The organism is Pseudoalteromonas sp. SR44-8, assembly GCF_014163635.1.
In the GTDB taxonomy this organism is placed as follows: domain Bacteria; phylum Pseudomonadota; class Gammaproteobacteria; order Enterobacterales; family Alteromonadaceae; genus Pseudoalteromonas; species Pseudoalteromonas rhizosphaerae.
The window spans coordinates 1-44,168 of the sequence record NZ_JACJDS010000042.1; the positions used below are offsets into that span (position 1 = coordinate 1).

At 41.3% G+C, this 44,168-nt stretch carries 39 protein-coding genes and 1 riboswitch; of the genes, 19 read left to right on the top strand and 20 right to left on the bottom strand.

Annotation, left to right across the window (positions count from 1 at the left end; all coding sequences use genetic code 11):
* Positions 1–32 precede the first annotated feature (32 nt).
* Positions 33–1,664, bottom strand: a complete 1,632-nt coding sequence (locus tag H5183_RS17840; protein WP_182732334.1) for an endonuclease — start codon at positions 1,662–1,664, stop codon at positions 33–35.
* Positions 1,665–2,072: 408 nt separating this feature from the next.
* Between H5183_RS17840 and H5183_RS17845 the strand changes: the two genes are divergently transcribed.
* The 5 genes from H5183_RS17845 (at position 2,073) to H5183_RS17865 (ending at position 7,868) form a co-directional block, all read left to right on the top strand.
* On the top strand, positions 2,073–3,881 hold the full coding sequence (locus tag H5183_RS17845; RefSeq protein ID WP_182732335.1) for an assimilatory sulfite reductase (NADPH) flavoprotein subunit: 1,809 nt from the start codon (positions 2,073–2,075) through the stop codon (positions 3,879–3,881).
* Positions 3,882–3,949: 68 nt separating this feature from the next.
* Positions 3,950–5,647, top strand: a complete 1,698-nt coding sequence (cysI, locus tag H5183_RS17850) for an assimilatory sulfite reductase (NADPH) hemoprotein subunit (protein ID WP_182732336.1) — start codon at positions 3,950–3,952, stop codon at positions 5,645–5,647.
* Positions 5,648–5,690: 43 nt separating this feature from the next.
* The gene (locus H5183_RS17855; protein WP_182732337.1) at positions 5,691–6,431 is read left to right on the top strand and encodes a phosphoadenylyl-sulfate reductase; all 741 of its coding nucleotides are present in this window, start codon (positions 5,691–5,693) and stop codon (positions 6,429–6,431) included.
* Positions 6,432–6,568: 137 nt separating this feature from the next.
* Positions 6,569–7,303 (top strand): ABC transporter substrate-binding protein, encoded by a 735-nt coding sequence (locus tag H5183_RS17860; protein ID WP_182732338.1) that lies wholly within the window; start codon positions 6,569–6,571, stop codon positions 7,301–7,303.
* 34 nt (positions 7,304–7,337) lie between these two features.
* On the top strand, positions 7,338–7,868 hold the full coding sequence (locus H5183_RS17865) for a DUF4124 domain-containing protein (RefSeq protein WP_182732339.1): 531 nt from the start codon (positions 7,338–7,340) through the stop codon (positions 7,866–7,868).
* Here the strand turns inward: H5183_RS17865 and H5183_RS17870 are convergent.
* From H5183_RS17870 to H5183_RS17890, 5 genes are all read right to left on the bottom strand, one after another.
* Complete coding sequence (locus H5183_RS17870; protein WP_182732340.1) at positions 7,865–8,710, bottom strand: ABC transporter substrate-binding protein; 846 nt, start codon at positions 8,708–8,710, stop codon at positions 7,865–7,867. The genes H5183_RS17865 and H5183_RS17870 overlap by 4 nt on opposite strands.
* A gap of 10 nt (positions 8,711–8,720) precedes the next feature.
* Complete coding sequence (locus H5183_RS17875; protein WP_145237921.1) at positions 8,721–8,957, bottom strand: hypothetical protein; 237 nt, start codon at positions 8,955–8,957, stop codon at positions 8,721–8,723.
* A 125-nt stretch (positions 8,958–9,082) separates the two neighbouring features.
* Positions 9,083–11,830: an aconitate hydratase AcnA gene (gene acnA, locus H5183_RS17880; protein ID WP_182732341.1), complete on the bottom strand. Its 2,748-nt coding sequence runs from the start codon at positions 11,828–11,830 to the stop codon at positions 9,083–9,085.
* 197 nt (positions 11,831–12,027) lie between these two features.
* Positions 12,028–12,447 (bottom strand): hypothetical protein, encoded by a 420-nt coding sequence (locus H5183_RS17885; protein ID WP_182732342.1) that lies wholly within the window; start codon positions 12,445–12,447, stop codon positions 12,028–12,030.
* An 83-nt stretch (positions 12,448–12,530) separates the two neighbouring features.
* Positions 12,531–12,914 (bottom strand): RNA-binding S4 domain-containing protein, encoded by a 384-nt coding sequence (locus tag H5183_RS17890; protein WP_149980457.1) that lies wholly within the window; start codon positions 12,912–12,914, stop codon positions 12,531–12,533.
* Positions 12,915–13,171: 257 nt separating this feature from the next.
* Here H5183_RS17890 and H5183_RS17895 point away from each other — a divergent pair, with 257 nt between their 5' ends.
* Both H5183_RS17895 and H5183_RS17900 read left to right on the top strand, forming a co-directional pair.
* Positions 13,172–13,459 carry a hypothetical protein gene (locus H5183_RS17895; RefSeq protein ID WP_182732343.1) on the top strand — a complete coding sequence of 96 codons (288 nt, stop codon included), beginning with the start codon at positions 13,172–13,174 and terminating at the stop codon, positions 13,457–13,459.
* A gap of 56 nt (positions 13,460–13,515) precedes the next feature.
* Positions 13,516–14,178: a hypothetical protein gene (locus H5183_RS17900; protein WP_182732344.1), complete on the top strand. Its 663-nt coding sequence runs from the start codon at positions 13,516–13,518 to the stop codon at positions 14,176–14,178.
* Here the strand turns inward: H5183_RS17900 and H5183_RS17905 are convergent.
* The 5 genes from H5183_RS17905 to glnA form a co-directional block, all read right to left on the bottom strand.
* A complete protein-coding gene (locus tag H5183_RS17905; protein ID WP_182732345.1) occupies positions 14,175–14,633 on the bottom strand; it encodes a cyclic nucleotide-binding domain-containing protein in 459 nt (152 codons plus the stop codon). The genes H5183_RS17900 and H5183_RS17905 overlap by 4 nt on opposite strands.
* A gap of 28 nt (positions 14,634–14,661) precedes the next feature.
* Positions 14,662–16,047 (bottom strand): nitrogen regulation protein NR(I), encoded by a 1,386-nt coding sequence (ntrC, locus tag H5183_RS17910; protein ID WP_145237940.1) that lies wholly within the window; start codon positions 16,045–16,047, stop codon positions 14,662–14,664.
* Between the two features lie 18 nt (positions 16,048–16,065).
* Entirely contained in the window at positions 16,066–17,136 is a 1,071-nt protein-coding gene (gene glnL / locus H5183_RS17915; protein ID WP_145237942.1) for a nitrogen regulation protein NR(II), read from the bottom strand.
* 90 nt (positions 17,137–17,226) lie between these two features.
* Positions 17,227–17,739: a DUF4124 domain-containing protein gene (locus H5183_RS17920; protein ID WP_246175485.1), complete on the bottom strand. Its 513-nt coding sequence runs from the start codon at positions 17,737–17,739 to the stop codon at positions 17,227–17,229.
* Positions 17,740–17,871: 132 nt separating this feature from the next.
* On the bottom strand, positions 17,872–19,278 hold the full coding sequence (glnA, locus tag H5183_RS17925; protein WP_145237945.1) for a glutamate--ammonia ligase: 1,407 nt from the start codon (positions 19,276–19,278) through the stop codon (positions 17,872–17,874).
* A 520-nt stretch (positions 19,279–19,798) separates the two neighbouring features.
* On the opposite strand from glnA, the gene typA reads away from it, so the two are divergent.
* Positions 19,799–21,622 (top strand): translational GTPase TypA, encoded by a 1,824-nt coding sequence (typA, locus tag H5183_RS17930; RefSeq protein ID WP_145237948.1) that lies wholly within the window; start codon positions 19,799–19,801, stop codon positions 21,620–21,622.
* Between the two features lie 454 nt (positions 21,623–22,076).
* Here typA and H5183_RS17935 read toward each other — a convergent pair whose 3' ends face one another.
* Positions 22,077–22,805, bottom strand: coding sequence for a CBM9 family sugar-binding protein (locus H5183_RS17935; protein WP_182732346.1), 729 nt, complete (start codon positions 22,803–22,805; stop codon positions 22,077–22,079).
* A gap of 194 nt (positions 22,806–22,999) precedes the next feature.
* On the opposite strand from H5183_RS17935, the gene H5183_RS17940 reads away from it, so the two are divergent.
* Positions 23,000–23,275 carry a hypothetical protein gene (locus tag H5183_RS17940; protein WP_145237954.1) on the top strand — a complete coding sequence of 92 codons (276 nt, stop codon included), beginning with the start codon at positions 23,000–23,002 and terminating at the stop codon, positions 23,273–23,275.
* On the opposite strand, the gene H5183_RS17945 is transcribed toward H5183_RS17940, so the two are convergent.
* Together H5183_RS17945 and H5183_RS17950 are read right to left on the bottom strand one after the other, a co-directional pair.
* Positions 23,270–24,361, bottom strand: a complete 1,092-nt coding sequence (locus H5183_RS17945) for an MBL fold metallo-hydrolase (RefSeq protein WP_182732347.1) — start codon at positions 24,359–24,361, stop codon at positions 23,270–23,272. The genes H5183_RS17940 and H5183_RS17945 overlap by 6 nt on opposite strands.
* A 178-nt stretch (positions 24,362–24,539) precedes the next feature.
* Positions 24,540–25,196: a DUF2959 domain-containing protein gene (locus H5183_RS17950; RefSeq protein ID WP_145237960.1), complete on the bottom strand. Its 657-nt coding sequence runs from the start codon at positions 25,194–25,196 to the stop codon at positions 24,540–24,542.
* Positions 25,197–25,284: 88 nt separating this feature from the next.
* Here H5183_RS17950 and H5183_RS17955 point away from each other — a divergent pair, with 88 nt between their 5' ends.
* Genes H5183_RS17955 through dtd form a run of 3 tightly spaced genes read left to right on the top strand, consistent with a single transcriptional unit; the run spans position 25,285 to position 27,589 of the window.
* Entirely contained in the window at positions 25,285–26,178 is an 894-nt protein-coding gene (locus H5183_RS17955) for a virulence factor BrkB family protein (RefSeq protein ID WP_182732348.1), read from the top strand.
* 32 nt (positions 26,179–26,210) lie between these two features.
* Positions 26,211–27,164 carry an alpha/beta fold hydrolase gene (locus H5183_RS17960; RefSeq protein WP_182732349.1) on the top strand — a complete coding sequence of 318 codons (954 nt, stop codon included), beginning with the start codon at positions 26,211–26,213 and terminating at the stop codon, positions 27,162–27,164.
* Entirely contained in the window at positions 27,152–27,589 is a 438-nt protein-coding gene (gene dtd, locus H5183_RS17965; RefSeq protein ID WP_182732350.1) for a D-aminoacyl-tRNA deacylase, read from the top strand. The genes H5183_RS17960 and dtd overlap by 13 nt, the downstream gene beginning before the upstream one ends.
* 13 nt (positions 27,590–27,602) lie before the next feature.
* On the opposite strand, the gene H5183_RS17970 is transcribed toward dtd, so the two are convergent.
* On the bottom strand, positions 27,603–28,292 hold the full coding sequence (locus H5183_RS17970) for a spermidine synthase (RefSeq protein WP_182732351.1): 690 nt from the start codon (positions 28,290–28,292) through the stop codon (positions 27,603–27,605).
* Between the two features lie 217 nt (positions 28,293–28,509).
* On the opposite strand from H5183_RS17970, the gene H5183_RS17975 reads away from it, so the two are divergent.
* A complete protein-coding gene (locus H5183_RS17975; RefSeq protein WP_182732352.1) occupies positions 28,510–29,403 on the top strand; it encodes a bifunctional GNAT family N-acetyltransferase/hotdog fold thioesterase in 894 nt (297 codons plus the stop codon).
* A 54-nt stretch (positions 29,404–29,457) separates the two neighbouring features.
* Here the strand turns inward: H5183_RS17975 and H5183_RS17980 are convergent, their stop codons facing one another.
* The 5 genes from H5183_RS17980 to dapA form a co-directional block, all read right to left on the bottom strand.
* Positions 29,458–30,498, bottom strand: a complete 1,041-nt coding sequence (locus H5183_RS17980; protein WP_182732353.1) for a phospholipase A — start codon at positions 30,496–30,498, stop codon at positions 29,458–29,460.
* Between the two features lie 290 nt (positions 30,499–30,788).
* Entirely contained in the window at positions 30,789–31,910 is a 1,122-nt protein-coding gene (locus H5183_RS17985; RefSeq protein ID WP_182732354.1) for a succinylglutamate desuccinylase/aspartoacylase family protein, read from the bottom strand.
* A 5-nt stretch (positions 31,911–31,915) separates the two neighbouring features.
* A complete protein-coding gene (locus tag H5183_RS17990) occupies positions 31,916–33,121 on the bottom strand; it encodes a PLP-dependent decarboxylase (RefSeq protein ID WP_182732355.1) in 1,206 nt (401 codons plus the stop codon).
* Entirely contained in the window at positions 33,121–33,861 is a 741-nt protein-coding gene (locus tag H5183_RS17995; protein ID WP_182732356.1) for a 2,3,4,5-tetrahydropyridine-2,6-dicarboxylate N-succinyltransferase, read from the bottom strand. The genes H5183_RS17990 and H5183_RS17995 overlap by 1 nt, the downstream gene beginning before the upstream one ends.
* A gap of 15 nt (positions 33,862–33,876) precedes the next feature.
* Positions 33,877–34,761 carry a 4-hydroxy-tetrahydrodipicolinate synthase gene (gene dapA, locus H5183_RS18000; RefSeq protein WP_145237988.1) on the bottom strand — a complete coding sequence of 295 codons (885 nt, stop codon included), beginning with the start codon at positions 34,759–34,761 and terminating at the stop codon, positions 33,877–33,879.
* Between the two features lie 132 nt (positions 34,762–34,893).
* Positions 34,894–35,087: riboswitch (Lysine riboswitch) on the bottom strand.
* Positions 35,088–35,277: 190 nt separating this feature from the next.
* Here dapA and H5183_RS18005 point away from each other — a divergent pair.
* The 6 genes from H5183_RS18005 to H5183_RS18030 all read left to right on the top strand — a co-directional run bounded on the left by H5183_RS18005 (position 35,278) and on the right by H5183_RS18030 (position 44,074).
* Complete coding sequence (locus H5183_RS18005; RefSeq protein WP_182732357.1) at positions 35,278–35,979, top strand: DNA-3-methyladenine glycosylase I; 702 nt, start codon at positions 35,278–35,280, stop codon at positions 35,977–35,979.
* Positions 35,980–35,987: 8 nt separating this feature from the next.
* Entirely contained in the window at positions 35,988–37,403 is a 1,416-nt protein-coding gene (locus tag H5183_RS18010; protein WP_182732358.1) for a YdiU family protein, read from the top strand.
* Between the two features lie 467 nt (positions 37,404–37,870).
* Complete coding sequence (locus H5183_RS18015) at positions 37,871–38,935, top strand: OmpA family protein (RefSeq protein WP_145237997.1); 1,065 nt, start codon at positions 37,871–37,873, stop codon at positions 38,933–38,935.
* Positions 38,936–39,212: 277 nt separating this feature from the next.
* Positions 39,213–41,810: a bifunctional aconitate hydratase 2/2-methylisocitrate dehydratase gene (acnB, locus tag H5183_RS18020; protein ID WP_182732359.1), complete on the top strand. Its 2,598-nt coding sequence runs from the start codon at positions 39,213–39,215 to the stop codon at positions 41,808–41,810.
* Positions 41,811–42,199: 389 nt separating this feature from the next.
* Positions 42,200–42,832 (top strand): 2OG-Fe dioxygenase family protein, encoded by a 633-nt coding sequence (locus tag H5183_RS18025; RefSeq protein WP_182732360.1) that lies wholly within the window; start codon positions 42,200–42,202, stop codon positions 42,830–42,832.
* A 9-nt stretch (positions 42,833–42,841) separates the two neighbouring features.
* On the top strand, positions 42,842–44,074 hold the full coding sequence (locus H5183_RS18030; protein ID WP_182732361.1) for a cysteine desulfurase-like protein: 1,233 nt from the start codon (positions 42,842–42,844) through the stop codon (positions 44,072–44,074).
* Positions 44,075–44,168: the final 94 nt, after the last annotated feature.

A 44,168-nucleotide genomic window follows, 5' to 3' on the forward strand; every position in this document is an offset into this window, starting at 1 on the left:
ACCGCTGACCGCTGACCGCCGACCGCTGACCTTTACCAAATCATCTCAACAAATTCTGGATGATCGATATATGGATTGCGATTGCCTTGATGCTCATAAGCGGCTTGGTTTCTATCTAGTTCAAGTTGACTGACTGGATCGTCGTTATGCCAATTAACCAACATAGTCACTACCCAATTCTCAAACACTTGGTTACTAGAGCCGTTAAGCACGGCATTACTAGCCGTGGTGTTGTTTTGCCAAGTACCAATGACGTTTTCGTAGCGGGTTGCCATATAGAAGTAGGCGCGAGCAAAGTCACCTTTAAACTCATCGATTGGCTCAAATACCGTGCCAGAGTAATTAATCGAGCTGGCTGCGCTGCCAAGCTTACTGCCATTGCTTGAGGTGAAACTGGCGCTGCCTACTTCGCCAAATGGGTAATTGCTACGTTTTGAATTAACATAACCATCGGTTGCAAAAATATGATGTACGTCTGAGTTCATAGGCTCATTTGTGCCGCCAAACCAACTTTTCGGAAATGAATGTTCGCGGTTATAACAATCAGCTTCACTATTGTAAGTGCCGCATTGATCACTTACAGCGACATAGTTATAGCTGTCTTGACCGGTGGGATTTTCTGAATAGCGATCGAGTATTGAATTGTCATTTTCAAAGGACTTATCCCGTGAAGCAATATCGTAAAAACTCCAAATAGCTGAATAACCCTGTGAGTTGTGACCTTTAATAATGTTATAAAGCGCGGTTTTAAGTGCATAGCCAGTTAAACCTTGTGCTGTAACATAGTAGCCAGTTGGCTCGCTGGGCGGCGTTTCTGGGTTGGTATTATCACCAAGTATAAAGGGAGTTGCTTCACTGCTTTGAAAACTACTGCCGCTAGCCAATGTTGTTTGGGCGGATGTTAGCGCGTAGCTGCCATTACCAAATGAACAGCAAATACCGTCGCCGTAACTATCAAAAATACTAAACGTGTAATCGCCATCAACTAAGCAGGCTTGCTCTGTATAGCTGTTGTTGCCACTATAACTGCCACCTGACGCAACTGCTATGCCTTGGGCGTTAGTGATCTGCCAGCTAGTCTCTTCGCCATAGTTATCAGTTGTCAGTGCTAAGTTAACAGTGTTATCAGCACAACCGACTGGTGGCGGTGGGGTGGTATCACTAGAACCTGGTGTAAAACTATCCACATAAACAGTTTCACTGCCATCAAAGCCGCTGACATCGTAAAAACGCAGGCCCACGGTAATCGTAGCATTGTTGGTTGCTGTATATGTATAGCTTATTTGTTGCCACTGATTTAATAACGCTGGATCTGAATAGCCTTGATAGCCGTCGGCAATTAAGCGCGCTTTAATGCCGCCTTCGGTGTGATAAACCCAGCTTGAGAATAAGTAGCTTTTGCCGGCCTCAACAGTAACTTCTTGTAGTAAATCAGTATTGCTTTGACTAGCGGTATTAACCACTACTTTTGCAGCAAGAGATCCTGAATTCACTATGCTATTTGAAGCTGATAGTGTAATACCTGAGTCAATCGTGCTCCAGCCGTTTGGGCTATTACCTGACCAGTTTTCAAAGTCACCATTATTAATGCTGGCCATGCAGGGAAGTGCTGTAGCTAACATAGCACTGCTGAGTATGAGTTTTCTATATGCCCCGTGTGACATAGTGTTTCCTTATTATATTTATAGTAGGCGCACAGAATGTGGCCAAATCCACTATAGCCTACCCAAGATTTGTTGCAAAAAAGTTAATACCTGTTTTGAAAAGAATGAAGTGAATAAATTTTTGTATGATATTTCTGATCGGCTAAGTGTGATGCTGAAATCGTAAGCAGTTATTTGTTACCTTTTAATCTGTTTTTACTGGTTAATTTATAAATTAATAACTAAATGGAATAACAAAGCAGATTCTATTCTTTTTTTATTGGCGCGTACCCCGTTATTCTTCACACTCAGAGAAATCTTTAGGGCCTGAGTTATTTGCCTTAAAGTTGACACAAATTTTAGGCAAAGTGATTACTGCAATCAGTGAGCATTTTGCAGATAACTTTCAGGGTTACGGGGAATTAATTCATGTTGTTAAGTCAACTCAATGCGCTAGCAAGTCCGCTATCGCAAGAGCAAGTACAGAAGCTACAAGGTTTAGTGGCTGAGCTTAATCCAATCCAGCAAGCTTGGGTAAGTGGTTATCTTGCTGCGAATGCCAATACGGCGGCATTAGGTGGTGTTGTAGGTGCTGCGCCAAGTGTTGGGGATGCAGCGGCATTGACCATTTTATATGGCTCACAAACCGGTAATTCAAAAGGTGTAGCGACTAAGCTCAAAGAGCAAGCGGAGTCTCGTGGTTTAGCTGTTAAGCTGGTTAGCATGGCTGATTACAAACCAACGGCCCTGAAAAAAGAAAAATTTTTAACTGTCGTTGTTTCTACTTACGGTGAAGGTGAGCCGCCGGAAGATGCCGAAACATTACATGAGTTTTTAGCAACCAAAAAAGCGCCTAAGCTTGATGGCGTTAAAATTGCGGTTATAGGTTTAGGTGATTCAAGCTATGAGTTCTTCTGTCAAACAGCAAAAGACTTTGAACAGCGCTTAAATAAGCTCGGTGCAGAAACCATTTATCAGCGTGCTGATTTAGACGTTGATTACGATGATGAAGCCGCCAGCTGGATCAGCGGAGCACTTGATGCATTTGAACCTGATTTAAAAGCACAGCAAGGCGCAACAGGTGGGCAAGTGGTGTCATTTGGTGCACCAGCAACAGCTGCCAGCCAATATACTAAGCAAAACCCATTTCCAGCAGAACTTAGCCTAGTGCAAAAGATCACTGGTCGTGACTCTAGCAAAGATGTGCGCCATGTTGAGATTTCACTGGAAGGATCTGATATTACTTACACACCGGGCGATTCATTAGGCGTGTATTTTTTAAATGATGAGATTCTGGTTGATGAAGTACTGACACTGACGCAAATTGATGGTGCCAGCAAAGTTAAAATCGCTGATGAAGAGCTCAGTGTTCGTGATGCACTGATTGAAAAACTTGAATTGACTCAGTCATACCCTGGCTTTGTTGAAAAGTACGCGATAGCGACAGGTGCGCCTGAGCTATTAAAGCTGGTTGAAGATAAAGCGGCAATGCGTGAATATATTGAGCCTCGCCAAATCTTTGATGTGATCCGCCAAAATCCAGCTGCGCTTGAGGCACAAACGTTTGTTGATTGCCTACGTAAACTGCAAGCACGTTTATATTCAATTGCGTCAAGCCAAGCAGAAGTTGAAGATGAAGTGCACTTAACCATTGGTCTAGTTGAATTTGAAGCATTCGGTAGTGAGCATTTAGGTGGTTGTTCTGGTTATTTAGCACGTCGTGCTGAAGAAGGTTGTAAAGTAAAAGTATATAGCGAACATAACGATAACTTCCGTTTACCTGCTAACGACGAAACGCCAGTGATCATGGTCGGCCCTGGTACTGGTATTGCGCCGTTCCGTGCTTTCTTGCAAGAACGTGATGCCCACGAAGCATCCGGTAAAAACTGGTTATTCTTTGGTAACCCACACTTTACCCAAGATTTCTTATATCAAGTAGAAATTCAAGGTTACTTAAAATCAGGGCTACTAAGTAAAGTTGATGTGGCGTTTAGCCGTGACCAAGCAGAGAAGGTCTACGTGCAAGACAAGCTACGCCAAAACAGCAAAGACGTATTTGCATGGCTAGAAGCGGGCGCGCATTTTTATATTTGTGGTGACGCAAATCGCATGGCGAAAGATGTACACCAGGCATTGGTTGATATCATCAAAGAAAACAGCGGTAAGAACGATGAAGACGCTGAGCAGTATTTAAAAGATTTACGTAGCGCAAATCGCTATCAGAAAGACGTGTACTAAGCGTAGACGTTGCTTACTTTATAAAAGCAAAGCTAACAGCCGTCACTGTAACAAATTTAGGATCAAACATGAGCGAACAAGATAAAAACGTAAAGCTTTCTGATAACGAGCGTTTGAAAAGAGAAAGTAACTTTTTACGTGGCACCATAGAGCAAGATTTAAAAGATGAGATCACCGGTGGCTTCACTGCGGATAACTTTCAGTTAATTCGTTTCCACGGTATGTATCAACAAGATGACCGTGATATTCGAGGTGAGCGTGCTAAGCAAAAGCTAGAGCCATTACACAACGTAATGTTACGTGCTCGTATGCCTGGCGGTATTATCAAACCTGAACAATGGTTAGCAATTGATAAGTTTGCTGACGAAAAAACTAGCTACGGCAGTATTCGTTTAACAACCCGTCAAACGTTTCAATTTCATGGTGTGTTAAAACCAAATATAAAAGGCATGCACCAAATGCTTAATAGCGTGGGCATCGACTCTATTGCAACGGCAGGTGATGTTAACCGTAATGTACTTTGTACTACAAACCCTGTGGAATCTGAGTTGCATCAAGAAGCATACGAGTGGGCTGCAAAAATCTCAGAACATTTGTTACCAAAAACTAAAGCGTATGCAGAAATTTGGTTAAACGGTGAAAAGGCTGAGACTACAGAAGAGCCAATTTTAGGATCTAACTACTTACCGCGTAAGTTTAAAACCACAGTGACCATTCCACCGAACAACGAAGTGGATGTGCATGCGAATGACTTAAACTTTGTAGCTATTGCAGATAACGGCAAGCTAGTTGGTTTTAACGTATTAGTAGGCGGTGGCCTTGCCATGACCCACGGTGATACCGCAACCTATCCACGTAAAGCCGATGATTTTGGGTTTATCGCCTTAGCGGATACGCTAAAAATTGCTGAGCATGTGGTGTCTGTACAGCGCGACTGGGGTAATCGCTCAAACCGTAAAAACGCAAAAACTAAATACACCTTAGACCGTGTTGGTACTGATGTATTTAAAGCGGAAGTAGAGCAACGCGCAGGTGTTAAATTTGCGCCAAGCCGCCCTTATGAGTTTACTCATCGTGGCGATCGCATTGGTTGGGTTGAAGGTATTGATGGTAAGCATCACTTAACTTTATTTATCCAAAGTGGCCGTATTTTAGATTTACCGGGTAAACCACTGAAAACAGGTTGTCGTAAAATTGCTGAAATTCACCAAGGTGATTTTCGTATGACGGCAAATCAAAATTTGATCATCGCCGGTGTGCCTGCCGATCAAAAAACAGTGATTGAAGAAATAGCCCGTAATCACGGTTTGATTGACGACAAAGACTCTGAGCAACGTAAAAACTCGATGGCCTGTGTGGCATTACCAACTTGTCCACTCGCAATGGCGGAAGCTGAGCGTTACTTACCAAGCTTAATTGAAAAGACCGAGGCATTGCTTGCTAAGCACGGTATTCCTGATGACAGCATCATCATGCGTGTGGTTGGTTGTCCGAATGGCTGTGGCCGCGCAATGTTAGCGGAAGCTGGCCTAGTAGGAAAAGGCCCAGGTAAATATAACGTGTACTTAGGGGGTAACCTTGAGGGGACGCGTATTCCTAAATTGTATTTAGAGAATGTTGGTGAAGACGTGTATTTAGACGCCTTTGACAAATTAATTGGTCAATGGGCAAGTGAGCGTAATGACGGCGAATGCTTTGGTGACTTTGTGATCCGCAAAGGCATAGTTGCTGAAGTTAAAGTGTCAGTCACCGATTTTCACGCTTAATTTAAAAGCAAGCGGTGACGCTTGCTGAGGTTTGGAATTTACTATGAGTGAATTTAAAAACATATTACAGCTAGATAAAGAAAGCCAAGTAACACTGCTGGCTGATGCTAACGGCGTATTGAAAGATATGAGCGCTGAGCAGCGTGTCGCATGGGCACTGGAAAACTTGCCAGACACGCAGTTTTTATCATCGAGCTTTGGTATTCAAGCGGCTGTGATGTTGCATTTAGTTACAGTACAGCGCCCCGATATTCCTGTGGTATTAACAGATACTGGTTACTTATTTCCTGAAACTTATCAGTTCATTGAGCAAATGACCGAACGCTTATCGCTAAATTTAAAAGTGTATAAGTCGCAGTTAAGCCCAGCTTGGCAAGAAGCCAAGTTTGGTAAGTTATGGGAACTAGGTGAAGCAGGTATTAAACAATACAACCAGCTTAATAAAGTTGAACCAATGACTCGCGCATTAAAAGACATTAATGCAGGTACTTGGTTTAGTGGCTTGCGCCGTGACCAGTCATCAACACGTGCCGATAAGCAAATTATTGAAATTAGCCGTGGCACGGTAAAGGTTTACCCAATCATCGAATGGTCAAATCGCGATGTTTATCAGTACCTGACTAAACATGACTTACCATATCACCCATTATGGGAGCAAGGTTATGTGTCAATGGGCGATGTGCATACTACGCGTAAACTAGAGCCAGGTATGACCGAAGAAGAGACCCGTTTTTTTGGTCTAAACCGCGAATGTGGCCTACACATTGATGGTGATGGGATCTAATTCTGAACGTAAAAATATAAGTAAATCATTTAAGCTGAGATAGCTAACTATAGTGATTATTAAAGCGCAGCCTAGCTGCGTTTTAAATTTTTGACTATAATACAATCAGCCGTTATAAATTGATGTGCATGTATTTTATGAAACCATATTACGTAATTTTCTTTTTATTCTTTTCTACTAGTCTTTTTGCCGATAACCTTCGCATTGCCTTACCCGAGCAAGATTACCCTCCTTATCACTTTGTTTGTTCAAAAACAGGCATTTTAAATGATGTTATTACATCGTTTTCGATGGCAACGGGGATCCAAATAGACTATACCTTCGTCCCTGAAATGCGCTCTGCGAAAATGGTGAAACGAGGTGATGTTGATGCACGAATGGAATCAGAAGTTTGGCTTGTAGATAATGGACCCTATTATTGGAGCCAAGAGATAGTAGTAATTGAAGATGTGTTAGTAGTCGCTCGAGGAGCTGAACTAATTGACTTTAAGGAGCTAAGCAGTTTAAAGGGCGGTGTTTTACTCGGGCGATTTGGTTATGTGTATCCAAAATATGAGCTACCCGTAGTGAATAAGACTCTGCACCGTGAGAATTTTTATTCAGACTTAGAAATATTGCAAAGTTTGCACAAAGATACTGATACAAGTAAACGCTTTACTGTTATGTCACGCTCTGTCGTAAACTGGTACATACAAAAGTACCCTGAGCTTGCTGCTTTGACCATAAGTGATGAAAATGTCGCTGAGGCGCCGCTGCAGTTGCAGTTTTCTTATAATTCAAGGGGTAAAAAGTACGCGAAAGAATTTAATGATTTTTTACAAAGCTTGAAAGATAATGGCGGCCTAGCTAAAATCATAGCTCGCTATCAATGATAGCAATCGAGAATTTTAACTCAAAGGATTGAAGATGAAGTATTTTGCGTACCTCGCTATTATGGTATTGCTGATCAGTGTCGCGGCATTATTTTATTTGCAACGACCCGATGGTCAAACGTGGTTAACCAGTGATGGTATTAGTAGTAAATCAAATCAGCTAACAGAGCAAATGGTTGCGTTATCAAGTGACACCCTTGCCATGGCAGCCACATTGGTTAGTGAGACCAGTCAAAAAGTTGTAGAATCAATTACCAATGAAAGCTCAGTAGCAACGACAGTTATTTATAAATGGCAAGATCAGCAAGGTCAATGGCATTACTCAGATCAGCCTAATCCTGAGGGCACAAGTGAAAAAGTAATTCTAGATCCGCGCGATATTACAGTAGTTGCGGCCGAAGATACGTCCATTTTAAAAGGCACCTCAAAAACAACTAATATGTCTTTAATGCCAAACTCAGGCAGTGTTTATGATCCCGTGGTGATGAAAAAGCTGTTTGAAGATGCAGAGCAAGTGAAAGAACAGTTAGAGCAACGTACTAAATCGTTAGATGAGACGCATTAATTTGCTTTAATAGCGTTGTTTTGCTGTGTTTTTTCGGGCTGTGTTACAAAAAATTGTTGCTTAATAATTGGCAGGTTATAGGCTTTTAACCAACGATCAGTAGCTATCATTAGTTCTCCTGAAGCAACTAATCTTGTCAGGCCTTCATCAAAATTATCTCTGACAGACTTATCTTGAAAAACAATGTAAGAGCCTTGATAGTTTAAAATATCGCGATATATAAAACTTGTAGGGTCAAGTTGGGTGTTTGTTGATGTATGCCAGTAGAGCATTAAATAATCACCGATACGGGCATCGATCTTATTGGTAAGTAACTGTTTATTTAGGGCTTGTTGATTTCCTATTTCAGTATAATAGGTGAATACCTGTGTTGCCATGTTTTTATATTCTGGACCAAAGATATCGCTCGCCCCTATAAAACTACCTACTCTTAAATTCTTCAAATCGTTCAACGTAGCTACTTTTTCGGTCCATGCAGAAGGAAGCATGGTCACACGGTTCATAAATCGTACACGATAACGAGAAATAAAAGCATGTGCAGCTGGTTGTGCCGTATAGTTGATCGCTATATCAGCGACTTTATTGTTGAAGTAGCGTTGAATAGCATCATTATTTAACGGCACCAATTGCGGGTTTTGATAGCCTTGTATCAGTAACACTTGAACCACAAGCTGATCGAAGTAACCATTACCGGTTACGTTGTCCTGCATGAAATAAGGTGCAAAATTACCGGATGCAATAATCAATTTGTCATTTGCACGTAATTGAGTGGGTAAGCAAAGCACCAAAAATGCCGCTATTAATAAAGTTTTAGCGGTGTTAAATGGTTTGATTAATTGCATGAACTTGCTGCTATACATGTTTGTCACGTACAGCCTCTATGTTCATTAAAACAATAGTGAGGTAAATTTTTGTAGGCAGAGAAAATAGCACTCCAATAGCAATAAAAGCGGCGCTGATAATAATGCCATGTATACTATTTTGTTCACCAAACAGATCCGAGACTAATAAATAATGTCCAGTCGCAATAAGGCATATGCCAAGGACAATAAATACTTTTAGTACTGTGATGATCTTCTGCTCGGTCATAGTATGCAGGCATTAATGATAAGATGAATTAAGTGTAGTTAATAATGAGTAAGCTGACTTGTTTTACATCAAAAAATTAAGGGCTAAGCAAATTAATTTTGCAAAGCCCTAATATTATAGATTAATTAGCTAGTTAACATATTACGCAGTACATACTGTAAAATGCCGCCATGTTTGTAGTAATCCCACTCTTTGGGGGTATCAATACGGACATCGGCACTAAAGCTTAGTTTTTTGCCTTCGCTATTAGTGGCAACGACACTAACTTCCTTGGTTTTATCGTAGAGACCTTCGATATCGAACTGCTCTTGACCTGTTAACCCCAGTGATTCATGGCTCTCACCTGCTTTAAATTGCAGTGGTAGCACGCCCATACCAATTAGGTTCGAGCGATGAATACGCTCATAACTTTGCGCAATGACCGCTTTAATACCTAATAATAGCGAACCTTTCGCTGCCCAGTCTCGTGATGAACCCGTACCATACTCAGCACCGGCAAGCACAACGAGCGGTACGCCTTGCTGTTGATACGCCATTGCAGCATCGTAAATACTGGCAAGCTCATCATCAGGTTGAGTGCGCGTTACACCGCCTTCGGTGCCTGGTGCAAGCAAGTTTTTTAAGCGTATATTGGCAAATGTACCGCGCATCATTACTTCATGATTACCACGGCGAGAACCGTATGAGTTAAATTGCGATTTATCTACGCCATTTTCTTGTAAGTATTCGCCAGCAGGCGCGCTTGCTTTAATTGCACCAGCAGGGGAGATATGATCAGTAGTGACGGAATCGCCAAGTTTTGCTAAACAGCGAGCACCCGTAATAGTAGGGATGCCTGGTGGTTCTGTCGTCATGCCATCAAAAAACGGCGCTTTTTTAATATACGTTGAGGCATCATCCCAGTCATAAAGTTTACCATCAGGAATTTTGATTTGTTGCCAGCGATCATCACCCTTATAAACATTACCGTAACTGGTAGCGAACATTTCTTTAGTGACGGTTTTTTTCACCAGTTCATTCACTTCGCTGACACTAGGCCAAATATTTTTCAGGTAAATATCGTTACCATTAGCATCTTGCGCAAGTGGCTCGTTATAAACATCGATATCAGTACGACCTGCAATCGCATAGGCGACAACTAAAGGTGGTGAGGCTAAAAAGTTCATTTTCACATCTTGGTGAATACGTCCTTCAAAGTTACGGTTACCCGATAAAATAGAGCTTACTACTAATTTATGTTGTTGAATTGCCTCACTGATCTCATCGGCAAGCGGACCTGAGTTACCAATACAGGTAGTGCAGCCATAACCTACTAGGTTAAAGCCAAGTGCATCTAAATCATCCATCAGGCCTGCTTTTTTTAAGTAGTCAGTGACCACTTGTGAGCCAGGTGCCAGTGATGTTTTTACCCAAGGTTTTACGTTAATTCCTAACTGGCGAGCTTTTTGCGCGACTAAACCCGCGGCTAAAATCACACTTGGGTTAGAAGTGTTGGTACAGCTAGTAATGGCAGCAATTACACAAGCGCCATCTTTTAACTCAAATTCTTGCCCTTTAAAGTTAACCTTTGCTGCGCCCATAAATTGCGCTTCGTTGGTTGGCTCATCAGGATTAGTGACAGGGCCTTCACCTTCAATTCGTGATTGCTGTTCATCACTATCGTCGCGCTTAGCAAGACGTTCATCTTGAAAGGTTTTTAAATGATTGGCAATAACTTCGCCAGCTTGATCAAGGGCAATTCTGTCTTGTGGACGTTTCGGACCGGCAAGGCTTGGCACTACATCATTTAGGTTTAATTCGAGCTTGTCGGTGTAATTTGCTTCATCGCCATCGTTGCGCCATAAACCTTGATGTTTTGCGTAGTCTTCTATCAGTTTTAGCTGTGTTTCATCACGGTTGGTTAAACGAAGATAATTAATTGTTTCATCATCGATAGGGAAAATACCACAGGTAGCGCCGTATTCCGGTGCCATGTTGGCTATGGTTGCGCGGTCGGCCAGTGGTAAATCAGCAAGGCCATCGCCATAAAATTCTACAAATTTACCGACAACGCCATGCTTACGCAATATTTCAGTAACGGTCAGCACTAAATCGGTCGCTGTGGTGCCCTCCGGTAAACGGCCGTTGAGCTTCATACCCACCACTTGCGGGATCAGTAAGCTAATTGGCTGGCCTAGCATTGCAGCTTCTGCTTCGATGCCGCCTACACCCCAACCAAGTACGCCTAAGCCGTTGATCATAGTGGTATGTGAATCAGTACCGACTAAGGTGTCAGGGTAAGCAAATTTTTGCCCATTGCGCTCTTCATTAAAGACAACGCGAGCAAGGTATTCTAAATTCACTTGGTGAACAATACCCGTTGCTGGTGGCACAACTTTTAAGTTATCAAAGGCTGTTTGGCCCCAGCGTAAAAACTCATAACGTTCTTTATTGCGTTCGTACTCAAGCTTGGCATTTAAATCAAATGAGCCATCTTCACCATAACCGTCTACTTGTACTGAGTGGTCGATAACTAATTCCGCAGGGGATAATGGGTTTATTTTCGCAGGATCGCCGCCAAGTCTTTCCATAGCATCACGCATTGCGGCCAAATCGACGATTGCTGGCACGCCAGTAAAATCTTGCATCACCACGCGGGCCGGTGTAAATGCTACCTCAGCACTGGGCTTGGCTTGTGAATCCCAGTTTAGCAACGCTTCAATATCTTGTTTTTTGATATTTACGCCGTCTTCATTGCGCAGTAAGTTTTCGAGTAGGATCTTGAGCGAGAACGGCAGTCGCTTGGCTTTATCGCCTAAACCTTGCAGTGAATGGATATGAAACTGCTCACCGTTGATAGTGAGTTGTTTTTGGGTGTCAAAACTATTGTTCATTATGTGCCCCTAAGTTAGATGAATATCCTTAAATGGTACTTAAGTGGTAAATGTAACCTCTCTTTAAATAGTTAAAATGCAAAGTACATACCAGTGTGTTTTTGCGCGATTTTTATACAGGTAATAGAATATATATGATGCTGAAAATTTATATTTCAAGCGTCAGCAGTAAAACAATAGTAACTCAATAGCGTGTTTTACAGTAGCCAACCTTGCTGTTTGCCTTTGTGGCTTAGCAGTAGCAGGATAATTGCAATTACGACTACAAATATTGGCATAAACACCGCGCTGGCACCGAGTAATTCAATACTATTAATAACAATGAAATTATAAAATTGCTGGATAAAAATCCCAGCGAGTGAGAGCGCAAAAAGCACTCGAGCAATGGCTTTTTTAAGTAATAATAAAATACAGCCTAAGACTCCACCAAAAACCGCGGTAGCGAATGCAATAGTTGACCAAATTGGTGTATTTGAATATGCAGCTTGTTGTTCTATAGGGAGTTTACTTATCATGTCTGGAGTCATGAGCATTTGCATAATGAATGCAATTACCCCAAGAAAGTTCCAAATAAGGGCTGCCCAAGCGACAGATTTTAACCAGTGCGGAGGAGTCATACATTACCTTTTAAACTATTATTTAAAAAGTTATTAAAGGCGACTACGGCTACTTTTACAAGTTGCACGTAGTCTAAATTGGATTAGCCGAATGAAATAGGGCGACGGCCTGTTTTTTCATCCACTTTTGGTTTTTTGGTACGTTTACGCTTAGCTTTAGCAGGCGCGTTAGTAGCAGGCTCTGCACTTTGTTGTGGTTCAGGTTGCGTTGATGTAACAGGGCGCTCTGCTGGAATAGCACTTTCGCTTAATGTCAGTTGAAATTGCTCACCATCAAATTCAAGAATGTCGCCACTGTATAATTTTTTCCGCTTGATTGTACAAATTTCATGGTTAACGCCAACATAACCTTCAGTGATAAGGTTTTTGGCTTGGCCGCCACCTTCGACTAAATCAAGAACTTTTAAGAGTTTGCATAGCTCAATTGGCTCTTCTTCTAATTCAATTTCAATATATTCGTCGTTCATGTTTGATCTCATTAAGGTAGGGCACAGCCTGTAGTATAAAGGCTGTGCGCGACTTTTGCATCAAGCAGCCTAAAGTCTACAGGGCATTAAATAGAATTAACCTGAAACTATCTCGAATTTTATACCGTCTTTAAAAAAACGGTAGTAATTCAAGCGTAGTATCCGCGTGAAAAGCTGGCCTACAATTTGCTGTTCGAATCGAATTCGATATTTAGTTGGTCATTTTATTACAAATGCCGCAGTACTGGAGATTTAACATGGGCGTAAGACTAGCCATGAAAAAAGAGCTAATGGGTTTAGAGGGTTCTGACTTTATGACCGCAGATGATGTGCGTGCGCGGCTTAATCAGGTTGTAAAGAAAGCATCGCAACAACCAGAGCGAGGCTTTTCGCTTATTTCACGTTTTAACGACAATCACAGCCAATTAAGTTGTGGTGAAAATAGCAAAGAAAAACTACTTGAGTTTCAACGACACCGCTTGTTTAAGGATGTTTTATATACCCGTAAAAGCGTGGATGCTTGGCTCAATAGCCAAGTGAATTAACTTGCTATAAATAGTCACCTCGAATAGACTACAGTTGTAATCTATTCGAGGTGACTATGAAATATGGCATTTTAATTGGCATGTTGTTATTTCTAACAGCCTGTCAGCACCCTACAGTGTATGTCTATACGGAGGGTTTAACTGTTTTGCAAAAACAACAACTGACAGAGCAACTACAACAGCAGACCTTGCCTTTTCAATTTACTGAACTGCCAGTACCCAAAGAGTTTAGTGCTGCGACATTATTAACCTCAGAAGATAAAATACTGACTCCTGAAACAGAGCAACTTGCCAATATTATGCAAGCGATGGGTTATCAGCCGCAGCTTAATTATGTGTCGGTGGCTAATCATCATTATAGCGATGGCAATATTGGCTTTTACTTACGTGGTGAGCAAATAGAGCAAGGTTTTGACGTGCCGCAACAGCTGCGTACTACTGGTTGCGTTGAAGACCGCTACAATAACCTTAAAGTCAGATTTTTTGATAACTTGGTTGAGTTTACTTTACTAAATGGTGCCCGCGCTCAGTTAGTTTGGCAGCGTTATGAAAATTATTTAGTCATCAATTATAGAAATATTTCGCAGTCATACACGCATTCAACCCCTTTGGTTGCAACGCCTTTTGGTGAAAAACCCTCAGATACATTTCGTTATACTGCGCATGTTGAGAGTCCGCAATGGTTAAACTGTTCGCTACAGGTTGTGTATATGGATTAGCCGCGTGACTCGAGGTAATCGCTTAATTTAGTAATACGTCTACTCATCCCTTCGATAATGCGGTCTTTAATTTTTTCGCGGATCACATTTGGTAAACGTATTAGTGCTTCGCTGGTAATCGCCAGTACTATGGTATCGCTTTTAGCACGAGCACTGGTGCTGTGCTCGCGGTTATTTATAAACGCACCTTCACCAATAAATTCGCCGGGTTCAATGGTGCCTAAATCCATCAAATGACTATGTTTAAATACCACAATAGCGCCGCTGAGCACGATATACAGTTGTTTGTCGTTATCAAACTGCTTAAACACAAAGCGATCTTTATTGATCAAGTATAAGTGACTGAATGACTCCAGTAATACTTGGCGCTCATTGAGGCTGAACTCTCTAAAAAAACTCAGCCTATTAAGTATCTCCATCTGCTTTATTAATGGAATATGCTCGATTAACTTCAACTTATTTTCCTTCGTTTGAGCAGGGAAGTTAGTTGATATTGCGCTCTTTTAATTTACGGGTCAATGTATTGCGGCCCCAGCCTATTTTTACTGCGGCTTCTTGTTTATGTCCTGCACAGTTTGCCAATGCGGTTTTAATTAGGCGGGTTTCTAATTGCGCTTGTACATTAGGCCAGATGTTTTCTTTACCTTGCTTAAGCTCTAGATTAAGCCATTGTTGAAAGGCATCAAGCCAATCACCCTCTTGTTGAGTCTCGTCAATTGCTAAGATCTCTGGAGGTAAGTCTTGCTCACTCACAAGCTCGCCGGGAGCCATAACCGTAAGCCAGCGGCAGGTGTTCTCTAGTTGACGAACATTGCCAGGCCAGTTGAACAAGCGTAGTAAGTCGGTGGCTTTTGAGCTGAGAATTTTGCTTTCGACTTGTAAGTCTTTGGCGCTTTTATGTAAAAAATGCTGTGCTAAGCGTTCAATGTCTTCGGTACGTTCACGCAGTGCAGGTAGGCGCAGGCGCACAACATTTAAGCGATGAAATAAATCGTCTCTGAATTTGCCTTGTTTTACTAAGTCTTCAAGGTTTTGGTGAGTCGCGGCAATGATCCGGACATCAACTTTAATACTTTGATGGCCACCAACACGGTAAAACTCACCATCAGCTAAAACACGCAGCAAACGGGTTTGTACATCCAGCGGCATATCACCAATCTCATCTAAGAATAGCGTACCGCCATTGGCTTGCTCAAAGCGACCTTTACGTACGCTATCAGCACCAGTAAAAGCGCCTTTTTCATGGCCAAATAGCTCTGATTCAACCAACTCTTTTGGAATAGCTGCCATGTTTAAGGCAATAAACTGGTTTTCTTTGCGTGGGCTGTGGTTATGTAAAGCACTGGCTACCAATTCTTTACCGGTACCAGATTCACCATTGATAAGTACGCTCATACTTGATGCTGACAGCTTACCTATTGCCCGAAATACTTCCTGCATGGCTGGCGCTTCGCCAATGATATGGGCACTTTTAGGTGGTGCGGGTTTACGTTTTACTTTTTTAGTTGAGTTAGCGCGACACGCGCTTTCTACTAACGCAACTGCTTCATTTAAATCAAATGGTTTGGCTAGGTATTCAAAAGCACCTTTTTGAAACGCATTTACCGCTGAATCTAAATCTGAATGCGCAGTCATGATGATCACTGGCAAGCCTGGGTTTTGTTCAGCGATCAGTTCTAATAATGCCATACCATCCATACCAGGCATACGTACATCAGACACCAGTACCGTAGGTTGGCTAAACTTTAATGCTGACAGCACGTCTTGTGCATTAGAAAAACTTTCAGCATTAAATCCTGCGCGAGTTAGTGCTTTTTCAAGTACAAAGCGAATAGATGCATCATCATCAACCAGCCAAACTGTTTTCATGCAAACTCCAAAAACCGATTAATCCGCAAAAGGCAGATATATATTAAACTCTGTATGACCTGGCCAGCTATCGCATTCTATATAGCCGTTGTGTTGATCGATCAAGGTTTGTGCAATCGAGAGACCTAAGCCAGAACCACCTTCTTTGTTGGTGATCATCGGGTAAAATAATGTCTCTTTGATGCTGGAATCGATACCTGGTCCGTCATCTGAAATTTGGATCAGCAGTGCCTTTTTAGGGGCTTTTCCGGGGCGACGTTGCTGGTGATTAATACGTGTTTTAATTTTTATCACGCCACCACCGACTAACGCTTGTTGTGCATTTCGAACGATGTTAAGTACTACTTGCTGAATTTTACCTTGGTCAATATAGACATCAGGTATACTTGGGTCGTAATCTTTTTCCAAGCTAATATTGGCGCAATTATCTAATGTACTTAGTTTAATTACAGACTCTAAGGTTTGATGAATATTACCGTATGACTTTTGTGGTAATTGATTCGGGCCCAGTAGCCTGTCAACAAGCTCTCGTAAGCGATCGGCTTGTTCAATAATTAATTCTGCACATTCATCCCGTTCTTGCTGATCAACCTCATACTGCAATAATTGCGCCGCTCCGCGAATTCCGCCTAAAGGATTTTTGATTTCATGAGCAAGCCCTCTAATTAGGTTACGTGCTGCTTGATATTGATGCATTTGATTAGAAGCTTGATCGTGGCGAATTTCATCATCAGTTTGGCGACACTCGAATAAAATAAAATACTCATTTTGTAACTTCACGCGACGCGAACTAATTGCCAGTTTGGCATGACGAGAATCAACAAAAACCACGTCAGCTCTGTGCTGGTGGCAATCTACACCATCTACCAAAGAGTATTGTGCAATGCGTTTAAGGTCAATGGAATGGTAATTAAAAAGACTGTCAAACGGTTGATTGAGAATACGTTTAGGGCCTAATCCTAACAGTTCACTGGCGCTATTATTAGCGTAAATAAGGGTGAATTGTTGATCAAGTAAGATCACTGCCGTTGACAGGTTTTGCCAAATGCTAGTTAGTAACTCAGGGTTAAAATTTTTATTATCGGGCATGGTTGCACCATTTTAGTGCGTTGATGATTATTAGCAGCTTAGCACAAATATTTTAAGTAAATTATGGTCTTTGATAGAAATACATGGTTTTTATAAAGACGATGCTCTATGCATATAAAATGTGCTCACTGGACTAACAGAGACAACAGAGCCTTGTGGGTCAAATAGCTTCAGTTGCAATGTGTGTTCGCCACGGTTTACCTCGCGCAGAGCAAAAGTACTGATATTGCTAGGTTCTGCGTACGGTGCGCCATCAACTAGTAGTTGAATTTTAAAACCATTCTCAAAGCGTGGTGTTATACGGCTAGTTACATACACTGAACCGGTATTTTCACGAACAGTGCCTTGATCGGCAGGGGAAGAAATAACCGCTTTATAGCTTTTCACAGCCGCTGGTTGCTGTTCATCTAAAATGCTTGTATCAACAGTCGGCATCGACAAACTTTGATTGGTGAGCTTGATTTCTTGCGCACCTGGTTTAGGAGTATCTGAAAATACTGATACGCCATTTTTATCTTTCCAAGAATAAATTTTTTTATCGCCAGAATAGCCATAAAAGCTGATTAAAATCAGAGTTACTAGTAATAAAAGCGTCTTTTTCACCTTGTCACCTTGCATTTTTTGCACTAATTAAACTTTAGTGGAGAATGGGAAAATTAGCCATAAAAAAAGCCCGCAGAACGGGCCTTGAGAACACACATATATTATCTATAAGATAATTTTTCTACAGCCTAATTAACAGCTGTAGTACATTTCGAACTCAACAGGGTGAGTCGTCATGTTAAGCTTTTCAACTTCTTTAGACTTAAGCGCAATGTAAGCATCGATTAAATCGTTAGTGAATACACCACCTTGATTTAAGAACTCACGGTCAGCATCTAGAGACGCAAGCGCTTCTTGTAGTGAAGTTGCAACTGTTGGGATTTCTGCTGCTTCTTCTGCTGGTAAGTCGTATAAATCTTTATCCATTGCATCGCCAGGGTGGATCTTGTTTTTGATACCATCAAGGCCAGCCATAAGCATTGCAGAGAAAGCAAGGTATGGGTTAGCTGTTGGATCTGGGAAGCGTACTTCGATACGACGACCTTTTTCTGATGGAACCACTGGGATACGGATTGATGCAGAACGGTTACGTGCAGAGTACGCAAGCATTACTGGCGCTTCAAAGCCTGGTACTAAACGTTTGTACGAGTTAGTAGACGCATTTGCAAAAGCATTGATTGCTTTAGCATGCTTGATAATACCACCGATGTAGTAAAGCGCTTCTTCAGAAAGACCGCCGTACTTGTCGCCTGCGAATAAGTTAACACCGTCTTTAGCTAAAGACTGGTGACAGTGCATACCAGAACCATTGTCACCAACGATTGGCTTAGGCATGAAGGTAGCTGTTTTGCCATATAAATGAGCCATGTTATGGATAACATATTTCATTTCTTGGATTTCATCCGCTTTTAATACCATAGTGTTAAAGCGAGTTGCGATCTCGTTTTGACCAGCTGTAGCCACTTCGTGGTGATGCGCTTCTACAACTTGACCTAGCTCTTCAAGAACTAAACACGTCGCTGAACGCCAATCTTGGAAATCATCAACTGGAGCAACAGGGAAATAACCACCTTTCACGCCTGGACGATGGCCAGTGTTGCCGCCTTCGTAGCTTTTATCTGAGTTCCAAGCTGCTTGCTTAGAATCAATTTTGTACATTGAACCTGACATATCAGTTTTGTATTTGATGTCATCAAATACGAAGAACTCTGGCTCAGGACCAAATAGCACGGTATCAGCAATACCAGTCGAACGCATGTACTCTTCAGCGCGCTTAGCAACTGAACGGGGATCACGCTCATAACCTTGTAATGTGCCAGGTTCAACAACATCACAACGTAAAATTAAAGTAGCTTCTTCTGTGAAAGGGTCTAATTTAGCAGACTCAGCAACAGGTAGTAATACCATGTCTGATTCATTAATGCCTTTCCAACCAGCAATTGAAGAACCGTCAAACATTTTGCCGTCTTCAAAAAAATCTTCATCTACTTGGTGATGAGGAATAGAAACATGTTGCTCTTTACCTTTGGTATCAGTAAAGCGTAAATCAACGAACTTAACGTCATTTTCTTTAATAAAATCTAAAACCGATTGTGACATGTGTCCTCCAACTGTTGGGTTTTATTTTGCTGCATAATTGCTTTTGCTTTTATAGTAAGCGGCTTTTATGCCATTTTTATAGTGCATTGTTTTTTAAGGTTAAAAAATAAGTTATACATCCAGCTGTTATATGTTTTGCACCATATTGGATCGGCTTGTGATCATTTTGGTGCGTCAGTGTGGTCACTTCTCTTTGGCGCTAAATTGTATAGATTATAAACACCAACATAAAGCTAACTTACTCACCAAATACTGCCAAATTATGACAATAATAGCTAGGAATGAGCAAAATAGTGACAAATTGAAAAATTAAATTAATTAAAATGTCATATATAAAACAGATACTTATTGCAAGTATAAAGAAAGTTTTGAAATATATATTGGATAAACTTTCATCCATGTCATTAATAAGGGATAATATGCGCCCTTTTAAATCCTATGCTGGGACATCTCGTGAAAACGCAGATGAGTGCGTAGATCTTGCAGGATCAATGAGAATTTAATTTCTCTGAGTAAAAATATGAGCATCGAAAAGTTAAGAAATATAGCGATTATCGCGCACGTTGACCACGGTAAAACAACATTGGTTGACAAACTACTTGAGCAATCAGGTACATTAGAAACACGCGGCGGTAACGAAGAGCGCGTGATGGACTCAAACGACATTGAGAAAGAACGTGGTATTACCATTTTGGCTAAAAACACAGCCATTTCATGGAATGACTACCATATCAATATCGTAGACACCCCTGGACACGCCGACTTTGGCGGTGAAGTTGAACGCGTACTTTCGATGGCTGACTCAGTATTACTACTTGTTGATGCTCAAGAAGGTCCAATGCCACAAACGCGTTTCGTTACGCAAAAAGCATTCGCGCAAGGCTTAAAGCCAATCGTTGTTATCAATAAAATTGATAAACCAGGTGCACGTCCTGATTGGGTTATGGATCAAATCTTTGATTTATTCGACAACCTAGGCGCAACTGACGAACAGTTAGACTTTAAAGTAATCTATGCATCAGCAATTAACGGCTGGGCAACATTAGATTTAGACGAGCCATCAGACAACATGGAACCTATGTTCAAGATGATCGTTGACGAAGTATCACCACCGGATGCAGATCCTGAAGGTGACTTCCAAATGCAGATTTCGCAACTTGATTACAACTCATATGTTGGTGTAGTCGGTATCGGTCGTATCAAACGTGGTTCTGTTGCTCCTAACCAACAAGTTACTATTATCAGTGCCGATGGTACTAAACGTAATGGTAAAATTGGCGCAGTACAAAGCTACCTAGGCCTTGAGCGTATCGAAACTGATAAAGCTTACGCTGGTAACATCGTAACAGTAACAGGTATTGGTGAGCTTAAGATTTCTGATACAGTTTGTTTCCCTGGCAACGTTGAAGCATTACCACCACTAAGTGTTGATGAGCCAACTGTAACAATGACATTCTCTGTAAATAACTCACCTTTCTGTGGTAAAGAAGGTAAGTTTGTAACGTCACGTAATATCCGTGAGCGTTTAGACAAAGAATTAGTACACAACGTAGCACTTCGCGTTGAAGATACTGCTAGCCCAGATAGCTTCCGTGTATCTGGTCGTGGTGAATTACACCTAGGTATCTTAATCGAAAACATGCGTCGTGAAGGTTACGAGCTAGCTGTTTCTCGTCCAGAAGTAATCTTACGTACTGTTGATGGCGTTCTAGAAGAACCGTTTGAAACAGTAACAATTGACTGTCAAGATGAGCACCAAGGTTCTGTAATGGAGCAAATTGGTCTTCGTAAAGGCGAACTAACAAATATGACGCCAGATGGCAAAGGTCGTATGCGTTTAGACTTTATGATCCCAAGTCGTGGTTTAATCGGTTTCCAAACTGATTTCATGACGCTTACATCAGGTTCTGGTCTTATGTACCATACTTTCGACCATTACGGTCCGCACAAAGGTGGCGAGATCGGTGTTCGTAAGAACGGTGTAATGATTGCAAATGCAACAGGTAAAGCACTTACTAACGCATTATTCAACTTACAAGAACGTGGTCGCTTATTCATCGGTCACGGTGTTGAAGTATACGAAGGTATGGTTATCGGTATTCATAACCGTGATAACGACCTTACAGTTAACGCCCTTAAAGGCAAGCAGTTAACTAACGTACGTGCATCTGGTACTGATGAAGCGCAAACGCTTTCTCCGCACCTAAACTACTCACTTGAGCAAGCGCTTGAGTTCATCGATGATGACGAGCTAGTTGAAGTAACACCACTAAACATTCGTATCCGTAAGCGTCATCTTACAGAAAACGAACGTAAACGTGCTGGTCGTGCGCCTAAAGGATAATCACCTTATAAATTAAGCTGATTTTAAAAGCCGCTGTATTGCAAAATACAGCGGCTTTTTTGTGGTATTAGTTAGCGAGAGTAAAGTTAGCGAGAGTAAAGTTTGTGAGGGGAAGAGCTGTAAGCTATAAGCGGTCAGATTAGAACAGCGTAGTTGGCTAGATTGGTGTTTGTATAGCTATTAGGTAAAAACCGCTAGATTTTATAAACCATGCAACATAACCTCTTTCCTCTAAAAGTGCAGCGCCTCTTATCCTCTTTGTGAATAACTGACTTAAAGATTTTTTTGCACAAGGAGAAGAAAATGAGCAGTAAAAGAGGAAGGGCTTTTAAAGTAGCTGATAATGCAAAGCCCCTGTTTTTGTTAGCGGGGTATTTTTTCGTTGGGTTTCGCTGCGCTCAACCCAACCTTGCTTAACTTGCTAACTTTACTCTAGTTGACTCGCCAACTCCTATCACTTTTTCGGTAATAACGTAACCTTTCCAAATACGCTGGCGTCGATATAGCCTAGGTTGCGGCTGCCATTTACGGGTTGTACTTCATGCGAACCCATAAAGTGCTCACGAATTTTACTGCCGTCGTTATCGCAGTAGGCGAGCATAAAGCCGATTACTTGCTTTGCCGTTAACTTAAGCGGGGTGTTTGGCACACCTTCTTGGAAATCATTCGGGTAGAGCTTAATGGCTACTTCCCATGTGATGTTATATGGGGCGGTACTGTTTCGTTGCCAGTGGCTGATTAAATGATCTGTGTATAAATGGGGTTTTTTATCAGCTCCGAAATCGGCAGCTTGGTTATCAAGACCAATGTGATAGGCAAACGCAGTATGATTGAACTGATGGTTACCGCCAGATGCGTCGCTATCAATAAACACTTCTAAGGCATCATCGTCCCAGTACTTATCGGTAGGATCTGGATGGGTATCAATTAGTACATCATCCACAATATCGGCTTGTAAATACAGGTAGTTTTCATCCCAAAGTAACTTGTAGCGGCCTTTAAAGTCTTTATCTGAGTCAGGCAAGGTGCCATCCATAAGAAAAGGCATAGGCTGCCATTTTGCTTGGTCCCATGCGCTTTCAGATACACCGTCAATAGTAATTGGTGTTGCTGTATGCTCTACATCGATAGCCATAGCGGCGTTGCTCATTAATAGGCCTAAGGTAAGCGCGGCTGTTTTCATCTAATTCTCAAAGTTTCTTATTTTGTTTGTGGTTCAATAGTGACTGAAACAAAAATTGAAAACAACAGACAGAATGTTCAGGTATAAAATTAGTGATAGTAATGGATCGTAAGTGAATACAGTTTTTTACATTTTCTCGCTCAGTTAACAGGTAAAGTAATGGCACTACTAGAATTAATATAAAAGGAATAATTGTGGCTAACGTATTGTTGTTGATTGTGGCTATGTTGTTATCTGGCTGTACTTCGTCGCAAGTAATGAGCTCGGGTTGTGACTTTGTTGTTGGTAGTGCACAAAGTCAGCAACGGCAAGTGCAGAACCACTCGCTTGATAGCTCAGAGACACACCAAACAGCGAATATAATTAATGGTTTTTTTAGTATGTTACTTGGGCCAATAAATCGCTCCCTCGGTGATGATGAATGCAAGACTGAAGAGCAATCGTATCAGTATCCAAGTGTCGTTTTATAGTGCGACACTTTGCCCTTCATTTAAAATATACAGCGGGATTTGTGACTTCATTTCATCATACATATGCAATAAGCGCAGCAATGCAGAATGGCTGCTGTGATCGCCCATCTTCCAACTTGAGTTGCCATAGCCCCAAGGTATCATAACTTTACAGTTAAGCTCCTGTGCGGCTGTTAAGGCATCCTCAGGAGTAGTATGTACATAACGATACCAGTTACCGTTTTCTTCATGGTAGTACGAGGCGATTGGCATTAAGCACACATCGATAGCGCCATATTTTTTCTGTATATCGTTAAAGTGTTTTGAATAGCCTGTGTCGCCTGCAAAAAATAAAGTGCTGCCATTTTGCTCAAGTAACCAGCCATTCCATAAATCTTTATCGTTATCTTCGTAAATAAAGGGCACTAACACACGACTGCTAAAATGATGCGCAGGTAGCGCATGAATGGTTAAATCATCAATTTTAGTTTTTGCATACCACGCCATTTCGCTAATATTAAAACCACCGGTAGGAAAGTTATCTGCCATACCAAGTGGTGTTAAGTAGCGAGGTTTATTACCTATGCTTTCAATGTCTGCTTTATTGAAGTGATCGTAATGGATATGAGAATAAATTACTGCGTCTAGATTGTTAAGTTCGCTTTCGCTAAGCCAATCGCCAGGTTTACGATAAAACCCAGATGCCAGCCGAAAAGCTAAATCAACAGGGGAGTCAAATTGCTCTTTTACTGGGTCAAATACAACTTGCTGGCCGTTAGGAGTGTTGATCATAAACCCGGCGTGACCGAGCCAGCGTACTGTGTAGCCGGTATTTAGTTGTGGTGCTAGTTGCGCGCCTTGATAGAAGCAGTTTTCACCCGGAGTTTCACATACCAAGTTAGCATTACTTGGGTAACAATCGCTTTCGCAGCTAATCGGATAGTTTTTTTTCCCTGGATAGAGGTTGTGGTAGCGCCCAGCCTGCTCACCCTCTTGATGAAGTGGCACAACAGTATCAGCGCCTGCAATTCTTTGCACATTATTGGCAGTGCTACACGCAGCTAATAAACTTGATGCGATAATTAAACTAGCTGCACGTATTTTCATTGTTTAATGTTTTTATAATTTTAATTAGGTAAAAGTGTAGCAAAAATAGCAGATGAAATAACACTTAAAAAGTAACAAGATATAACAACAAAAAAGCCTACATAAATGTAGGCTTTGATTACTCTGCGACTAGCAAACTAGCGCTCTTGATAAGTGACAGGCAAACTCACAGGCTGATTTAGCCTGCTTTACTCATTTGCTCAATAAATTTATTTGAATCAGCAATCGACTTGTTCATGTCATCCATTAACACTTTTATATCGCGCTTAAGATTAGTGAATTCACCTTGAATGGCTGATACAGCTTGTGCATTAAGGTTATGCTTCAAGTATAAAACATTGTCATGCAGTGATGACAGTACCGGCTCCATCTTGCTTTCAGCATTACGCATAGAGCGTAACAGTTTATCAAAGTCACGTTTGGTTGCGGTGAGCTTTTTATTACTTTCACGTTTAAGTGAAGCGTTAGAATATTGTTCTAATTCATCGCTCCATTCTTCAAACAATGCTTCAGCTACATCTTCAACTTTGTTGATGTTATTTGTAACGTCATTAGCAGCCGCAAGGCTAGATTCGTAGTCATCATTGAGTTGGTCATAGGCTGCTTGTACATCTCCACCATCAAAGTTAATCAATGTTGTTAAACGTTCAAGTGCAGATTGGAATTCCTCTTGAGACTCTTCTTGAGACTCTTTAGTTGCTTCTACGCGGTCCACTAAAATGTCACGCTTATGCACACCAACTGATTCCATAGCCGAGTAATATGCAGATTGGCAGCCAGATAAAGCCAATGATAAGGCCAATATTGGTGCGCTGAGTAAAGTCAGTTTTTTCATCGAGATCCCTTTTTAAATCCGTTAGTGCTGTAAATTATGTGGTGGATTGCTATGATAATCAAAACTATTTTAGCAGAAAGTTAACTTTATGAATGAAAAGGTCGCACATTATAAACAGCAGTTGAGGGTACTTATACGTCAGCAGCCAACGTGGTGGATGCAGTATATTAATCGCTGCATTGACGACCAAATTACTGTAAATGCTGGTTATTTAGCCTATGTAACCTTACTTTCATTGGTTCCTTTAATTGCAGTTGGCGTGGCTATTTTCTCGGCTTTTCCTGGCTTTGAAGATACCCGTATTGCTATTGAAAACTTTTTATTTACTAACTTTGTGCCTACCTCATCAGATGTAATTAAAGAGCATATAACGTCTTTTGCAGGTAATGCGAATCAAATGACTGCTGTAGGTATTGGTTTTCTTGCAGCGATAGCATTGCTACTGATCCGTAATGTTGATGCGACGCTGAATCGAATTTGGCGGATTAAAACCAAGCGACCAATGATGATTTCTTTCGCGGTATATTGGATGGTGTTGAGTTTAGGGCCATTGTTATTAGGCGCAAGTATTGGGGTTACTTCATATATTGTGTCGTTAGTATCATTTGCCGATCAGGGGATTCCGGGCTTTAGTGGCTTTTTATTAAAATTACTGCCTTATTTAATTTCTATGGCTGGCTTTATTATGCTCTATACTTTAGTGCCTAATACTCGCGTATCTTTTAAAGCTGCAGTACCAGGTGCTTTATTTGCAGCCTTGTTGTTTGAATTAACTAAAAAAGGTTTTGCGCTTTATATCAGTCACTTTCCTTCATACGAAGTGATTTATGGTGCGGTGGCAACTATTCCAATTTTATTTGTGTGGGTGTATTTGTCGTGGGTGGTTGTGTTACTCGGTGCAGAGTTTACAGTATGTATTGGCCCTAAAAATATCGAAAGTACATCTGATATTATCCTTGATGAGGGCGATGCTAATAAGTAATTCACTGCATCGCTGATAGGAGAGTCGGCATTATGCAGTTATATCCAAATATTACCCCATACCATGATTTTCATCTGAGTGTGGGAAGTGGGCACCAAATTCATGTACAAGAGTACGGTGATCCAGCTGGCCTGCCGGTGGTAATTTGCCATGGCGGGCCCGGCGTGGGTTTGCATGCTGATAATTGCCGTTTCTTTGATCCTACCCGTTATCGTATTATTTTATATAGCCAACGCGGCTGCGGGCAATCAACTCCTCATTTAACAAGCGCTAATACAACCTCAGAACTGGTCGCTGACCTTGATTATTTACGCACTTACTTAGGACTAGAAAAGTGGGTGTTAAGCGGTGGTTCGTGGGGAGCAACTCTGTGTTTGCTGTATGCCATTGAACACACTCAACATGTACATGGGTTAATTTTACGAGGCACGTTTTTGGCTACTTCAGCCGATTTTAAGTGGCTATATAGTCGTCATGGTGCTGCTGCACATTTTTATCCTGAATTATATGCGCGTTTTTCTCAGGAGTTACCTGATGTTGCCAGCATTTTTGCGTTTTATCGGCGGCAATTAAATGATGATAATCAAATTAATGCAAATCACTTTGCTAAATTATGGTGCCAATGGGAAAACGTATTAAGCCATGGTAAACAGCAACATCAATGGGGGTTAAGTTCACCACAGTTGGGGCTTAATATGGCGCGTTTAATGGTCCATTACTTTACTGCTCAGTGTTTTATTACTGATAACTTCATTGGTGAACACTATAAAAAAATTAGTAAAATTCCTACTTGGTTTATTCATGGCAGGCATGATTTAGTGTGTCGTTTTAATGCCGTACAGCATTTAGCTGAGCAACTCAACGCACAGTTACTTATTTTAGATGGTGTTGGGCATGGTGTTGATAGTAATGTATATTTAGCGGCAGTGCGGCGTGCAGCCGATCTTATGTGTATCAAATTATCGAGGAATAGATGCAAGGATTAATTCAGCGCGTAAAACACGCAAAAGTTGAAGTGGATGGTCAGGTAATTGGTCAAATTGAGCAGGGGCTTTTATTGTTGCTTGGGGTTGAAAAGCATGATGATCAACAAAGCACTGATAAGCTGCTACATAAAGTTAGTAATTACCGCGTATTTAGCGATGAAAACGACAAAATGAATTTAAGCCTGCAAGATATTCAAGGTGAGTTATTGGTGGTATCGCAATTTACTCTGGCGGCAGATACTAAAAAAGGCATGCGCCCAAGCTTTTCATCAGCAGCCACACCTGCACAGGCTAATGAGCTATACGAATACTTTGTTAGCCAAGCTCGAGTTATGGGTTTAAGCGTAGCAACAGGACAATTTGCTGCGGATATGCAAGTAAGTTTATGTAATGATGGGCCGGTGACATTTAATTTAACAGTGTAGTTAAGGCTAGCAGTTATTTTCTGATCACCACGATGTTGTTGGCATAACCTGGAATTTTTTCGATGCTAGGTATTTTACCAAAAGTGGTGATCAGTAAATGTTCTAACTGCTTTAATTGTGAATCATGCTGAGATAAAAAATTAATAAACAAATAGCCATTTTTAGTTAAAGCACAGCGCAGTTTTTCGTAAAAGCGGTGTTTGTATAAAAATAACGGCGCATCTAATTGGCTAAATAGGTCAAGAATGATCCAATCGTATTGTGGGCCATGCTCTAATACAGCTTCAGCATCAAAACAGCGTAAATTCGATGCATGCTCACCACCAAAAAAACGCTTATAGCAATGAATGATATTCGGATTTTTCTCTACAGAGAGTAGCTGACTATCAGGGTAGGTGTGTTGTAAGTAATTGCGGATAGCACCGCCACCTAAGCCCAGTTCAAGTACGGCGTTTGGCGCTGAGAGTGGTTGCCATAATTGCGCTAAATATTGTAAATGTGGAAACAGCAAATGGCTTGGGCTGCTTTTCTCGACCACTGACTGTAGTGTTTCGTTGATCAATAACCAACGTAACTGCTTATGTTGGCGTACCTGAATGCAATCGGCGCCATATTTGTGCCAATAGAGTAGTTGCCCGATACGGTGACAATCTTCGATAAAGCTGTGCTTTACTGCCCCGTTGTCTTCAAAAAAATGTTCCATAGTTACATCAGCATAGACGAGTCAATCTAAAGTGCCAATATGTCTATCAAGTTTTACAGGTAAAGCAGTTATTTTGCGTTGCTCACCAAAGTCGTATTCCAAGTTTTTATCAGATGGAGTATGGTAGTTTGCAAATAATAACTGACCGCATTTTTAGTTAGATAAACGCATCTTGAATTAACAAGCGTTTGCGGCCTTGGTAGCAACAGGAGTGATTATGTTTCAGGTGACAACACCACAAAGTAGCGAAGATTGGCAAGCGTATTATCAATTACGTTGGCAAGTATTGCGCGCACCTTGGAATGAACCGCGTGGTTCTGAGCAGGATGATTTAGAGCAAGATGCTGAGCATCGCTTTATTAAAAATAAAGAGGGGGCAGTGTTAGGTGTTGCACGACTGCATTTTAATAATCAACAACAAGCGCAAGTCCGTTATATGGCGGTTGCACAAGGTAACCGTAATCAACACATCGGTAGTCGTTTATTGCATGAGCTTGAGAAAATAGCCTGGACTCAAGACGCCGATGAGTTAGTTTTATTCGCTCGTGAACGGGCATTAGAATTTTATAAGCGCCATGGTTATGAATTAAAAGAAAAGGCTCACTTAGCTTACGATGATGTACAACACTGGAAAATGGTGAAACAAAAACCGTCTGAGCCAGGCTGGTTCCGTCATCCTAATTGGACCCAAATTCTGCAAAATACATGGCGCGAATCTATTCCGATCAGCGATGCTATGGGCATTAAAGTTGAAAGTTACACTGATTGGCAATTTACCACCAGTGCAGATCTAAATGCGAACTTAAACTTGCATAACACTATGTTTGCTGGCTCTATTTATAGTTTAGCGACGTTAACCGGCTGGGGCGCAACTTATTTAGCACTCAAAGAAGCCGGGTTTGAAGGTAATATAGTGTTAGCCGATGCTAATATTAAATATTTAAAACCGCTTAATAACGACCCTCGTGGCAGCGTTGATTTAAGCGGTTGTAAAGGTAAATTAGCCGAGTTAGAGTCAGAAGGCAAAGCGAGCTATGTAGTGCCAGTGGAAATCTACGATGGTGAGTTACTGGTTGCTGAGTTTGAAGGTACATTTAAAATTATTAAGTAGTTAGAATTCAGAGCAAACAAAAAATAAGGCCAAGCAATTGCTTGGCCTTAACTTTTATAGTAAATCAGTTAACAATATACCCACACCAATACGTTCTATATCTGCGTTATAATCTATTAAGCTTTCACCGTAACCGTTAAAGTATTGGGCATAGCCTCGTAGTCGGCCCCATAACGGAAATGACCAATCCAGTTGAATTGCACCGCGGTTATCTGAATTTAAATTATTGCGGGTCATAAAGCTAAATTCATGATCATCTAGTCTATACGCGCCAGAAAATTCAAAGTAACCCATGTATTTATAGATATCTGGGTTATCGTCGCCTTTAGCCTGCATAGGATCTTCTTTTCTATCTTCTGGGATGCGGTACCAAGGTTTAAAACTAAATACAAAGCCATCATTTTCCCAAACGAAATTGGCATAAATACGATTCCAAGAACGAGAGTGAGGCTGGCTACGGCCATTCGATTGATGCACGAAACCAACCGCAATCGCCATTTCATCTCCCCAAAGAACATGCTCGGGGTCTAGATAATTAACCCAAAAGATCTCGGGTTCGTAATTAGTTTCACGAAATGGTGATGAAATATCGTCGTTATAAAACTGCCAAAATGATTGCAGTGTAAAACCAAAGTAAACAGCTTGGTCTTTATCTGCAAAATCATTGTATAACGGTACTTTGATTGATAACTGATATTTTATTTCTAAGTTATCAAGTGTTTCGCCTTCGTTGTTTTCTGATAGGTCATTAAGATTGTCAAAAGGTCTGGCATTTGGGTTGGATACATACGACAGCGGTAATATATAATTACGTTTATGTGGAGTGATCACATTTCGGTTTTTTTCACTGACCTGTTCACGGGCTTTGCGTTTATCTAGTACGGTGATCTGCTTACTTTCATCGAGAGAACTACATTTTTCACGTAATTGCGCTAGTGTCATTTCGGCTTTGCCGCCAATGGCTTCATTTAAAATACATTGCTTTACTAGCTCAAGATCATTGTCTTGTTCATTTGTTTTTTCAGCTTGTTCTGATTGTGCAAATGCGGTGCATGAAAGCAGTGTCGTCAGTAGGAACCCGTAGCGCCAAGTCATTATTCTTCCTTTGATAAAGCCAAATAGAGAGTAGCTGTTGTATGTTATTAGTAAATGATAATGGAGTGATTTTCAGTGCAAGAAAATAGCTGAAAATAGATTTTCATTATATTTTATTCAGTGCAGACTTTAACTGAATATCAGTGAATTGTTACTGAACTTAGTTGATTGTGGCGCTTTTTGCCCATAAATACAAAGAAAAAGCGGCCGAAGCCGCTTGTTCAATGCACTTTTTCCAATTGGATAGTCGTGCTCTCACGCAATGAGAAGGGTTGAGCTTGATATAAAAATTAAAGCTCAAATACGTTAGTAAAGAATTTATATAGTTCGGTGCCTTGGTTTACGCTTGCTGAAGCAAAATGCAAAATCGCGATGGCGTCACAATCAAGTGTTAGGGTTTGTAATGGTTGCTCTGCGAGGTAGCGCTCCATTCGCAATACTCTAGCAATCGGCTCGCCAGCTTTGATATGGCCGCCAAGTGGCGCTATATACTCAACCATGCCGCCCATAGGTGCATAGTAAGCAAGGTAATCATTTAAATCACAGCCGTAGCGCTTCATTACTTTTGGCTGATAGGGGGCATCAACGAATACCTGCTTATGATTTAGGTAACTTAAAATACTATTAGCATCATCAAGGGCCGCAGTTAAATCGATTTTTTCTTGGCTGCCGAGTTCGACCGTAAAAGCTTCAACTTGAACATTAAATTCACGCCCTTGTTGAGCTAATGCCTCGGTTAATTGCCACCATGGGCAAAAACTTGCTTCATCCATTGCTCCTGCAAAATCATTAGGGATGATTAATACATGAGGAATATTAAAGTAGTTGGCACTGGCCTTGGCATAATCTGGGCAATATAAATGCTGACTCGAAATGGGGCCTGTGTGTAAGTCGAGCACGATATCAGCTTGGTGTGCCAACTTTTGCAAGTTAAGTGCAATGCGTTTGCCTGTAGTTAGGCGATAAGCTGGACCGCTTAGTTGTTGGTCTACTTCATCAATCAGTGCGGCTTTAAACTCACTTTTTAAGGTTTGCTCATCGGCATCACTATATTGCTCAGTAAATTGGCTCGCGAGCTTACTATTGCAGTGATACATGCGGTTCCAGTTGGTGCCGGTGATTGGATCAAAACGACCAAGGGTGAATTCGCCCGATTTTTGATTGCAACCAATTGGGTTCGCGTAAGGCACCAGGGTGATATCGCCTTTGAGTTCAAGATGCTTAAGCTGCTCAAGTAATTGGTAAATAACCGCATTGCCTTGTACTTCTGCACCGTGCATATTAGCTTGCACATACACACTTGGCCCAGTGCCATCGCCTTTTAAACGATAGACAGGAATTGTGAGCGGTAGGCCGTTGGCAACTTCACCAACTACTATGTTTTCTTGGCTTATAGCTTTAGTCGTACTCATCTCAATTACCTTAAGTAGTAGCTGGCATCTTCAGCTGTGCGAATACAGTTAAGCTCGCCATTTTGTAATGTGTATTCAGCGGCTAGCTCATGACATAAAAAATACGGCATACTTTCGGTAAAGCCGTACGCGCCACATTGGCTAAACACCAGCCAGTCTTGCTCATTTAAATCACTAGGTAATTGGTGTTCACCTAAGCAATCAAGTGCTGTACATAATGGCCCATATAAGCTCATAGTTTGGTATGCAGCAGTTGAGTCTCGTAATAATCGTGCCGGGAAATCTTGGCTGGTGACTGCAGGGCGCAATAAATGATTAATACCGCCGCTTAAGATCACTTGTTGTTGGGCATAGTTAAGTTTTCGCTCAACGACAGGTGTTGCGTAATGACCGCATTCGCCCACAGCATAACGGCCAAGCTCCATCCAGAGTTCTTGTACGCCTGCGGCATTCTTAATGTCAGCTAATGCATCAATGAGCGCATCCCAACTTAAGGTTGGTGCATCAAGAGTGTAAGGAATACCTAAACCACCGCCTAAGTCGAGTACTTTTAAGTGAATACCTAAGTCGTTGGCAAGCTTTGTTAGCGGTGCAATCATTTGTGACCAAAGTTCAGCTAGCTTGTCGCTGCTGAGCATGTTGCCCCATTGAAAAATATGCAGGCCATCAAAGCTAAGCGCTGGGTAGTCGCTAGTATTTAGCGCTTGCCATTCATCGCAACCTAAACCAAATGGAGTAAGGCTATCGCCACCAAGTGGGTTTTTTTCCCCTTCAGGCCAGCGTAATTGCACTCGCAGTAATACCTGTAACTGACAGTTTTGTAAGCTTGCTTGCTCGTTAAGCCAGCGTACTTGATTAAGGCTTTCGGCAACAAAGGTACGTACGCCGCGCGCAATAAAGTGTTTAATTTGTTTTGGGCTTTTGGCAGGCCCTGTATTGAGCACGCGCTCGCTGTTAATACCTTGTGCCAGAACTTGCTCAAGTTCGCCTTTACTTGCTACATCAAAGTTAAAACCCACGTTATCTAAGCTTTGAATGACTTTAGATAATGGATTAGCTTTTACGGCATACCACAGTTTTACCTCAGTTTGCGCCACTAATCGCGTTAAGTGTGCGTTTAATGTATCAAGGTCGTAAATAAAAAATGGTGTATCAAGCGTAGTTGATAGCTCATCAATGGCGGTTTTAACTGGCGTGCTCAAAAAGCTCATTAACGTAAAACCTCTTCAAGCAGCAATGATGCATCACTTTGTTCATCACGGTATTTTACAATTAATGCACACGACATACTTAATCCTTGCTCGCGGGCCCAAGTATTAGAAGCTGGACGAGAGCCTGGAATAACAATCGCGTATTCAGGAATAGGCTCGCCTTTAGCCAGCTGGCGCTCATTAACACAGTCATAAACTGGAATAGTTGCTGATAAGCGTACACCTGGTGCGAGCACCGCGCCTTTTTTCACTACTACGCCTTCAACAATCACGCAACCTGCACCGATGAATGCATCGTCTTCTACCACCACCGGGCTTGCACCAATAGGTTCAAGTACACCGCCTAGTTGTACTGCAGCGCTTAAATGTACATTTTTACCTACTTGCGCACACGACCCCACTAACGCGTGGCTATCAACCATAGTGCCTTCATCGATAAACGCACCAATGTTTACATATGCTGGTGGCATAATAATCGTGCCCTTAGCAACGTGTGCGCCACGGCGAACGCTTGAGCCACCAGGTACTATACGCACTCCAGCATCGGCTGCAAAACCTTGTGGTGCTAAATTGTGTTTATCAACAAAGCCACCTGGAAATTCGGTATTAGTGCCATTTTTAAACGCTTCTAAAATACCTTGTTTTACTGCAACGTTAGCATGCCATTGGCCGTTGTCGTCTTGTGTTGCTGCGCGCACTGCGCCCGATTCTAAATTATTTAGTAGTTCTAACCAGCTCATTATAAAAACCTGTATTTAATGCCAAGATAAAATGGTGTTGTTTGCGTTGTTAATACAATCAGTTTGCGTTAACTCAAGATGCGTCAAAGGTGGACGTAAGTACGGGCTGTTAATTCGCCCTTGTAAATGCATCAATACTTTGACGGGGATAGGGTTTGCGACAGCAAACAAGCTTTGAATGGCTTGTGACCAGTCGGCAAATAAATTGGGGTGTTGACCGCTGAGACTTCGTTTTACAAACTCATGGGTTTGCACAGGCCATGCATTAGCAGCCACAGAGACTAAACCTTTTGCGCCAGCCTGGGCAAAGTAAGGCATCAGTGCATCGTCACCGCTAAAAATAGCTAAATTAGGTGCGACTTTTCTAAAACCTTCAAATTTAGCAATGTCGCCACTGGCTTCTTTGAGTGCCCACAAGTTTTTATGGTCTTTCAAGTTGCTAATTACGGCCGATGGAATATCAACAGCACTGCGTCCTGGTACGTTATAAAGCATGCAAGGATGTTTACTGGTATTAAGTAAGCTTTCAAACCAATGTGTTTGGCCTACCACGCCGGGCTTAGCGTATAGGGGAGTGCCCAGTAAATAGCTATGAATGGGTAACTGATTACAGTATTCAACCCAGGCAATTTGTTGCTTTAGGTTTATACCGCCTACTGCAACCATCAGTGGTACTGTTGGCGTTAATTGGCACACATGTTCAACAATCGCTTGTTGCTCTTTGAGTGTTAGTGCGAGGCCTTCGCCGGTGCTACCAAGTAATAAAATACCATTGTTAGCCACTTGCTGCTGTGCAACTAACTGATCAAGAGTGGCATAGTCGACTTCACCAGCGTCAGTAAATGGCGTGACGAGTGCCGTCCACAAAGGGTAGTCATTTAAATTGAAGTTATTGATCATCTCTCACGAACTTATAAGTGATTCGAGGAGTTAATAAGCTTTTATGATTGGAGCCACATTAACGTCGTTCGAACTAATAATTCGAAGAGCGAATGGGCTTAATATAATAGGGCGCTATGGCCTTATTACGCTAAGACCAGAAGCTCTCCACCAAATATTTTAACAGCCAAGCTGTTATTGGTGACAGTCGCTGGGATTCAACCCAGTCGCCCGAAGTAAAACTTCACAAAAAGTGTTACTTCTCGGCGTTAATTCCCCTCACGTATGATCACTGGAGTGTGTGCTCCTCACATACGTTACCTGAATAACGCACCTCTTCTAGCCCATGGTGCAAGTTTTATCGTTTAAAACTCACACCTTTAATAGGGGTAATACGGAAGATTAAAGCATTTTAGCCGTCTAGGTGTCAAGGCTGGATATTTTTAAGTTTATTTTTAGCTGCAATGTGCTCCTGACATTTTTTTACAACGTAAATAGCGTTACAGTAAGCGTAATAACAAGCAGTGGTAGTGAGTAATGGAAAAATTTCAAGATATATATCAACGAGCGGCACAGCGAAAAGGTAGCGAAGTAATGTTACAGCACTTACTTGTTGCCCCTCAAAATGCAAAGCAATTAACTGCTTTACCTGATGATGCATGGCTTGAAGAGTTTACCCGCAAAATTTTTCAAAGTGGTTTTTATTGGTCAGTGATCAACAATAAATGGCCAGGTTTTCGGGAAGTATTTTGGGATTTTAGTGTGGCTAAATTATTAATGATGCCGCCAGATATGCTTGAGCAAAAAGCCACCGATGAGCGAATCGTTCGTAACTTTAAAAAAGTGCAAACGATCCCAGAAAATGCGTATATGATCCATGAAGTGGCAAGTGAACATGGCAGTTTTAGTCAGTTTATTGCAGATTGGCCGAGCGACGATATTATTGGTTTGTGGGGGTATTTAAAAAAGCATGGGGCGCGTTTAGGTGGTAACACCGGCCCTTATGCATTGCGAACCTTAGGGAAAGACACTTTTTTATTCTCGCGTGATGTAGAAAGTTATCTCCGTGCTCATAAGATAATTGATGGCGGTTTACAAACTAAAAAGTCACTTACCAGCGCTCAACATTTTTTTAATGAATTGCAGCAACAAAGCGGATTAAGCCTTCAAGAGCTCAGTTTGTTAGTTGCATACAGCGTGGGCGATAATCGCGTTGGCATACAAACAACCCAAGCCTAAGGAATACTATGAAATTAGTTGCTCGTTACACCCAGATTGCTGATGATTTTGCTGTGGCTGATCAGCCAAGTGCTGTTATTGCTCCAAACTTACTGCTGTGGAACGATACGTTAGCTAGGCAGCTTAATATTGAGGTTGCCACATCAGAACGTGCGGTAATTTTTTCTGGTAATCTTAATAACAGCGATGTTGCTGCTGTGGCATTAGGTTACTCAGGGCATCAATTTGGACATTTTTCACCGCGTTTAGGTGATGGGCGAGCACATTTATTAGGGGCTGTCACTGATCAGCAGCAACAGCTTTGGGACATTCAACTCAAAGGTTCTGGTGCTACGCCATTTTCACGTGGAGGTGATGGCCGTTGCGCAATCGGTCCTGCGGTACGTGAATATATAATGAGTGAGGCAATGCACGGGCTTGGCATACCGACGACACGTTGTTTGGCAGTTGTTGCCAGTGGTGAAACAGTTTACCGTCAACCACCACAACAAGGAGCCATTGTTACCCGCGTTGCTAGTAGTCATATACGTGTCGGTTCGTTTCAGTATTTAGCTGCGCAAGGTGATGTTGCTGGTTTAAAAAATTTAGCTGATTTAGCTATTGAGCGTCATTATCCTGAGATAAATTCTACGGGCTCTGCGCGTTATTTGGCATTTTTAACTGCGGTGATTGAAAAGCAAGTTAGCCTGATTGTTAGCTGGATGCGCGTTGGTTTTATTCATGGAGTAATGAATACTGATAATACGCTCGTCAGTGGTGAGACCATCGATTATGGCCCTTGTGCAATGATGAATCAGTTTGATTTTGATACTGTATTTAGTTCTATTGATCGCCAAGGCCGCTATGCTTTTGGCAATCAACCTAATATTGCTAATTGGAATTGTGCACGTTTAGCTGAAAGTTTAATTCCTTTAATTAGCGATGACGAAGAGCAGGCTGTTGAGCTACTAAGCCCATTAATAAATGGTTTTGCTGAGCAGTTTCATCAAGCTTTTACACAGATGTGGGCGAAAAAGTTGGGCTTTGATGGTCATCAAGATGGTGATGCTGAATTAGTATCCGAGTTATTAACTTTACTGAAAACTCATCAGCTTGATTACACCAATACTTTTGACTCCTTAACAGAATCACTGCAAGGTCAGACTGCTATTCCGAGTGACTTGGCTGGTTGGTCTATTAAGTGGTTAGCCAGAACAAATACGCAAAGCTATCAGCTGATGCGCCAAGCCAACCCACGCTTGATCCCGCGTAATCATATCGTTGAAAGCATAATACAGCAGTATGAAAGTACTGGTGAAAGCAGCATGTTAGATGAATATTTAACGGCCTTGAGGTCGCCTTACCAATTGTTGGCAAGCCCTGCATTTTGGTACTCACCGCCTGTCGATATGGACACTAATTACCAAACATTTTGTGGTACATAATAACAGCATCAATTATTGTTATTTGTCGCTGTTCGTAAATTGAACGGATACGAACGAATTGATGCTACTTATTCATCCAGATCTTTAGTTAAAAGCTGTTATTTATTAATAATTATAAGAAATAAATATGCTTAGCTACTTGTTGATTTAAAATTAACCAATATAATGCACCCATTAACTTCAGCATTTAAATTTTTAAAGCCAAATATATTGGAAACGTTGTTTCTGAAATAGTAGTGATAGCAATTACAATGCTGACAATCGATGTATGTGTAAGTTAGGTAAAGTCTTTTATCTGAACTATAATGTAGAGCGCTTTATTCTAATAAATATTTAAATTGCAAAATATATGCATTTAAACGTTTTTGTTAAGTAATGATTAACTAAAGATACGGTACTCTGTAATCAAACTTATTGAGCTAGGGTTTCTTAGCTACAATTTTAATTGTGAAAATGGGAAGGAAACAATGAAATTAAAATCACTTACTATTGCTTTAGCACTAGCTGCAACTAGCGCTTCAAGCTTCGCGGCTGAAAAAGAAGGTTTCTTTATCGGTGCTTTTGGCGATTATTACGATGCTTCATGGGAAAATGTCCGTGGTAGCGCAGGTACTAACGTTGATGATTCAACTGGTTGGGGTGCGGAAATTGGTTATCGTTTTAACGATTACTGGAGCGCGCGCTTAGAATATGCTGATATGGATTTTGACATTTCAAATGTAAATCCTGCTATGAACGCAACAAGCATGGACGGCGATCGTTTAGGTATTGATGGTCTTTATCACATCAACGGCGGCCCTTTCTATGGTATTTTTGGTCTTAAACAAATCGATATTACAGAAAACCTAACTTTTGCTAATGTGGGTGCTGGTTACCAACATTATTTCACTGATAATTTCGCATTTAATGCTGAAACATCTATTTACCAAGGCCTTGACCGTGGTTACACAGATGTAGGTGCTAAACTTGGCCTTAGCTATTTATTTGGTAAGCAAAGTTCAGCAGCTGAGCCAGTTAAAGCTGCTCCAGCTCCAGCTACAGTAGTACCTGTAGCGGTTGCTCCTGTTGATAGCGATGGTGATAACATCCCTGATGCAGATGACCAATGTGCAAACACACCAATGACAGATGCTGTTGATGGAACAGGTTGTACTCTATATGAAGACCGTGAAGTAACTAAGAGCTTGTTAGTAACATTCCCTAACAATGCGTCGGTTGTTGCTGGCAAATATGACAGCGGTATTGAAAAAGTTGCAGGCTTCTTAAAAGAGCACACAGATACAACAGTATTACTTGAAGGTCATTCTTCTGCTGTTGGTAAAGCAGATTACAACAAGTGGTTATCTAAAAAGCGTGCTGATGCAGTTGCTGCTAAGCTAATTGCTGATGGCATTGCTGCAGATCGTATTACTACTGTTGGTCTAGGCGAAGAGCGTCTTAAAAATACAGACAACACACCTGCTGCACACGCGGAAAACCGTCGTGTAGAAGCACACATTAAGTCAATTGAACGCGTGAAAGTTGAGCGTTAATAGCATTTGATTTATTAAAAACCCGGCAATATGCTGGGTTTTTTTATGCCTAATAAAATAGTAATGATTCGCAGTTAATTAACATTCATGTGAATGGTGTTTTCCTTTTTGACTATTCATAGTATTTATAGTGAGTATAAAATTTTGCTTGATTGCATGGACTTTCATCTATATTTAAAAGCTTTATAATTAATCGTCAGAATACTATAAGTATTGAGTAATTTTTCGCGAGAACGCGTATTACTGAATACTTTCACGTCACCAAGAGGGCAATATTGTGCTAGAAGATTATCGTAAACACGTAGAAGAACGTGCCGCGTTAGGTATCGTACCAGCGCCATTGGATGCTCAGCAAACGGCTGATCTTATCGAGCTAGTTAAAACACCACCTGCAGGTGAAGAAGAGTTTATTTTAGACTTATTAGTAAATCGCGTGCCGCCAGGTGTGGATGACGCAGCTTACATCAAAGCTGGTTTTTTAGCCGCAGTTGCTAAAGGTGAGGCAACTTCACCACTAATTTCAAAAGAAAAAGCAGCTGAGCTATTAGGCACAATGCTTGGCGGTTACAACATCGCCCCCATGATTGAGCTACTTGACGAAGAATCGCTTGCGCCAATCGTTGTTAAAGGTCTTGCAAATACGTTATTAATGTTTGATGCATTTTATGACGTTGAAGAAAAAGCAAAAGCGGGTAATGAATACGCTAAGCAAATTATTGAATCTTGGGCTGCTGCAGAATGGTTTACCAATAAACCTGCGGTTGCTGAAAAAATCTCAGTTACGGTATTCAAAGTAACTGGCGAAACAAATACTGATGATTTATCACCAGCACCAGACGCATGGTCACGTCCTGATATTCCATTGCATGCTTTAGCAATGCTAAAAATTGAGCGTGACGGTATTACACCTGATAAAGCTGGTGAAGTTGGCCCAATTACACAACTTGAAGAATTAAAAACGAAAGGCTTACCACTTGCCTACGTAGGTGATGTTGTTGGTACTGGCTCTTCTCGTAAGTCAGCAACTAACTCTGTACTTTGGTTTATGGGCGATGATACCCCGTTTGTACCAAACAAGCGTGTTGGCGGTGTATGTTTAGGTAATAAAATTGCGCCAATCTTCTTCAACACAATGGAAGATTCAGGCGCATTACCAATCGAATTAAATGTTGATGAACTTAACATGGGTGAGCAAATCGATATCTTCCCTTACGAAGGTGTTGTTAAGCGTCACGGTACTGATGAAATTATTTCTACTTTTGAACTTAAATCTGAGGTAATTTTAGATGAAGTTCGTGCTGGTGGTCGTATCCCACTAATCATTGGTCGTGGTTTAACTGACAAAGCGCGTACCTCTCTTGGCTTGGGTGCAACTGATGTATTTAAAGTACCAACAGCAACAGAAGTTTCTGATAAAGGCTTCACACTAGCGCAAAAAATGGTTGGTAAAGCATGTAACGTTGCAGGTATTCGCCCTGGTCAATACTGTGAGCCTAAAATGACTACTGTTGGTTCGCAAGATACAACCGGTCCTATGACGCGTGATGAACTTAAAGATTTAGCGTGTTTAGGTTTCTCTGCAGATTTAACAATGCAGTCTTTCTGTCATACATCAGCTTACCCTAAACCTATTGATGTAAATACTCACCATACGCTTCCTGATTTCATCATGAACCGTGGCGGTGTTTCACTTCGCCCAGGTGACGGTATTATCCACTCATGGTTAAACCGTATGTTATTACCAGATACCGTCGGTACTGGTGGTGATTCACATACACGTTTCCCATTAGGCATTTCATTCCCAGCGGGGTCGGGTGCAGTAGCATTCGCAGCAGCAACTGGTGTAATGCCACTTGATATGCCTGAATCAATTTTAGTCCGTTTTAAAGGCGAAATGCAGCCTGGTATCACATTACGTGACCTAGTACATGCAATCCCTTACTACGGTATTAAGCAAGGCTTATTAACCGTTGAGAAAAAAGGAAAAATTAACGAATTCTCTGGTCGAGTACTAGAAATTGAAGGCGTTGAGCACCTAACTGTTGAGCAAGCATTTGAATTATCTGATGCATCTGCAGAGCGTTCGGCGGCAGGTTGTACTGTTAAGTTATCTAAAGAATCTATTTCTGAATACCTAGAATCAAACATTGTTATGCTGAAGTGGATGATCTCTGAAGGTTACGGTGATGTACGTACGATTGAACGTCGTGTTACGGCAATGCAAGAGTGGTTAGCTAACCCAGAACTTATGGAAGCTGATAAAGACGCTGAGTACGCTCATATAGTTGATATCGATTTAGCCGAAATTAAAGAGCCAGTTCTTTGTGCACCAAATGATCCAGATGATGCGCGTCTTCTTTCTGATGTTGCAGGCGAGAAAATTGATGAAGTATTCATCGGCTCTTGTATGACTAATATTGGTCACTTCCGTGCTGCTGGTAAGTTGCTTGATGGCTTTAAAGGTCAATTACCGACTCAGCTTTGGGTTGCTCCACCAACTAAGATGGATAAAGACCAACTTACAGAAGAAGGTTATTACGGTATTTTTGGTCGTGTTGGCGCACGTATCGAAACTCCAGGTTGTTCACTATGTATGGGTAACCAAGCACGTGTTGCAGATCAAGCAACAGTTGTGTCTACCTCTACACGTAACTTCCCGAACCGTTTAGGTAATGGTGCAAACGTATTTTTAGCTTCATCTGAACTTGCTGCAATCGCTGCAATTTTAGGTAGATTACCAACATCTGCTGAGTATCAAGAATATGCTGCGAAGATCAATGCAACAGCATCAGATACATACCGTTACTTGAACTTCCATCGCATGCCTGCTTACACTAAAAAAGCAGACAACGTGATTATTCAACAAGCTGTTTAATTTTAACTCGTTTGTATATGACAGCCTGCTTAGCAGGCTTTTTTATTAGGGATGCTGAAATATTATTCGTATTTAGTTGAACATTAAGAATGTGGCGCTACAACCTACCTTACCAGCCTGCGACTAAGTTGAACTTGTAGTTGAAGATTGAAAAATAAATATGAGGTTAGTTGGACTCTTTAAGTGTTTTTGTTATTGATGTTTATAAATAGAAATTCCATTGGTCATTTTGTTGTTAGATTAAAATTTCATTATGATGATATTTTAGATCTTAAAATTCTACTTTAACCTTACTTTAATCAAGTAAAGACGCAAAAAATCCCCTCTATTTGCATTAAAATACCTTCATTATTTATGAGTTAATCCTCTTATTTTTAGGCGAGATTTTTATGACAGCATTAAACAACCAGAACCTATTACAACTTCGCTTTGTAAACCAAGCTCATATTGAGGCTGTTAAGCCATCGTTTGCTAATCTTCCGGCTAACCCGTATGCCGACGGTGCGTTTCGTAAACGCCGCTATTCAGTAATTAAAGTGCAAAATGATGAACTTGTTTTACAAGCCACAAAAGCATTTGTACAAGATGATTCAATCAATACTTTCCAAGGTAATGTTGAGCGCACTTACGAAAATTTAGAGCCGAGTTTATTGGCAAGCGAAGGGATGAAAAGTATCGTCAATGAGTTTCGTGCCATTACCGGTATTAGCGAACAGCGTGATATTGAAATTCATCAATTTCGTATGCTTGCTATTGAAAGTGATACGCCGCCAGCGCCAGAAGGTATTCATCAAGATGGCTTTGATCACGTTTGTATTTGTGGTGTATCTCACGAAAACTTAGAAGGTGGTGAGTTGTTGGTGTATGAAAATAAGCAAGCTGAGCCTTGTTTTAAAATGGAAATTAAAGACGGTATGTTTGCATTAATTAATGACCGTGAAGTTTGGCATAACGCAACACCGATGAATAAAATTGATGACACAAAAGCGGGTTATCTTGACTGCTTCGTACTGACAGCTTAAGGAATAGCAATGAACTTAACACAATTACGCCGCCAATTTCCGGCCCTAATGCAGCAAGTAGCTGGTAAGTCACCAATATTTTTAGATGGCCCGGGTGGCTCACAAGTACCACAGCCTGTTTTGAGTGCAATGTCGGCTTATTTAGGTTATTACAACTCGAATTTAGGCGGTGCATTTTTTTCGAGTGAAAAAACCGTTGAGTTAATGGCTGATGCGCGCCAAGCGGCTGCTGATTTACTTAATTCCCCATCGCGCGATCAAATTGTATTCGGTGCGAATATGACTAGCCTTACTTTTAGCTTTAGCCGTGCGATTTCTCGTGATTGGCAAGCGGGTGATGAGATTATCGTGACCAATGCAGATCACTTCTCAAATGTATCCTCTTGGCAGCAGGCTGCAGAAGATAAAGGCGCAAAGGTTAATACTGTATTGATTAACGAAGCTGATTGCAGCTTAGATTTAGCGCATTTTACAAGTTTACTGAGTACTAAAACCAAATTAGTAGCCGTTACTTATGCATCAAACACTACCGGCTCTATAAACGACATTAAACGTATTGTTGAAATGGCTCATAGCGTAGGTGCTTTGGTGTATGTGGATGCTGTGCATTATGCGCCACATGAGCTGATTGATGTTCAAGCACTTGATTGTGATTTTTTGGCCTGCTCTGCGTATAAGTTTTTCGGCCCACATTTAGGTATGGTGTACGCTAAGCGTGAGCACCTTGAAGAGTTTAGACCATACAAAGTCGAGCCTGCCAAAGATGTTATTCCTGGGCGCTGGGAAACCGGCACGCAAAGCTTTGAAGCACTCGCAGGTTTAATTGCTGCTGTTGACTACATTGCAGATATTAGTGAGCTTGATGGTAGCTATTCACGCCGCGATAAATTAGCTTCTGCTTTTGCAAAAACTAAACAGCATGAAATGGCGTTAAGTGAGTACTTCCTTACTCGACTAGTTAACTATCCTAAGATCAAACTATTTGGTATTGATGATTTAGATCGTTTAGCTGAACGTACCCCAACTTTTGCTTTAACCTTTGCAGGGCTTGAGCCACGTCAGGTGTCTGAGTTTTTAGGTAAGCAACATATATGTGTGTGGGATGGTAACTTCTACGCTCAGGGCTTATGCAAGCAATTGGGTGTATTGGATACTGGCGGCGTTGTACGCATTGGTTGCATGCACTACAACACCATCGAAGAGCTAGATAAGTTATTTGATTTGTTTGATCAATTACTTTAGAGCTATAAGGCATAAGCTGTAAGTTTTAAGCGACCAGAGCGCTTGGTAAGCCTTGACATAAAATCTGAATTGAGTAGATTTTTGGCTTACCGCT

Excerpts from the sequence above, each read along its gene's own strand:
- H5183_RS17840 (WP_182732334.1), bottom strand. The coding sequence starts at position 1,664 with ATGTCACACGGGGCATATAGAAAACTCATACTCAGCAGTGCTATGTTA.
- H5183_RS17845 (WP_182732335.1), top strand. The coding sequence starts at position 2,073 with ATGTTGTTAAGTCAACTCAATGCGCTAGCAAGTCCGCTATCGCAAGAG.
- cysI (WP_182732336.1), top strand. The coding sequence starts at position 3,950 with ATGAGCGAACAAGATAAAAACGTAAAGCTTTCTGATAACGAGCGTTTG.
- H5183_RS17855 (WP_182732337.1), top strand. The coding sequence starts at position 5,691 with ATGAGTGAATTTAAAAACATATTACAGCTAGATAAAGAAAGCCAAGTA.
- H5183_RS17860 (WP_182732338.1), top strand. The coding sequence starts at position 6,569 with ATGAAACCATATTACGTAATTTTCTTTTTATTCTTTTCTACTAGTCTT.
- H5183_RS17865 (WP_182732339.1), top strand. The coding sequence starts at position 7,338 with ATGAAGTATTTTGCGTACCTCGCTATTATGGTATTGCTGATCAGTGTC.
- H5183_RS17870 (WP_182732340.1), bottom strand. The coding sequence starts at position 8,710 with ATGCAATTAATCAAACCATTTAACACCGCTAAAACTTTATTAATAGCG.
- H5183_RS17875 (WP_145237921.1), bottom strand. The coding sequence starts at position 8,957 with ATGACCGAGCAGAAGATCATCACAGTACTAAAAGTATTTATTGTCCTT.
- acnA (WP_182732341.1), bottom strand. The coding sequence starts at position 11,830 with ATGAACAATAGTTTTGACACCCAAAAACAACTCACTATCAACGGTGAG.
- H5183_RS17885 (WP_182732342.1), bottom strand. The coding sequence starts at position 12,447 with ATGACTCCTCCGCACTGGTTAAAATCTGTCGCTTGGGCAGCCCTTATT.
- H5183_RS17890 (WP_149980457.1), bottom strand. The coding sequence starts at position 12,914 with ATGAACGACGAATATATTGAAATTGAATTAGAAGAAGAGCCAATTGAG.
- H5183_RS17895 (WP_182732343.1), top strand. The coding sequence starts at position 13,172 with ATGGGCGTAAGACTAGCCATGAAAAAAGAGCTAATGGGTTTAGAGGGT.
- H5183_RS17900 (WP_182732344.1), top strand. The coding sequence starts at position 13,516 with ATGAAATATGGCATTTTAATTGGCATGTTGTTATTTCTAACAGCCTGT.
- ntrC (WP_145237940.1), bottom strand. The coding sequence starts at position 16,047 with ATGAAAACAGTTTGGCTGGTTGATGATGATGCATCTATTCGCTTTGTA.
- glnL (WP_145237942.1), bottom strand. The coding sequence starts at position 17,136 with ATGCCCGATAATAAAAATTTTAACCCTGAGTTACTAACTAGCATTTGG.
- glnA (WP_145237945.1), bottom strand. The coding sequence starts at position 19,278 with ATGTCACAATCGGTTTTAGATTTTATTAAAGAAAATGACGTTAAGTTC.
- typA (WP_145237948.1), top strand. The coding sequence starts at position 19,799 with ATGAGCATCGAAAAGTTAAGAAATATAGCGATTATCGCGCACGTTGAC.
- H5183_RS17935 (WP_182732346.1), bottom strand. The coding sequence starts at position 22,805 with ATGAAAACAGCCGCGCTTACCTTAGGCCTATTAATGAGCAACGCCGCT.
- H5183_RS17945 (WP_182732347.1), bottom strand. The coding sequence starts at position 24,361 with ATGAAAATACGTGCAGCTAGTTTAATTATCGCATCAAGTTTATTAGCT.
- H5183_RS17950 (WP_145237960.1), bottom strand. The coding sequence starts at position 25,196 with ATGAAAAAACTGACTTTACTCAGCGCACCAATATTGGCCTTATCATTG.
- H5183_RS17955 (WP_182732348.1), top strand. The coding sequence starts at position 25,285 with ATGAATGAAAAGGTCGCACATTATAAACAGCAGTTGAGGGTACTTATA.
- H5183_RS17960 (WP_182732349.1), top strand. The coding sequence starts at position 26,211 with ATGCAGTTATATCCAAATATTACCCCATACCATGATTTTCATCTGAGT.
- dtd (WP_182732350.1), top strand. The coding sequence starts at position 27,152 with ATGCAAGGATTAATTCAGCGCGTAAAACACGCAAAAGTTGAAGTGGAT.
- H5183_RS17970 (WP_182732351.1), bottom strand. The coding sequence starts at position 28,292 with ATGGAACATTTTTTTGAAGACAACGGGGCAGTAAAGCACAGCTTTATC.
- H5183_RS17975 (WP_182732352.1), top strand. The coding sequence starts at position 28,510 with ATGTTTCAGGTGACAACACCACAAAGTAGCGAAGATTGGCAAGCGTAT.
- H5183_RS17980 (WP_182732353.1), bottom strand. The coding sequence starts at position 30,498 with ATGACTTGGCGCTACGGGTTCCTACTGACGACACTGCTTTCATGCACC.
- H5183_RS17985 (WP_182732354.1), bottom strand. The coding sequence starts at position 31,910 with ATGAGTACGACTAAAGCTATAAGCCAAGAAAACATAGTAGTTGGTGAA.
- H5183_RS17990 (WP_182732355.1), bottom strand. The coding sequence starts at position 33,121 with ATGAGCTTTTTGAGCACGCCAGTTAAAACCGCCATTGATGAGCTATCA.
- H5183_RS17995 (WP_182732356.1), bottom strand. The coding sequence starts at position 33,861 with ATGAGCTGGTTAGAACTACTAAATAATTTAGAATCGGGCGCAGTGCGC.
- dapA (WP_145237988.1), bottom strand. The coding sequence starts at position 34,761 with ATGATCAATAACTTCAATTTAAATGACTACCCTTTGTGGACGGCACTC.
- H5183_RS18005 (WP_182732357.1), top strand. The coding sequence starts at position 35,278 with ATGGAAAAATTTCAAGATATATATCAACGAGCGGCACAGCGAAAAGGT.
- H5183_RS18010 (WP_182732358.1), top strand. The coding sequence starts at position 35,988 with ATGAAATTAGTTGCTCGTTACACCCAGATTGCTGATGATTTTGCTGTG.
- H5183_RS18015 (WP_145237997.1), top strand. The coding sequence starts at position 37,871 with ATGAAATTAAAATCACTTACTATTGCTTTAGCACTAGCTGCAACTAGC.
- H5183_RS18025 (WP_182732360.1), top strand. The coding sequence starts at position 42,200 with ATGACAGCATTAAACAACCAGAACCTATTACAACTTCGCTTTGTAAAC.
- H5183_RS18030 (WP_182732361.1), top strand. The coding sequence starts at position 42,842 with ATGAACTTAACACAATTACGCCGCCAATTTCCGGCCCTAATGCAGCAA.